At 43.0% G+C, this 46,389-nt stretch carries 40 protein-coding genes and 1 pseudogene (1 of these 41 only partly in view); 26 read left to right on the top strand and 15 right to left on the bottom strand.

Translation table 11 applies throughout. The annotated features are described in order from the left end of the window. Together C0J08_RS22895 and C0J08_RS22890 are read left to right on the top strand one after the other, a co-directional pair. Positions 1-191: DDE-type integrase/transposase/recombinase (locus C0J08_RS22895; protein WP_212652424.1), on the top strand; the 191-nt coding region annotated here is incomplete at its 5' end. Positions 192-236: 45 nt separating this feature from the next. Beyond that, a pseudogene (locus C0J08_RS22890) lies at positions 237-458 on the top strand (transposase); the annotation flags it as partial. Between the two features lie 74 nt (positions 459-532). Here C0J08_RS22890 and gltA read toward each other — a convergent pair. Continuing rightward, positions 533-1,813 carry a citrate synthase gene (gene gltA / locus C0J08_RS13285; RefSeq protein ID WP_212652422.1) on the bottom strand — a complete coding sequence of 427 codons (1,281 nt, stop codon included), beginning with the start codon at positions 1,811-1,813 and terminating at the stop codon, positions 533-535. A gap of 571 nt (positions 1,814-2,384) precedes the next feature. On the opposite strand from gltA, the gene sdhC reads away from it, so the two are divergent. From sdhC to C0J08_RS13230, 11 genes are all read left to right on the top strand, one after another. Further along, complete coding sequence (sdhC, locus tag C0J08_RS13280) at positions 2,385-2,762, top strand: succinate dehydrogenase, cytochrome b556 subunit (RefSeq protein ID WP_212652421.1); 378 nt, start codon at positions 2,385-2,387, stop codon at positions 2,760-2,762. Then, the gene (sdhD, locus tag C0J08_RS13275; RefSeq protein ID WP_212652420.1) at positions 2,756-3,103 is read left to right on the top strand and encodes a succinate dehydrogenase, hydrophobic membrane anchor protein; all 348 of its coding nucleotides are present in this window, start codon (positions 2,756-2,758) and stop codon (positions 3,101-3,103) included. Before sdhC ends, sdhD begins: the two co-directional genes overlap by 7 nt. A 3-nt stretch (positions 3,104-3,106) precedes the next feature. Continuing rightward, the gene (gene sdhA / locus C0J08_RS13270) at positions 3,107-4,879 is read left to right on the top strand and encodes a succinate dehydrogenase flavoprotein subunit (protein ID WP_212652419.1); all 1,773 of its coding nucleotides are present in this window, start codon (positions 3,107-3,109) and stop codon (positions 4,877-4,879) included. Between the two features lie 12 nt (positions 4,880-4,891). Then, positions 4,892-5,596 (top strand): succinate dehydrogenase iron-sulfur subunit, encoded by a 705-nt coding sequence (locus C0J08_RS13265; RefSeq protein ID WP_212652418.1) that lies wholly within the window; start codon positions 4,892-4,894, stop codon positions 5,594-5,596. A 375-nt stretch (positions 5,597-5,971) separates the two neighbouring features. Next, positions 5,972-8,809 (top strand): 2-oxoglutarate dehydrogenase E1 component, encoded by a 2,838-nt coding sequence (locus tag C0J08_RS13260; protein WP_212652417.1) that lies wholly within the window; start codon positions 5,972-5,974, stop codon positions 8,807-8,809. Positions 8,810-8,842: 33 nt separating this feature from the next. Next, on the top strand, positions 8,843-10,375 hold the full coding sequence (gene odhB, locus C0J08_RS13255; protein ID WP_212652416.1) for a 2-oxoglutarate dehydrogenase complex dihydrolipoyllysine-residue succinyltransferase: 1,533 nt from the start codon (positions 8,843-8,845) through the stop codon (positions 10,373-10,375). Between the two features lie 85 nt (positions 10,376-10,460). Beyond that, positions 10,461-11,900 carry a dihydrolipoyl dehydrogenase gene (lpdA, locus tag C0J08_RS13250; RefSeq protein ID WP_212652415.1) on the top strand — a complete coding sequence of 480 codons (1,440 nt, stop codon included), beginning with the start codon at positions 10,461-10,463 and terminating at the stop codon, positions 11,898-11,900. 87 nt (positions 11,901-11,987) lie between these two features. Continuing rightward, the gene (gene sucC / locus C0J08_RS13245) at positions 11,988-13,154 is read left to right on the top strand and encodes an ADP-forming succinate--CoA ligase subunit beta (protein WP_212652414.1); all 1,167 of its coding nucleotides are present in this window, start codon (positions 11,988-11,990) and stop codon (positions 13,152-13,154) included. A 2-nt stretch (positions 13,155-13,156) separates the two neighbouring features. Continuing rightward, the gene (gene sucD / locus C0J08_RS13240) at positions 13,157-14,029 is read left to right on the top strand and encodes a succinate--CoA ligase subunit alpha (protein WP_012070484.1); all 873 of its coding nucleotides are present in this window, start codon (positions 13,157-13,159) and stop codon (positions 14,027-14,029) included. A 77-nt stretch (positions 14,030-14,106) separates the two neighbouring features. Beyond that, positions 14,107-14,322 (top strand): cysteine-rich CWC family protein, encoded by a 216-nt coding sequence (locus C0J08_RS22885; RefSeq protein WP_212652413.1) that lies wholly within the window; start codon positions 14,107-14,109, stop codon positions 14,320-14,322. 164 nt (positions 14,323-14,486) lie between these two features. Then, positions 14,487-14,951, top strand: a complete 465-nt coding sequence (locus tag C0J08_RS13230) for a hypothetical protein (protein ID WP_212652412.1) — start codon at positions 14,487-14,489, stop codon at positions 14,949-14,951. Between the two features lie 64 nt (positions 14,952-15,015). Here the strand turns inward: C0J08_RS13230 and C0J08_RS13225 are convergent, their stop codons facing one another. From C0J08_RS13225 to C0J08_RS13185, 9 genes are all read right to left on the bottom strand, one after another. Continuing rightward, positions 15,016-15,429 (bottom strand): nucleoside-diphosphate sugar epimerase/dehydratase, encoded by a 414-nt coding sequence (locus C0J08_RS13225; RefSeq protein WP_212652411.1) that lies wholly within the window; start codon positions 15,427-15,429, stop codon positions 15,016-15,018. A gap of 6 nt (positions 15,430-15,435) precedes the next feature. Continuing rightward, positions 15,436-16,119: a response regulator gene (locus C0J08_RS13220; RefSeq protein WP_212652410.1), complete on the bottom strand. Its 684-nt coding sequence runs from the start codon at positions 16,117-16,119 to the stop codon at positions 15,436-15,438. Beyond that, positions 16,116-17,714 (bottom strand): ATP-binding protein, encoded by a 1,599-nt coding sequence (locus tag C0J08_RS13215; RefSeq protein WP_249344284.1) that lies wholly within the window; start codon positions 17,712-17,714, stop codon positions 16,116-16,118. Before C0J08_RS13215 ends, C0J08_RS13220 begins: the two co-directional genes overlap by 4 nt. 138 nt (positions 17,715-17,852) lie before the next feature. Beyond that, on the bottom strand, positions 17,853-19,136 hold the full coding sequence (locus C0J08_RS13210; RefSeq protein ID WP_212652409.1) for a 2-hydroxycarboxylate transporter family protein: 1,284 nt from the start codon (positions 19,134-19,136) through the stop codon (positions 17,853-17,855). A gap of 187 nt (positions 19,137-19,323) precedes the next feature. Then, positions 19,324-21,042 carry a GGDEF domain-containing response regulator gene (locus C0J08_RS13205; protein WP_212652408.1) on the bottom strand — a complete coding sequence of 573 codons (1,719 nt, stop codon included), beginning with the start codon at positions 21,040-21,042 and terminating at the stop codon, positions 19,324-19,326. Positions 21,043-21,055: 13 nt separating this feature from the next. Beyond that, complete coding sequence (locus tag C0J08_RS13200; RefSeq protein WP_212652407.1) at positions 21,056-21,481, bottom strand: response regulator; 426 nt, start codon at positions 21,479-21,481, stop codon at positions 21,056-21,058. Then, complete coding sequence (locus tag C0J08_RS13195; protein ID WP_212652406.1) at positions 21,474-22,967, bottom strand: PAS domain-containing sensor histidine kinase; 1,494 nt, start codon at positions 22,965-22,967, stop codon at positions 21,474-21,476. Before C0J08_RS13195 ends, C0J08_RS13200 begins: the two co-directional genes overlap by 8 nt. A gap of 203 nt (positions 22,968-23,170) precedes the next feature. Next, on the bottom strand, positions 23,171-23,947 hold the full coding sequence (locus C0J08_RS13190; RefSeq protein ID WP_212652405.1) for an FCD domain-containing protein: 777 nt from the start codon (positions 23,945-23,947) through the stop codon (positions 23,171-23,173). Between the two features lie 133 nt (positions 23,948-24,080). Continuing rightward, the gene (locus C0J08_RS13185) at positions 24,081-25,073 is read right to left on the bottom strand and encodes a TRAP transporter substrate-binding protein (protein ID WP_212652404.1); all 993 of its coding nucleotides are present in this window, start codon (positions 25,071-25,073) and stop codon (positions 24,081-24,083) included. A 198-nt stretch (positions 25,074-25,271) separates the two neighbouring features. Between C0J08_RS13185 and C0J08_RS13180 the strand changes: the two genes are divergently transcribed. The 6 genes from C0J08_RS13180 (at position 25,272) to uxuA (ending at position 33,652) form a co-directional block, all read left to right on the top strand. Continuing rightward, positions 25,272-25,742, top strand: a complete 471-nt coding sequence (locus C0J08_RS13180; RefSeq protein ID WP_212652403.1) for a TRAP transporter small permease — start codon at positions 25,272-25,274, stop codon at positions 25,740-25,742. Positions 25,743-25,818: 76 nt separating this feature from the next. Beyond that, entirely contained in the window at positions 25,819-27,117 is a 1,299-nt protein-coding gene (locus tag C0J08_RS13175; RefSeq protein ID WP_212652402.1) for a TRAP transporter large permease, read from the top strand. Between the two features lie 44 nt (positions 27,118-27,161). After that, positions 27,162-29,549: a glycoside hydrolase family 31 protein gene (locus C0J08_RS13170; protein ID WP_212652401.1), complete on the top strand. Its 2,388-nt coding sequence runs from the start codon at positions 27,162-27,164 to the stop codon at positions 29,547-29,549. A 14-nt stretch (positions 29,550-29,563) separates the two neighbouring features. Continuing rightward, positions 29,564-30,970: a glucuronate isomerase gene (gene uxaC / locus C0J08_RS13165; RefSeq protein WP_212652400.1), complete on the top strand. Its 1,407-nt coding sequence runs from the start codon at positions 29,564-29,566 to the stop codon at positions 30,968-30,970. 26 nt (positions 30,971-30,996) lie between these two features. After that, positions 30,997-32,475 (top strand): mannitol dehydrogenase family protein, encoded by a 1,479-nt coding sequence (locus C0J08_RS13160; RefSeq protein WP_212652399.1) that lies wholly within the window; start codon positions 30,997-30,999, stop codon positions 32,473-32,475. A 1-nt stretch (position 32,476) separates the two neighbouring features. Next, positions 32,477-33,652 carry a mannonate dehydratase gene (gene uxuA, locus C0J08_RS13155; RefSeq protein WP_212652398.1) on the top strand — a complete coding sequence of 392 codons (1,176 nt, stop codon included), beginning with the start codon at positions 32,477-32,479 and terminating at the stop codon, positions 33,650-33,652. A gap of 99 nt (positions 33,653-33,751) precedes the next feature. On the opposite strand, the gene C0J08_RS13150 is transcribed toward uxuA, so the two are convergent. Further along, positions 33,752-36,130 carry an aminotransferase class III-fold pyridoxal phosphate-dependent enzyme gene (locus C0J08_RS13150; protein WP_212652397.1) on the bottom strand — a complete coding sequence of 793 codons (2,379 nt, stop codon included), beginning with the start codon at positions 36,128-36,130 and terminating at the stop codon, positions 33,752-33,754. A gap of 314 nt (positions 36,131-36,444) precedes the next feature. Between C0J08_RS13150 and C0J08_RS13145 the strand changes: the two genes are divergently transcribed. From C0J08_RS13145 to C0J08_RS13130, 4 genes are all read left to right on the top strand, one after another. Further along, positions 36,445-37,953, top strand: coding sequence for an aldehyde dehydrogenase family protein (locus C0J08_RS13145; RefSeq protein WP_212652396.1), 1,509 nt, complete (start codon positions 36,445-36,447; stop codon positions 37,951-37,953). A 69-nt stretch (positions 37,954-38,022) separates the two neighbouring features. Then, a complete protein-coding gene (locus C0J08_RS13140; RefSeq protein ID WP_212652395.1) occupies positions 38,023-38,853 on the top strand; it encodes a helix-turn-helix domain-containing protein in 831 nt (276 codons plus the stop codon). 92 nt (positions 38,854-38,945) lie between these two features. Then, complete coding sequence (locus tag C0J08_RS13135) at positions 38,946-39,701, top strand: SDR family NAD(P)-dependent oxidoreductase (RefSeq protein ID WP_212652394.1); 756 nt, start codon at positions 38,946-38,948, stop codon at positions 39,699-39,701. Between the two features lie 538 nt (positions 39,702-40,239). Next, positions 40,240-40,665 carry a GNAT family acetyltransferase gene (locus tag C0J08_RS13130; RefSeq protein ID WP_212652393.1) on the top strand — a complete coding sequence of 142 codons (426 nt, stop codon included), beginning with the start codon at positions 40,240-40,242 and terminating at the stop codon, positions 40,663-40,665. Between the two features lie 74 nt (positions 40,666-40,739). On the opposite strand, the gene C0J08_RS13125 is transcribed toward C0J08_RS13130, so the two are convergent. Continuing rightward, positions 40,740-41,804, bottom strand: coding sequence for an FAD:protein FMN transferase (locus C0J08_RS13125; protein ID WP_212652392.1), 1,065 nt, complete (start codon positions 41,802-41,804; stop codon positions 40,740-40,742). 187 nt (positions 41,805-41,991) lie between these two features. Here C0J08_RS13125 and C0J08_RS13120 point away from each other — a divergent pair, with 187 nt between their 5' ends. Then, entirely contained in the window at positions 41,992-42,591 is a 600-nt protein-coding gene (locus tag C0J08_RS13120) for a glutathione S-transferase family protein (protein WP_212652391.1), read from the top strand. An 18-nt stretch (positions 42,592-42,609) separates the two neighbouring features. Here the strand turns inward: C0J08_RS13120 and C0J08_RS13115 are convergent, their stop codons facing one another. Beyond that, positions 42,610-43,281, bottom strand: a complete 672-nt coding sequence (locus tag C0J08_RS13115) for a LysE family translocator (protein ID WP_212652390.1) — start codon at positions 43,279-43,281, stop codon at positions 42,610-42,612. Between the two features lie 81 nt (positions 43,282-43,362). Between C0J08_RS13115 and C0J08_RS13110 the strand changes: the two genes are divergently transcribed. Together C0J08_RS13110 and C0J08_RS13105 are read left to right on the top strand one after the other, a co-directional pair. Beyond that, positions 43,363-44,253 carry a LysR substrate-binding domain-containing protein gene (locus tag C0J08_RS13110; protein ID WP_169458523.1) on the top strand — a complete coding sequence of 297 codons (891 nt, stop codon included), beginning with the start codon at positions 43,363-43,365 and terminating at the stop codon, positions 44,251-44,253. Between the two features lie 15 nt (positions 44,254-44,268). Next, positions 44,269-44,691 carry a gamma-glutamylcyclotransferase family protein gene (locus tag C0J08_RS13105; RefSeq protein WP_212652389.1) on the top strand — a complete coding sequence of 141 codons (423 nt, stop codon included), beginning with the start codon at positions 44,269-44,271 and terminating at the stop codon, positions 44,689-44,691. 48 nt (positions 44,692-44,739) lie between these two features. Here the strand turns inward: C0J08_RS13105 and C0J08_RS13100 are convergent, their stop codons facing one another. Continuing rightward, positions 44,740-45,861: an ABC transporter ATP-binding protein gene (locus tag C0J08_RS13100; RefSeq protein WP_169458521.1), complete on the bottom strand. Its 1,122-nt coding sequence runs from the start codon at positions 45,859-45,861 to the stop codon at positions 44,740-44,742. A gap of 32 nt (positions 45,862-45,893) precedes the next feature. Then, on the bottom strand, positions 45,894-46,389 hold the 3' portion of the coding sequence (locus tag C0J08_RS13095) for a carbohydrate ABC transporter permease (RefSeq protein ID WP_012070453.1). It continues 332 nt past the right edge of the window; only the last 496 of its 828 coding nucleotides appear in the window; its start codon lies beyond the right edge, outside the window; it ends in the stop codon at positions 45,894-45,896.

Here is a 46,389-nt window from a genome sequence, read left to right as displayed (position 1 = left end):
AATTTAAAGTGGGAGATCAAAAGGTGTACCTGTCTCCCATCATAGATCTTTTTAATCGAGAAGTAGTCAGTTACGAAGTACGCCAATCGGTGAAATTATCTTTAGTCACAGATATGTTGAAGAGTGCGATAAACAAGTTAGGTCAGCATGAGAAGCCGATCGTTCACTCAGACCAAGGTTGGCAATACTAGAATAAACAATATCAACAACAGCTTAGAGAAAAAGGGTTAACACAGAGCATGTCGCGCAAAGGGAATTGTTTAGATAATGCGGTTGCCGAAAATTTTTTCGGTATACTGAAAACGGAAATGTTCCATAATGAGGTGTTTAAAAATGCCGATGACCTTATTGAGCAAATCAAAGAATACATCGATTACTATAACAACGAACGAATTAAGCAGAAACTAAAAGGTCTGAGTCCGATTGAATATCGAAATCAGACCTTACTAGCTGCTTAGAAATGAGTCCAACTTTATGGGGTCACTTCAAATCGCGGTTTTTTATCTTCTAATTATTTAGAAATAGGGAGGTACTATTTGCTAGGATAATCGCGTTCAGGTTGACCAACATAAAGCTGACGAGGTCGACCGATTTTGTAAGGCCCACTGATCATTTCATTCCAATGAGAAATCCAGCCAATTGTACGAGACATGGCAAAAATCACAGTAAACATACTGGTTGGGATGCCAATAGCTTTCATGATAATGCCAGAATAGAAATCAACGTTAGGATAGAGCTTACGTTCAACGAAGTAAGGATCTTCTAATGCGATCTGCTCAAGGCGTTTAGCAATCTTAAGCAATGGATCGTTGGACTGTCCCAATTCTTCCAGTACTTGATCACATGTTTCACGCATAACTTTTGCACGTGGATCAAAGTTTTTATAAACACGATGACCAAATCCCATCAGTCTAAATGGGTCATTTTTATCTTTTGCTTTTGCTATAAATTCGTCAATGTTTTCAACATCGCCGATTTCTTCCAGCATTGTCAGAACGGCTTCATTTGCACCGCCATGAGCAGGTCCCCACAGAGTGGCGATGCCAGCAGCGATACAAGCAAATGGGTTGGCGCCTGATGAGCCTGCTAAACGCACGGTAGATGTTGATGCGTTTTGCTCGTGATCTGCATGAAGTATGAATATGCGATCCATTGCTTTGGCGAATACAGGATTGACTTTGTACTCTTCGCAAGGGGTGGCAAACATCATGTATAGAAAATTTTCAGCATAAGATAAGTCGTTACGTGGATACATAACTGGCTGATCTTTAGAATACTTATAGCAAATTGCAGCTAAAGTAGGCATTTTGGAAATTAGGCGGAACGCTGCAATCTCACGATGTTTGGCGTTATTAATATCCATATGATCTTGATAGAAAGCAGACAGTGCTCCAACTAGACCACACATAATGGCCATTGGGTGAGCATCATTTCGAAAGCCTTCAATGAATTTGTGCATGGATTGGTTGACCATTGTGTGCTTGCCAACGGTTTTTTCAAACTCTTCCTTTTCTGCTTTGCTAGGAAGCTCTCCGTAAAGTAATAAGTAACATGTTTCTAAATAGTCTGAATGTTCTGCAAGTTGGGCTATAGGGTAGCCGCGATGCAAAAGGATGCCTGCGTCGCCATCTATGTAAGTAATAGAGGATTCACAAGAGCCGGTAGACATAAATCCTGGATCGTATGTGAATACACCGTTGGCACCTAAGCCTCGAACGTCTACAACATCAGTGCCTAAAGTACCTGAAAGAACAGGAAGTTCGATAGATTTATCGATCCCATCCACTTTGAGTATCGCTTTTTTATCAGCCATTTATGGTCTCCTTCGTATTCTGATTCGGAGTTAGTTGTGTTTTTTGGACACTAACTAGCTCAGAAGGTGCGCAAAAAATACTGTCTCTGGCCTATAAAATCAATCTTGTTCACTTTCACTCTATTTACATAATGGGTGGGGATTTTGTAATTATCTGACAAAAACGCAATAGATGATAAAGTCAAGTTTGATGTTTTTTGTTTTTATCTAATTGAAAATAAAGGTTTTTTATTGGTTTTTTGATTGTAAGCTTATTGTAATTTTATACCATTATTGTTTCAGCTTATGGTTACATTCATTTGGTGAATGGTGACCATTGAAAACCTCTTGTTCAGTCTATTTGTCTTAGTATTTTTCGCTGGTCTATAATTGCGCCTCAGACGATTTCATTGATTTGTTGATGCTAGTGGATAAAAGAGAGTCGCTTTTAAGCATTTGTTGGCAAATCGATGAGATTTTCAAAGCAGGCCTATGACGTGATTAAGATATCTTTAAATTGAGTGTTTTTTGATCACGTATAGACATTGGGTCGTGATTGACCATTCAATCGATAAAAATGGTGTAAAAAGTCGTGAATAAAAAAAGACCAGTCAACCTTGATATTTCAACAATATCAATGCCCGTCACAGCAATCGTGTCTATTCTTCACCGTGTAACAGGAATTATCCTTTTTGTAGGATTGGCTTTCTTGTTTTATGCGTTCGATCTTTCTTTAGAATCTCAAGAAGGTTTTGATCAGGTGGTGAATGCACTGCAAACTAACTTTCTAGTGAAGTTCGTTATTTGGGGTGTTGTTTCTGCGCTGATGTACCACTTCGTAGCAGGTGTTAAACACTTGTTTATGGATATGGGGTACTTTGAGGAATTAGAAAGCGGACGTAGTGCTGCTATCGCAAATATTGTGATTGCTGCGGTTCTTATTGTATTAGCAGGAGTGTGGATATGGTAACTCAAATCACAAGTTTTGGTCGTTCAGGCCTATATGACTGGATGATGCAGCGCGTTTCAGCTGTTGTGTTGTCGTTATACACTATTTTTATTATTGGTTACTTGCTGCTTAATCCTGATCTTACATACGATCAGTGGAGCGCTTTGTTTGAAGCGACATGGATGCGCATCTTTAGCTTGATGGTGCTTTTGTCTATTGGTATGCATTCATGGATTGGCTTGTGGTCTATATCTACTGACTATATTAAAGCAACTGGTGCTCGTTTCTTTTTTCAATCTCTATGCGGTCTTGTAATGTTTGTTTACATCGTATGGGGTGTTCAGGTTCTTTGGGGGCTATAAATAATGGCAAATATTCGTACTATTTCTTTTGATGCCATTGTTATCGGTGGTGGCGGCGCAGGTATGCGTGCAGCGCTTCAGTTAACTGAGTCTGGTTTGAATACCGCATGTGTTACAAAAGTATTTCCGACTCGTTCACATACAGTATCTGCGCAAGGTGGTATTACTTGTGCGATCGCAAGTGATGATCCAAATGATGATTGGCGCTGGCACATGTATGACACTGTAAAAGGGTCAGACTACATTGGTGACCAAGACGCTATTGAGTATATGTGTTCTGTTGGTCCTCAAGCTGTTTTTGAGCTTGAGCACATGGGGTTGCCATTCTCTCGCACAGAACAAGGGCGTATTTATCAGCGTCCATTCGGCGGACAGTCTAAAGATTTTGGTAAAGGTGGCCAGGCGGCGCGTACGTGTGCAGCAGCTGACCGTACTGGTCACGCTCTACTTCATACTCTTTATCAAGGTAACCTTAAAGGCGGGACGACATTTTTTAACGAATGGTACGCGACTGACCTTGTTAAGAATAACGATGATGCTGTTGTTGGTGTTATTGCGATCTGTATCGAAACAGGTGAAACAGTTTATCTAAAAGCAAAAGCAACTGTTATTGCAACAGGTGGCGCTGGTCGTATCTTCCAGTCTACTACCAATGCTCATATTAATACTGGTGATGGTGTTGGTATGGCGTTGCGCGCTGGTTTCCCAATGCAAGATATGGAAATGTGGCAATTCCACCCAACAGGTATTTATGGTGCTGGTACGCTTGTTACGGAAGGCTGCCGTGGTGAAGGTGGTTACCTAATCAATAAAGACGGTGAGCGCTTTATGGAGCGTTACGCTCCAAACGCGAAAGACCTAGCAGGTCGCGACGTTGTGGCTCGCTCAATGGTTCTAGAAATTCTAGAGGGCCGTGGTTGTGGTCCTGATGGTGATCATGTGTTGTTGAAGCTAGATCACTTGGGTGAAGAAACGTTGAATAAACGTCTTCCAGGTATCTTAGAGCTTTCTCGTACTTTTGCTCACGTTGACCCAGTTAAAGAGCCTATTCCAGTAATTCCGACTTGTCACTATATGATGGGTGGTATTCCAACGAATATTGGTGGCCAAGCGCTGAAGCAAAACGAAGCGGGCGAAGATGTCATTATTGATGGTTTATACGCTTGTGGTGAAGCGGCATGTGTATCTGTACATGGTGCCAACCGTCTTGGTGGTAACTCGCTACTTGACTTGGTTGTATTTGGTCGTGCTGTTGGTTTGCATGTTAAGAAATCTTTGGATGAAGGTTTTGATTCATTGGATGCAGACGATACAAATGTTGAAAAAGCTTTGGTTCGTTTGAATCGTCTAAACGGTACAACAGGTGGTGAAAGTGTTGCTGCTGTGCGTGCTGATCTTCAACGTGTGATGCAGCTTTACTTCGGTGTATTCCGTGACGGTGAAGCAATGCAGAAAGGTTTGGAGCAGCTTAAAGAAATTCGTACACGTGTTGAGAACTTGCACCTTGAAGATAAGAGTCAAGCTTTTAACACCGCTCGTATTGAAGCGCTTGAACTTGAAAACTTATTAGAAGTGGCTGAAGCTACAGCTATTCCAGCTGAATATCGTAAGGAAAGCCGTGGCGCTCATGCTCGTAACGACTTTACTGAACGTGATGATGAAAACTGGTTGAAACACTCTTTGTTCCACCCAGCTGATAAGAAAGTGACTAAGCGTGGTGTGAATTTCGCACCGAAAACGATGGAAGCTTTCCCACCTAAAATTCGTTCATACTAGGGAGTTGTATTAATGTTAGTTAGTATTTATCGTTACAATCCTGAGAAGGACGATGCTCCATATATGCAGGATTATCAAATTGAGTTGCCAGCAGGTAAAGACCTAATGGTGCTTGATGTTTTGAACTTATTGAAAGCTCAAGACCCTAGTATTTCATATCGTCGTTCATGCCGAGAAGGTGTGTGCGGCTCTGATGGCATGAATATGTCAGGTAAAAATGGCTTGGCTTGTATCACGCCGGTATCAGAAGCCGTTAAAAACGGTAAGTTGGTATTGCGTCCGCTTCCTGGTTTGCCTGTTGTCCGTGACCTTGTTGTTGATATGGGGCAGTTCTATAAGCAATACGAGAAAATTCGTCCATATTTGCTTAATGATACGCCAGCACCTGCTATTGAACGTTTGCAAAGTCCTGAAGAGCGTGAAAAACTTGATGGTCTTTATGAGTGTATCTTGTGTGCGTGTTGTTCAACAGCTTGTCCATCATTCTGGTGGAATCCTGATAAGTTTGTAGGTCCGTCAGGCTTGCTGCAAGCTTACCGTTTCTTGGCTGACAGCCGTGATACGGCCACTCAAGAGCGCCTTAGTGATTTGGATGATCCATTCAGTGTTTTCCGTTGTCACGGTATCATGAATTGTGTAAATGTTTGTCCTAAAGGGTTAAACCCAACTAAGGCGATTGGTAATATTCGTACTATGCTTTTACAGAGAGCGACTTAATTATGCTCCGAGTGGTCCGTTATCGTTATATTTTGTGACCACAGAAAGTAGGCGGCTTGACGGTTTGTTCAATGCCGCCATTTTTACATATTCTAATATAGAGAATATAAAGAAAAGAATTTAAAATTCGATCTTTACGAGCAGGGAAGCACTAAGAAAAATCACTAACTCAGTGTTTATGGATTTAGAGGTTTTTGTTTAATAAATGAAAATCTTTTAGTGATTTAGTATTAAACGTAAAAGGGCGAAAGTAGCTGGAAATAAACAAAAAATCGAGGCTTTAATAGCCTTACGGGCCTGATAAAATGATCGATCTAATTTTATAGATTGATACCGGGACCCCGGTAGCTGGCTCGAACATAAGGGTGATCGAGAATGCACGAAAGTTTAATGGAGTTGCTGTGGAGCACCTCTCACTTTTCAGGTGGAAACTTGGAATATGTTGAAGGGTTGTTTGAAAGCTACCTCGTCGATCCGAACTCAGTGTCGGAAGAATGGCGTAAATGTTTTGATCAATTGCCTCGCGTAAGTGAAGCGCAATCAACGGATCTTCCTCATTCTGTAATTCAAGAGCAGTTTCTACAAATTGGTAAGAATAAGTTCCGCTCAATGCCTGTATCTTCAGGTGTGGTGGCTAGTTCAGAGCATGAGCAGAAACAAATCAATGTATTGCAGCTGATTAATGCCTATCGCGTACGCGGGCATCAACATGCAACCCTTGATCCACTAGGATTACAAAAGCGAGAAAAAGTAGCTGATTTAGATATTGGTTATCATCAATTAACGGGTGCCGATTTAGATACACAGTTTAATGTTGGGTCTTTGTTTTTTAACAAAGATTCTATGCAATTAAGTGAAATTGTATCTGAGTTAGAAAAAACCTATTGTGGTAGCGTAGGTTATGAATTTATGCACATTGTTGATACGCAAGAAAAAGCGTGGCTTCAGCAACGTGTAGAGTCTGTTCGCTCTCGCCCAGAATACTCACAAGAAACTCGTGAAAACCTACTTGAGCGTTTAACCGCTGCTGAAGGTTTAGAGAAGTATCTTGCTAGTCGTTACCCAGGTGCCAAACGTTTTGGTCTTGAGGGTGGTGAAAGTTTAATACCTATGGTGAATGAGCTAATTCAACGTTCTGGTGCTCTTGGTGCAAAAGAAGTTGTGATCGGCATGGCTCACCGTGGTCGTCTAAACGTTTTAGTCAATACGCTAGGTAAAAACCCGAAAGACTTGTTTGATGAGTTTGAAGGTAAGAAACTCGTCAATACTTCTGGCGATGTTAAATATCACCAAGGTTTCTCTTCTAATGTGATGACAGCGGGCGGCGAAGTTCATATCGCTCTATCTTTTAACCCATCTCACCTAGAAATCGTTTCTCCTGTAGTGGAAGGCTCGGTGCGTGCTCGCCAAGATCGTCGTAAAGATACAACAGGTAAGACTGTTGTACCTATCTCGATTCATGGTGATGCGGCTTTTGCTGGCCAAGGTGTGGTTATGGAGACATTCCAGATGTCTCAAACTCGTGCTTACCGTACAGGTGGTACCGTTCATATCGTTATCAACAACCAGGTTGGTTTTACAACTAACCGTCAAGAAGATTCTCGTTCCACTGAATATGCAACTGATGTCGCTAAAATGATTCAGGCGCCTATCTTTCACGTGAATGGTGATGATCCAGAAGCGGTGTTATTTGTTACTCAGTTGGCGTTGGATTACCGTTATGAATTTGGTCGTGATGTGGTTATTGACATGGTTTGTTACCGTCGTCGTGGTCATAATGAGACTGATGAGCCTTCTGGTACTCAACCGTTAATGTACAATGTAATTAGTAAATTAAAAACTACTCGTACTTTGTACTCAGATCGTCTCGTAGCTGAATCTGTTGTTACACAAGAAGAATCAGATCAAATGGTTGCTGAGAATCGTGAAGATTTGGATAACGGTCGCCATGTTGCGAAAAGTTTGGTTCTTGAATCTCAAACAGGGTCTTTTGTTGATTGGAAACCTTATCTAGGTGTCGAATGGACTGATGCTGGAGATACGACATATCCATTAGCTAAACTACAGGATGTTGCTAAGAAGTTAACGGCCGTTCCTGATGGTGTTGTAATTCAGCGTCAAGTTCAAAAAATTTACCAAGACCGTGACAAAATGACAGCAGGTGCATTGCCTCTAAACTGGGGGTATGCAGAAACGTTGGCTTTTGCTACTTTGCTTGAGCAAGGTTATCCGATTCGTATTACAGGTCAGGATTCTGGTCGTGGTACGTTCTCACATCGTCATGCGGTCATTCATAGCCAAAAAGACGGAAGTACGTTTATTCCTCTGAAGCATTTGTCCGAAGATCAACCAACATTAGATCTTTATGACTCTTACCTTTCTGAAGAAGCTGTGTTGGCTTTCGAATATGGCTACGCTAGTACTTCACCTAAAGGTTTGGTTATTTGGGAAGCACAGTTTGGTGACTTTGCAAATGGTGCACAGGTTGTAATTGACCAATTTATCACAAGTGGTGAGCACAAATGGGGTCGCCTATGTGGACTAACCATGTTGTTGCCTCATGGTTATGAAGGTCAAGGTCCTGAGCATTCATCAGCACGACTAGAGCGATTCTTGCAGCTTTGTGCTGAATATAATATTCAGGTTTGTGTTCCTACTACACCATCACAAATTTTCCATATTCTTCGCCGTCAAGCGATTCGTCCAATGCGTCGTCCGCTTATCATTATGTCTCCTAAGAGTTTGTTACGTCATAAACAAGCAATTTCAACTTTAGAAGATTTGGCTGAGGGTAGCTTCAAAACGGTTCTGCCAGAATCATCTGAAACAATCGCTGCAGACAAAGTGAAACGTATTGTTCTGTGTAGCGGTAAGGTTTATTACGACTTGATTAATCGTCGTGAAGAGCTAGAAAAAGATGATGTTGCCGTGATTCGTTTGGAGCAATTGTATCCGTTCCCATACGCAGACCTTGAGTCTGAGTTAGAGCAATACAAAAATGTTGAAAGTTTGGTTTGGTGTCAAGAAGAACCGAAAAACCAAGGTGCTTGGCATGCCAATCGTCACCGTATGAATCGAGTATTGGAAAAACTGTACCCAGAATTGAAAATCCGTTTTGCGGGTCGAATTTCGTCTGCTGCTCCTGCAGCTGGTTACATGTCTATCCATGTTGAAGAACAAGAAGCGCTGGTCAACGACGCATTAGTTGGTTAGTACCATAGCCTGTCAGAGAGATAAGGGTATAAAATGAGCATTGAAATTAAAGCACCTACTTTTCCAGAATCCGTAGCAGACGGCACCGTTGCTACTTGGTACAAACAGCCAGGTGAAGCCTGTGCACGTGATGAGCATATTGTTGACATCGAAACAGACAAAGTTGTCTTGGAAGTCGTTGCGCCTGCTGATGGCGTACTAAAAGAGGTTCATAAAAACGAAGGTGACACTGTATTAAGTGATGAAGTGTTGGCTGTTTTTGAATCAGGTGCTAGCGCTTCTGCTGAACCTACTGAAGAGAAGCAAGCAGCGCCTGCAGCAGCTAGTTCTAACACTGCTTCAGAGACATCAGATGTGAAAGCGCCAGTTTTCCCTGAGTCTGTTGCTGAAGGAACGGTTGCTACTTGGCACAAACAAGTTGGTGAAGCGTGTCAGCGTGATGAGCTAATTGTTGATATCGAGACTGATAAAGTCGTTCTTGAGGTGGTAGCACCTGCTGACGGTGTCATTGCTGAAATACATAAAGCCGAAGGTGACACTGTACAAAGTGCGGAAGTGTTGGCGAAGTTTGCTATTGGTGCGTCCGCATCAGGTGCCGATTCTGCGCAAGCTGAGTCAACGGCTTCTGACTCTTCAGTCGAAGGCGATGAAGATAGTGTTGCTGGTCCAGCTGCTCGCAAAGCACTTTCTGAAGCTGGCCTTACTGCTTCTCAAGTGAAAGGCACAGGTAAAGGTGGTCGTATCACTAAGGAAGATGTTGAAACGGCTGTTAAATCTAAATCCGCGGCTCCTGCCGCTACTCCAGCCAAAGCAGCGCCCGCTCCTAAAGCAGCACCAACTTCTACAGCGTTGGGCGAAGAGGGACGTATTGAGAAACGCGTACCAATGACTCGTCTTCGTGCAACTATTGCTAAGCGTTTGGTAGATGCTCAGCAAACGGCAGCACTTCTAACGACTTATAACGAAGTCAACATGGGTCCAATCATGGAGCTTCGTAAAAAGTATAAAGACCAGTTTATGAAGGCTCATAATGGCACTAAGCTTGGTTTTATGTCTTTCTTTGTGAAAGCAGCAACGGAAGCACTTAAACGCTTCCCTGCAGTAAACGCATCAATCGATGGTAATGATATGGTTTACCATGGATACCAAGATATCGGCGTTGCTGTTTCTACTGATCGTGGTTTGATGGTGCCTGTTCTTCGTAATACTGAAGCAATGGGGCTTGCTGATATCGAGTCTGCAATCATGGATTTCGCATTACGTGGTCGTGATGGCAAATTGGGTATGGAAGACATGCAAGGTGGTACTTTTACTATTACTAATGGTGGTACTTTTGGTTCCTTGTTATCTACTCCAATTATTAATCCACCTCAAACAGGTATCTTGGGAATGCACAAAATCCAAGAGCGTCCTATGGCAGTAAATGGGCAGGTTGTTATTCAGCCTATGATGTATTTAGCCTTGTCTTATGATCACCGTATGATCGATGGAAAAGAAGCCGTACAATTCTTGGTAACGATCAAAGACTTGCTTGAAGACCCAGCTCGTCTTTTGCTTGAAATCTAAGTTTTCGTACTAACTTGTTGTATGAATTTAATACTGAGAGGTGCTTATCTAGTACCTCTCAGTCTGACTGAAAATGGGAACTCTTATGTCTGATAAATTTGATGTTGTTGTAATTGGCGGCGGCCCTGGTGGTTATGTTGCCGCTATCCGAGCTGCTCAGTTAGGTTTGAAAACAGCCTGTATCGAAAAATGGTTAGACAAAGACAACAAGCCCCGCCTTGGCGGTACTTGTTTGAACGTTGGCTGTATTCCTTCTAAAGCATTGCTAGATTCTTCACAAAAATACCATGAGGCAAAAGATGCCTTCGGGGCTCATGGTATTAGCATGAATGATGTTGCTATGAATGTAGATACTATGGTTGATCGTAAAGATAAAATCGTAGATCAATTGACTGGTGGCATTTCAGGTCTATTCAAAGCGAATGGTGTAACTAGCTTTGAAGGTTTTGGTAAAGTTCTGGCGAATAAAAAAGTTGAATTTACAGCGCATGACGGAAAAGTTACTGTAATCGAAGCTGAAAATGTTATTTTGGCAACCGGTTCTATCCCAGTAAATATTCCACCTGCACCACGTACTGATGATATTATCGTTGATAACGAAGGGGCTCTAGAGTTTCGTTCTGTACCAAAACGACTTGGAGTAATTGGCGCTGGCGTTATTGGTTTAGAGCTTGGCTCTGTATGGGCTCGTCTTGGTTCTGAAGTAGTCGTACTTGAAGCGCAAGATGCTTTCTTGAGCTTGTGTGACCAAGACTTATCTAAAGAAGCAGCTAAGATCTTTAAGAAACAGAATCTTGATATTCGTCTTGGTGCCCGTGTTACAGGTAGCCAAATTAATGGCGAAGAAGTTGAAGTGACTTACCTAGATAAAGATGGTAACGAGCAGAAGCAAACGTTTGATAAGTTGATCGTTGCTGTTGGTCGTAAGCCATTCACACAAGGTTGTTTTTCAGAAGATTCAGGTGTGAAATTAGACGAGCGTGGTTTTGTGTTCGTTGATGAGCAATGCCGTACATCTGTGCCAGGTGTATACGCAATTGGTGATATCGTACGTGGTCCTATGTTGGCTCACAAAGCGTCAGAAGAAGGTGTGATGGTTGCCGACATCATTGCTGGCCATAAAGCACAAATGAACTATGACTGTATTCCTTCTGTTATCTACACTCACCCAGAACTTGCATGGGTTGGTAAGAACGAACAAGAATTGAAAGCAGAAGGCGTTAAATACAAAGTGGGTAAATTCCCATTTGCAGCGTCTGGCCGTGCTATGGCGGCTAATGACACTGATGGTTTCGTTAAGATAATTGCTTGTGAAGAGACTGATCGCATTCTTGGTTGTCACATTATCGGTGGCCACGCAGCGGATCTGATCGCACAGGCTGTTATTGCAATGGAATTTGGTTCTACTGCAGAAGATATTGCTTTAACTGTATTTGCTCACCCAACAGTAAGTGAAGCGGTTCATGAAGCAGCGTTAGCAGTGGATAACCATGCGATTCATATCGCAAACCGTAAAAAGCGTTAATTAATTAGATTTGCCGGCTTTGAGTCGGCAATTTCTGTCTTAATAGACAGAGCTTATGTCAATCATTCAGATGAGCGGAAGAATCAAATGAACTTACATGAATATCAAGCTAAACAGCTTTTTGCTGAATATGGCTTGCCAGTATCTACAGGATACGCAGTAGACACGCCAGAAGCGGCAGTTGAAGCAGCGAAAAAAATTGGTGGTGATAAGTGGGTTGTTAAAGCTCAGGTTCACGCTGGTGGTCGCGGTAAAGCGGGCGGTGTAAAGCTTGTTGATTCTTATGAAGAAGTTGCAGCGTTTACACAAAACTGGTTGGGTAAAAACCTAGTTACTTACCAAACAGATGCAAATGGTCAGCCTGTTGCTAAGATTCTAGTTGAATCTTGCACTGACATTGCTAACGAATTGTACCTAGGTGCAGTTGTTGACCGTTCTACTCGTCGCGTTGTTTTCATGGCGTCTACTGAAGGCGGTGTTGAAATCGAGAAAGTTGCTGAAGAAACTCCAGAACTTATCCACAAAGCGATTATCGACCCTCTAGTAGGTGCACAGCCTTACCAAGCTCGTGAATTGGCATTTAAATTGGGTCTTAACCCTACTCAAATCAAGCAATTCACTAAAGTTTTCCTTGGTTTGTCTCAAATGTTCCATGATTATGATTTCGCACTGCTTGAAATCAACCCACTTGTTATCACTGATGAAGGTAACCTTCACTGTCTAGATGGCAAAATTGGTATCGACAGCAACGCTGTTTACCGTCAGAAGAAAATGCAAGAGTTCCACGATCCATCTCAAGAAGATGAGCGTGAAGCACATGCTGCTAAATGGGAACTTAACTATGTAGCTCTAGACGGAAACGTTGGCTGCATGGTAAACGGTGCCGGCCTAGCAATGGGTACTATGGATATCGTTAATCTACATGGTGGCAAACCTGCTAACTTCCTAGACGTAGGCGGTGGTGCGACAAAAGAGCGTGTTGCAGAAGCATTTAAAATCATCCTTTCTGATGACAATGTTAAAGCGGTATTGGTTAACATCTTCGGTGGTATCGTTCGTTGCGATATGATTGCAGAAGGTATTATCGGTGCTGTTGAGCAAGTAGGTGTTACTGTACCTGTTGTTGTTCGTCTTGAAGGTACTAACGCAGAGAAAGGCCGTGAAGTTCTAGCTAACTCTGGTCTAGACATCATCGCTGCAACAAGTCTAAAAGACGCAGCTGAACAAGTTGTTAAAGCTGCGGAGGGCAAATAATAATGTCTGTTTTAATTAATAAAGATACTAAAGTAATCTGTCAGGGTTTCACTGGTGGACAAGGTACGTTCCACTCTGAGCAAGCGATTGCTTACGGAACAAAAATGGTTGGTGGTGTTACTCCTGGTAAAGGTGGCCAAACTCACCTAGGTCTACCAGTTTTCAACACTGTGAAAGAAGCGGTTGAGCAAACAGGTGCTGAAGCGTCTGTTATCTACGTTCCAGCTCCTTTTTGTAAAGATTCTATTCTTGAAGCTGCTAACTCTGGTATCAAGCTAATCGTTTGTATCACTGAAGGTGTACCAACGCTTGATATGCTTGATTGCAAAGTTAAGTGTGATGAGTTGGGTGTGCGTCTAATCGGTCCTAACTGTCCAGGTGTTATCACTCCTGGTGAATGTAAGATCGGTATCATGCCTGGTCACATCCATATGCCAGGTAAAGTAGGTATCGTATCGCGTTCTGGTACGTTGACTTATGAAGCGGTTAAGCAAACAACTGATGCTGGCTTCGGTCAATCTACTTGTGTAGGTATCGGTGGTGACCCAATCCCAGGTACTAACTTCATCGACGTATTGGAAATGTTCCAAAACGATCCTCAAACTGAAGCGATTGTTATGATCGGTGAAATTGGTGGTACTGCTGAAGAAGAAGCGGCGGCATACATCAAAGCAAACGTGACTAAACCTGTTGTTTCTTACATTGCTGGTGTTACTGCACCTGCTGGTAAGCGTATGGGCCACGCTGGTGCGATCATTTCTGGCGGTAAAGGTACAGCTGATGAAAAATTCGCAGCTCTACAAGACGCTGGCGTTAAAACTGTTCGCTCTCTAGCGGACATCGGTTCTGCACTTAAAGAGATCACTGGCTGGTAAGTCGTTTTTTCTAAAGTGTGACTGGTTATAAAATCCCTGCTTCGGCGGGGATTTTTTTGTCTGAATAGGTGCAGCTAATGAAGTGTCCATTTTGTTTAAACAATAATGCTTGCAGTCTTAATAATGTAAAGGCCTGTTGGTGTTTTAATATTAAAGTACCTGACGATATGTTGGCGCTAATTCCTTTGCAGAAAAGAGGGTGTGTGTGCATTTGCAGACAATGCATTGAATTTTATTGTGCTGATAGACATGGTTTTTTAAAAGAGTTTAACCTTGTTTTATACGTGGATTAATCGCGGTCAGGCTGTTTATAGATGGGCTTATTTAGAACGAGCTGAATAATAAAATTGTGTTTGTTTTGTTTGAAAGTATTGTGAAATAAAAAAGGCTTGGTTTGTAATGTGTTGGTGATTCGAGATAGAGTAATAGACGTGTCCATTATTGATAAGGAATAAGTATGACTGCTTTAAAGAAAAATTTAGGCTTCTCTCATTTAGCGCGAGGTATTGCAGCAGCGCTACTTATTACTCAAATCACAGCCTGTGGTACTTTGCTTTATCCAGAGCGCCGTGGCCAAACAAATGGCCAAATTGACGTGGGTGTAGCTGCATTAGATGCTATAGGTTTATTATTCTTTTTTGTCCCAGGTGTCGTGGCATTTGGTGTGGATTTTGTTACTGGTGCGATTTATCTGCCTGGTGGTGGTATGGCAAGTTTGACTGAGGATGAGCTGAATTCCATTAAGAATGGGCCAGATTCAATCGATGTTGAAAAGTTTAAAACTGTCATGGCTCAACGAACGGATATTAAACTGCCAAAAGATACTTATACAGATCAATTGAATGTGGTGGCTATGTCATCTACTCAGTCTCTTAAAACCGCAATGAATATGTCTAACCAACGTCTTGCTCTTGCTCAGTAATCTCAATTTAGTATTGGGCCTTTCAATAAAAAGGTGAAACCTTTTTGTAGAGGTCCAATATTTATTATTTTTCTAAACAGGTTTCATAAACCATTTCTTGCATTGCTGCTAGGTCTTGATTTTGTTCTAGTGTTAATTGTTTTACTTTTGTTTTGTGGATTTCCTCCCAGATATTGTCAGCAATGCTGATAGACTCTCCTTTTATTTGAACTATCAGTGCGACATTTTTTTTTCTAACGAGAGCTGATATTTCACTAGGTGAAAATACAGTTACACCAATAACTTGAGTGCGATTATTCCATGGTTCATCGTCAATAAAGGCCGCAATTTCAATAGGCTGCCTTGCGTTTTTGTTCTTGTCTAATAGAGATTTAGATAGGGAGAAACATAGGTAATCTATACCAATGACAATAATTTTTTTCGGTGTGGCTTTACGTTTGAAAAGCCTTTTAGCAAAACTGGTTATTGGTAGGAACATAATCGACTAAATTGTTTTAGTATAGCGTTGTTTCGGTCGACCGCCTGTTTTGTAATCTAATGTCATACTTACTCGTCCTTGGGCTTCCAAATATTCAAGGTAGCGTCTTGCAGTAATTCGGCTTAAGTTGATGGCTTGACCAATATCTTCTGCAGTAAACGGTAAATCATCCATGGTATCTAGATGTTGAGACAGCTTATTTAGGGTATTTTCATCAATGCCCTTTGGGGTTTTTCTGCTGCCATCATGGGCTGCTTTTTTTCTAAAAAGAGCATCGATATCTTGTTGGTCGATTTTGTCATTTTTGGTTAATCGTTTGCGAAAGTCTAAATAATCATCCAATGCCTGCAACACCCGAGACATTCGAATGGGTTTGACTAAATAATCCATAACGCCAAGTTGAATGGTTTGTTCAATCGTGGAAGTTTCCCTTTCTGCGGTGGTCATAATAAAGGCCGCTTTAATGCCTTTGCTCTTTAAGGATTTGACTAGATTGATACCGCTGCCATCGGGGAGGGAAATATCGACCATAATAAGTTCAGGCTCAAAAGCTTCGGCTTTTAGCTCGGCTTCTAGTAGGCTTTCACAGGCCGCTATTACGTGAAAATCTGAGTGTTGGTTGATGGTGTTCTCTAATACGTAGCTAGCACGTAGATCATCTTCCACTATCATGACCGGAATTCGATTCATCTTGTTAGCGCTCGTTTATCTAAATAAATACTAAAAACAGTGGTGTTCATGTCACTGCGTTCCCAATCAAGGCTGCCGTGATACTGGTCGACAACTTTTTTGACCAAATACAGCCCGATGCCATGTTGTTCTGTACTGTGTTTGCTGCTGACGCCAAAATCTAAGATTCGACTTTCTAATTCTTTGTCGACGCCGGCGCCACTGTCTTCTATTTGTATCATGATATGGGCATTACGATCACTAATATATAGCTTAACAAACGGTGTTGTAAGTAACCGATTAGACCAAGCGGCGAGTAAAGCGTTATCGATCAGGTTTCCAACTAATGTTACCAAAGCGTCATTTGTTTCAGATGGATATCGTCCCAGTTGGCAGTCACTTTCTATAAGCATGTCTACTTTAAGGTCTTTTGCTTTGTTGTGTTTTGCAAAAATTAGCCCAGCCACTGCGCTGTTTTCTATGGTTTTAATGATGCGCCTTAATACAACTTGGTCGCCATCACTTTCTTGCTGAAGGAACTCGATAGCATCTTCATAGCGTTCAGCTTGTAACATACCGGATAGTACATTGAGTCGATTTGAATATTCATGAGTTTTAGCGCGTAATAGATCTGCGTAGTTTTTTGAGGCTATTAACTCTTGCTCGAGTGACTTTTCTCCATGGTCTGGAAAAAACACAATCACATATCCAACATTTCCTCTTTTACCTTTAATGGGGTAGAGCGTTGCAATAAATTCCAGTTTGCCTAGGTTGAATCGGTTTTGCGTAATTTGTCCTTGAGCCTCTAACGCATAGTGTGAAAGGCTCTGAGATTGTTCGCTAAGAGGTCTGCTGATTATTTGCGACGCGCTCAGTACATTCATGGTTAACCATTCAATTGCCATGCTGTTTATCGCTGTGATGTTTTGTTCATGGTCAATCGCTACAATGCCGTCACGAATACTGTCTAAAATTAATTCATGTTCTTTGAATCTTCTGACTATTTCTTCAGGTTCTAAACTTAAGAATGTCCGTTTTAGTTTTAGAATTAAAAAGCCAGCAATGATTACGCCGAGTAGGTAAACAAAGCCGACGAGTAATCCAGCTTCTTGTAAGTGCTTGAAAATGAGTTCGCTGGTAGGTTGGGACAAATATCCAATACTAATCGCGCCAATAATGCGGCCATTTTTTTTGATGGCAACGGAATTTCGGATGGCTTTGCCAAGCGTGCCAACGGCAACTTTTGTGTAATCTTTGCCTTCGTTTAGTGCTTGGTCAATATCATCACCGACAAAATGCTGTCCAACTCTTTCTGGTTTCGGGTGGCTTAAGCGAATTGAGTTTTTATTTACAACGACAATATAAGAGGCATCCGTTTGTTTGCGAAGTGTTTCAATATAGTTCTGGATGTCGGTAGTTTTGCCTTGGTTGCTTAACTCAACCGCTTGGATGACTTTTTCGTTGTGGGCGATGACACGTCCTAATTCTATGCCTCGTTGGCTAATGCTATCGAGATAGGTCTTTTGCAAGGAATAGCCCACAACCATGGCAACAGCCAAGACAATAATCGTAATAGTCGAGATTGTGATTAAGGCTAGATAAGACTTGAGTGTCATTTGCGCTTCATTATTAATGAAAAAAGATGGCTTGTGATTATACAGCATACAGTGCAGGGGCTAAACAAAAGGGGAAAGCCTTAATGGACTTTCCCCTTTTGATTGATATTTGACCAAACGCTCTTAAGCGTTAGGCAATTAAGCGATAGCTTGAACGACTAGAGTGGCAAGAATCAGCATGAAAGCACCGCCTATGCGTGAAGATATTTGAGCGAAAGGCATCAATTCCATACGCTTACTTGCAGCCAGAACCGCAACGTCACCTGTTCCACCCATATTCGCCATGCAAAGGCCACCAGTAATAGCCGCTTCGATAGGGTAGAAGCCCATTAACCAGCCAATTAAGCCTGCGCCGAAGATCGCACCAAGTACTGTGATTAGCACAAGCAAGAAGTACAATGGAGACAGTGCTTCTAGAATTTGGTTTAGGTCAGTGTAAGCTACGCCAATGCCGACAAGCAATGCAGGTGTTAGGTTACCAACAACAAATTTATACCAAGAGAAAGCTGCTTGCTCTAGGGCTTCTGGCATAATTCCAGACACTTTGATAATCGCAATAGATAGGATCATAAGTGCATAAGTGTGCATGCTTATGTAGTTAGATAGTAATGTACCAAGAAAGTACATGCTGACAGCAAGTAAAGCACCTACACCTAGCGTGGTGATATTAAGTGGTGAAGATTTTTGATCTTCTGTCTCTACCGCTTTTTGACCGCGAATAAGCTGACCGTTACCAGTTAGGCTTGGCGCGATTTGGCCAAGCTTGTTTAGTAAGCCTGCCATAACAATAGCAATCGCGTTACCAATAGCCAGCGCAGGCACCATTTGAGACATTAAAGACTCAGCGCTCATGCCTGTTTTGCCAGACATGATTTCAACAAGCGGTACAGCGCCTGCCCCCATACCACCACCCATGATAGGTAGTGCGATTAGCATCACAGAATCATAGAAGCTTTTGCTGACTAGCATGCCAATCAGTCCAGTAAAAATACAAGCAAAGAAAGCGGAACCAAGAATCACTGGAATGTATTTTAGAGCGGCTTTTTTAAGCGTTTGAGTATCCATCCCAAAGATAGATCCGGTTACCAGGCTCGCCACATAAAAGGATAGGAAGCCACCGCTTTTCATGAATGTTGTGACATTGCTTCCCGCACTGGAAGAAAATATACCGCTATGGAAGAGGTATGCAGAACCAAAAATAACGACAATGGCTCCGCCACCGAAAAATTGATTGATAATCGGTGTTCTGTCACCAATGTAATTTAAGATAAAGCCAACAATGACCATGATACCCAAGGCACCGATCATGCCGCTTGGCATTTTTCCTGCCAAAGTGGCTAACAAAATAGTAATAGCTGCAATAGCTAAGATGATTTTACTGGTGCGTTGATCGCGCACAGTCATAGCATCATTAATGATCATGATAGACTCTCTTTTTTTGCTTGTTTTGATTATGGAGCGGAGTCTACCAATCTTCTTTCTTAGCGAAAGTTACTTTTCCTTTAACGAAACTAAAAAATGGTTTTGAAACTTTTGTAATGTTTGTTTTGGTCGCTTTTTGCACAATGTGGTGCGTGTTTTGTCATGATTTATGTAGAGTTGAGATAGTCTAATGAACTCTGTATTTTTGGCTGTAGTGTTGAATCCAGCTTGCCATTTCATTGGCGGGCATCGGCTTGGCAATGAAATAGCCTTGGCCACGCTGACATCCCATATCAATAAGTGCTTGCTCGTGCTCTAACGACTCAACGCCTTCCGCAATTAAGTGATAATTGAAGGCCTGACTTAATGCAACAATACAAGCTACTATGGACCGATCTTCTTGGTTAGATAAGATATTTTGAATGAAAGTCTTATCTATTTTTACCGTATTCAGTGGTAACTGCTTAAGATAATTAAGTGATGAATAGCCTGTGCCAAAATCGTCCAACGCCACATGAACACCTAATCCGCAGCAGGCTTTTACCACTTCAACAGCGTTGAAAATATCTGATATAGAAACAGTCTCTAGTATTTCAATTTCCAATAAGTTAGGGGTGAAATCAGGGGTGCTTGTTAGTAGCTGATTGAGTCGCGTCACAAAATCTTTACTGAGTAGATGAGCAGGTGCAATGTTAACACTGATGACTAAATTCTGTTTTCCCCATAAAGCATGTTGGTGTAAGGCTTCTTGCAGTACCCATTCACCAATTAAAATGCCTATAGTTGGGTGTTCTAGTGCCTCAGTAAAGTCTCCTGGGTAAAGAAATCCCATTGTGGGGTGATTCCAACGGATAAGGGCTTCAACGCCAATAATTTGATGCTTAACCATGTCCACTTGCGGTTGGTAATAAAGTTCAAATTCGTCTCTAGTAATGCCTCGTTCTGCGGCTTGTAGTATGGCTTGTCGCGCATATTGTCGACGTTCTTCTTCAGGATCAAAAAATATAATGTTATTTCTTCCCATCTTTTTGGCCTGATACATGGTTTGGTCTGCTCGACGAAGAATCGTATCTGCATCCAGTTCTTCATTTGTGACCATTGCAACACCAACACTGGCGGATACTTGAACTTCACATTCAAACTGAGTTAATTCTATTGGTGCGTTAACCAATTTAATTAGCCTACCAAGCAAAGCAGAACATTCTTCCTCGCAAGATACATCATGTAAAAGAAGAACAAATTCATCACCGCCGATTCGAGCGAGAATATCGTTCTTTCTAGTGATTTGTTTTAGGCGGTTAGCAATGGTGACTAAAACGTAGTCTCCGGTATCATGTCCATAACTGTCATTAACAGGCTTAAAATTGTCTAAATCAAGAAATGCGACAGCGGCATGATGTTGTTCTGTAATAATATTTTGCAACTTCTCGAGTAATATTGGGCGACTGGCGAGTCCAGTAAGACTATCGTAATGGGCCATATCGTGAAGTTTTTTTTCAAGCTCAGCTCGATGAATGGAGCTAATAATGGCACGTACTAGCTGTGTGCTTTGTAGTTGGCTTTTAAGGAGGTAGTCGCTGGCACCGAGTCGCATGGCTTCAGCGGCAACTTCTTCATCACCTAATCCTGTCACCATGATGACAGCGCAGTGGTTGCCCATTTCTGAACGAATATTATTGAGTAAAGTCAGTCCAGAATTGAGTCCTAAGCGATAGTCAACAATCACGCAATCATAGTCGTCATTGCTGAGAAAATTCATAGAGTCTTCGACAGAAGAAGCTTCAGATATAGAGGTTTCAATATCTGATTTACATAGCATTCTGCGTAGACGCTCACGGTCAACATCGTCATCATCGACAATTAATAATTTCAGAGTATGACCTTCATTGGTATCTAAAACTTCCATGATTTCTCCAGTCTTAATGATTGGGCTCGACAGCATTTCGATAAGCTTCCATTAGAATAGCCAATTTAGCGAATTGAGGACCTACAGCGGATTTAACCATGTATCCTGCAACATTATTGGAATAGGCCCGTGAACGGTCATTATCATCATTTGATGTAGTTAGGATAAAAATAACGGTATTTTGCAAGCTTGGATCATCACGAACATATTCTAAAAACTCAAAGCCATTCATGACTGGCATATTCAAATCTAACAAGACGACAAAAGGCGAGCTCAAGGCTTTGTCTGGGTGTTTGCTTTCTAGTATTTCTATGGCTGTTCTGCCGTGTTCCGCGTAGACAATATTAATGTCTGAAGCGACTTTTTTAAGGCTCCGTGTGATCGACTCTGCGGCTACGTCGTCGTCTTCAACAATGAGTACACTTAACTCTTTAATCATGAGTATCCCTCCTTAAAAATCGTGGCCACCATACATGGAATGTCACCCCTCTTTGGTGTTGGTTCGCTTCAACACTAATACGCCCACCATGGGTCTCTACTAAGCGACGGCTCACGGAAAGTCCAATCCCTGTTCCACTCCGCTCACCGGAAGTAACCGTCTGAAATAGTCTAAAGATGCGTGTGAAGGCCGCCTCAGGAATGCCTGGGCCGTCATCACAAATAGTAAAATGACATAGGTTATTCTCAGCGGAGCAGCCAATAGTGATTGAGCCTGTTGATTGGTCATGGTGCTTTATTGCGTTGCTAATGAGATTGCGCATAACGGTTTCAAGCGGTGTCCATACGGACGTAAAATGTTCTAACTGAATATTGCGAGTAACCGTTATTCCTTTGGGGACTTCTAATAGTTCAAAAATATTATCAAATAATGCATTAACGTTAATGTCTTGGGTGATAGATTCGACTTTACCTGCACGGGCATAGGTGAGTAGATTATCGATGAGTTGTTCCATGCGTTGGATACGTACATCGATTCTGTCTAGGTTTTTTGTGACCTCTGGTGGTGAATCCGATCCAAGGTCTTCTTTAACCCACTCTAATAAATCAGAGATACCACGAAGAGGAGAGCGTAAGTCATGGGATGCCACGTAGGTAAACTCTTCCAAGTTGGTATTAGTTTCACGTAACTCTTGCTCTAAACGCTTGCGCTTTGTGATGTCCAATAACGAAACAAGCACCATCTCATTGTCTTCTTCATCTTCACAGGGGCTGAGCCCTATTTCGACAGGGAATTCTCGGCCATCTTTGTGTAAAGCGGTAAGGTCACGACCCACCCCCATCATTCTAGGCTTGGGGTCTTGGTGGAAAGAATGACGCAGAAGATCGTGATGATGGCGATAACGGTGCGGCAGTAGCATGTTCATTGGTTGATTTATGAGCTCTTCGCTTGTGTAGCCGAAAGAGTTGCAAAGCGCGCTGTTTGTTAGGCGAATGATGCCGCTGGCGTCAATAACTAATACGCCATGAGGCGCATGCTGTATAGAGCGTTGAAACATATCTCGAGCTTTGTGTCTGCTCGTTAGATCGATCAAGGTTGCTAAAACAAAGGTTTTTTCACCTTGTTGTATTGGGTTTAAACCAATTTCAATAGGAATATGTTTGCCATCTTTCTTACGCGCATAGAGTGCTTGTCCATCTCCCATTTTGCGTTTTCTAGGCTCTTTAAAAAACTGCATCATGAGCTTTTTGTGATTCGCCTGAAATTGAGCGGGGAGAAGAAAGTCTATGTCTGCGCCAATAAATTCTGTTTTGGTGTAACCAAGTACTTCTGAAAGGGAATCATTGACGAATACGATTGTAGCGTCAGTGTTCACCACCATAGCGCCCATGGGTAAATAGGTAATTAATTGTTGTAAAAACTCATTTCCTACCAACTGATTGTTCTGTATTGGTTTTATATTATCTGGGGCTTCAGGATGATCCATCATGTATTCCAATAGTAAAAAAGACTCTATTTATAAATAGACTAGGAATATCGGAACAGCAATTAAGCGGAGAATTAGAATTGTTAAAAATAGTATCTATAACAATATGCTTGGGAGGTTTGTTATTAATAAAGCTAGTAGTGTTCCCTTATTGAGCTCCAGCTTTAGCTAATAAGGGAAGCTTTGGGTATTATGATTGACGATTAACTGCAGGGGAGTTGTACTGGGTTGGTGCTAAAGAGATAACCATCAAAATTTGGGTCTTTGTGCTCAGACAATAACATTAGAGTATCTTTTACATTTTCCAAATGGCGCCACATTGCCATACGCGCGATGTCTGGTTTTTTTTGTTGAATGGCAAGCAGAATATTTTCATGGTCCACTAACCACTTTTTTCTATAAGCTTGATCGGTTATATGGGAATGGAGTTGTTTCCACATGGGGCTGTTTTCCCTTCGTTCCCAAAGGTTTTCTACTAGATCAACAAGCACACTGTTTTGTGTTGCTTCTGCAATGGCTAGGTGAAACAGTTTATCGGCGGCATGATCAGCATCCACCGTGTCTATGTTTTGTTTTTCTAACTCTAATGCGTCACGCATTTTAATGATGTCTTTTTTCGTTGCCTGAGTGGCTGCGAACTCGGCTACATGGCTTTCCAGCAGTTGTCTTGCTTGCATCATTTCAAAGGGGCCGACATCATCATTGTCTAAAGAATCTTCAAATTTATCTGTTGATTTTATGCTAGTTGGCTGTTTTAACAGATAAATGCCGCTGCCTTTGCGAACTTCAACAATTTCCATTAACTCAAGCATAATTAAGGCTTCACGAAGTAAAGTTCGGCTCACACCTAATTGCTCAGCAATATCTCGTTCTGGTGGTAAACGGTCACCTACTTTATATTGGCCTTGTCTAAGTTCCTCGTATAACTTAAGTCCCACCTCTTGGTATAGGCGCTTTGGTTTTACAAGTGTGTTTATCATAGCTTTCTACTTTATTTAGCCAATTCGATGAAAAGATTAGAGATAAATGTATTAAAGAAAAGCGCTCAAATAATAAGCGACTCTTATTCTTTATTATTGCAGTAATGCAAAGATAAGAGTCGCTCGATTTAGCTTATTTGTCGAGTGCTTTTATTGCTTTTACATAAGGAGCAATGATCGGGTCTTGCATTGCTTCTTGGAACATCGGAGCAACGGCTTTAATGAATGGGTCTTTATTAACATCAATGATTTCGACACCCATCTTAGTCGCTTTTTTCAGCTCTTCATCAGTGTATTCACCCCAGATTTTTTTCATATAAGCCGTAGCATCTTTACCCGCTTCTAATACGGCTGCTTTGTTTTTATCTGATAGGTTATTCCAAGTTTTAGCGCTGATGACTAGAACATCAGGAATCATCGCATGACCATCACGAGTATAGTATTTAGCGACTTCACCATGGCGGTATGTTGTAACAGCACCAATGTTGTTTTCGGCGCCATCAACAACGTGTTGCTGAAGTGCGGTATACAATTCACCAAATGGAAGTGGGGTAGGTGATGCACCCATTAGCTCCATCATTTTGATCGCGCTTGGACTTGGCTGCACACGAATCTTCATGCCTTTTAAATCGGCAGGAGAATGAATCGGTTTGGATGTATAAAAGTTGCGTGAGCCCGCGTCAAAATAAGCGACACCAACAAAGCCATATTTTGCCGAAGAGCTAAGAATTTTCTGACCAACATCTTTGCTTTCTAAGGCGCGATAGAAGTGTTCACGGTCTCTAAAGATGTAAGGGATGTTGAAGGCGCCATAAGCAGGGTCGAAGGACTCAAGTTCGCTGGCATTGGATTTAGCCATATCGAGTGCACCACTTTGCAATAACTCTAGAGATTCGCGTTGGGTGCCCAATTGTCCATTTGGGTAGACTCGTACTTTAAGTTCACCATCCGTCTTATCTTTTACTTCATCAGCAAAAAACTTTAGCGCTTTGTGAACAGGGGACTTTGTATCACCGTTATGGCTAAGCTTTAGTGTTTCAGCGAAGCTCATAGATGATGCGCCCATTAAGCCACCTAACAATAGTGCTGATGCTAGATGTAGCTTAGTTTTTTTAAAGTTTAACATTTTGTAAATCTCCATTTTGGTATTTTTATAATGTTCTAGATTATCAAAGTGTGTGTGTGCGAAAGGGCATAATTGCATGTGATGTGATTTTGGTCAACCAATTGTGTTCGTTTAGTTGACCAAAATCTATGTTTGGTTCAATATGTCGTCGGTTAATGGAAGCTATTTTAGGCTTTTGGTCTCTTTAGGGGGTAATAAATGACGAAATTCATTCATGTGGTGGACCGCATATTATCGAGAATTTGTGTCACTTTGATGGTGGCGCTCGTTGCTTGTGTGGTTTGGCAAGTGTTCTCTCGTTATGTCTTAAGTTCACCGAGCACTTCAACTGATGAGTTAGCTAGGTTCTTATTTATCTGGGTGGGCTTATTGGGTGCGGCATTTACATTAGGACAGAAAAAACATTTGGCAATGGATTTTCTGTTGCTAATGCTAGATGGACAGAAAAAAGCTTCTCTGCAAGTCCTTATCACCTTGATCGGTTTGTTTTTTGCTTCTGTCATTATGGTGTTTGGTGGCGGTTCTTTGGTGCTTAAAACGCTTAGTGTTGGTCAGGTTTCTCCGGTTCTAGGTCTTCAAATGGGGTGGGTATATGCGGCGATCCCAATTAGTGGTGGTTGCATGATTTTGTATTTGTTACGAGATTTGTTTGCACCTACCCAAGATTAAACAAATTGCATGTTAGAAATGCCGCTTTTTAAGACTGTAGAGCGGTTTGAATAATTCTGATAATAAGGATAAAAACGTGGAATGGTTAGTTGCACTAGTTTTATTTGGTAGTTTTTTCACAATGTTGGTACTTGGTGTACCAATTTCTTTTTCCATTGCGATTTCGGCGCTTTTGTCCATTATGGTGTCCTTGCCGTTTGATGCCGCTCTGTCTGTTGTTTCACAAAAGCTCGCCTCAGGAATGGATAGTTTTACTTTATTGGCCATTCCGTTCTTTATCCTTGCTGGAAATATCATGAACCGGGGGGGCTTAGCATTAAGACTGATTGAGTTCTCGAAGTTAATAGCAGGCCGTTTACCTGGCTCATTAGGTCATGTAAATGTGATTGCTAACATGCTATTTGGATCAATTTCAGGATCGGCAGTGGCGGCGGCCGCTGCGGTAGGTGGCACCATGGCGCCGCTGCAAAAAAAGAGTGGCTACGATCCCGTCTTTTCCACCGCCGTCAACATTACCTCTAGCCCCGCTGGTTTGTTGATTCCACCCAGTAATGCCTTAATTGTTTACTCCCTCATTTCGGGTGGTACCTCCATTAGTGCTTTGTTCTTAGGGGGCTATTTACCAGGGCTATTGATGGGAGCCTGCGTTATGTTGGCTGTCGCTGTAGTCGCGAAAAAGAAAAACTATCCTGTTTCAGATAAAGTGACTTTAAGTCAAGCGGGTGTGATTACGCTGAGAGCTTTGCCTAGTCTTGGGCTTATAGTCGTTATCATGGGCGGGATTATTGGTGGTGTATTTACGGCCACAGAAGCATCCGCTGTGGCCGTTGTTTATTCTTTATTATTGGCATTGATTTATCGTGAAGTCAGCCTAAAAGATATGCCAAGCATTATTCTTGGTTCCATCATGACCGCTTCTATGATCATGTTGCTAATTGGCGCTTCAATGGCAATGGCGTGGGCGATGGCAAACGGTGATATCCCTTACGCTGTGAGTGATGCGTTATTAGCCTTGTCTGATAATCCTATTATTATCTTATTGATTATTAACCTAATTTTGTTGATTGTCGGTATCTTCATGGATATGACGCCAGCACTATTAATCTTCACACCTATTTTCTTACCTATTGCTCAAGAGCTGGGTATCGACCCAGTGCATTTTGGCATCATCATTACGTTTAACTTATGTATTGGTATTTGTACGCCTCCTGTTGGTAGTGCGCTGTTTGTCGGCTGCTCTGTAAGCGGTGTGAAAATTGACCAAGTAATTAAGCCATTGTTGCCGATATTCGGATTGCTTTTACTGGCTTTGTTGGCGGTGACATTCATCCCAGAAATTACCTTGTTCTTACCGTCTCTTTTGTTGGGCTATTAGTCTAGAAGCTTGCAGAATTTAACGATATTTGGAGATAAATATTTATGAAGCCGATTATTAACTGGAAGCTTCTTGGCGTTGAAGATAACCGTGTCGATATTGAATGTGATGGCCGTCACGTATTGCACTTTTTTGTATTAGAGCCGAACGTGATTCGCGTCTTGTTGAAAAAGAACAAAACCTTGCAGCTTGAAAACAGCTGGTGTGTATCTCCCAATGACAGTGAAACTGGCTGGGAAGGTCGCGATCGCATGAGCACAGAAGGGTTCTCCTGCCCTGATTTTACGCTGTCTGAACAAGAGGATCAGCTGAGCATTGCCACGTCTTCTCTTCGAGTCACTTTGTCAAAACCGTTGAAGTTAACGTGGGAGTACGCTGACTCTGCCGGAGAATGGCATTATCTTGCTGCGGACCGCCACAGTGGTGCGTATATGCTGGGCGTACAGTCTAATGATATTCATCATTACATGGCTCGAGATTTGTCAGAGAAGTATTACGGGTTAGGTGAGAAAACCGGTGATTTAAATCGCCACGGTTCGCGCTATCAAATGCGCAATATCGATGCGATGGGCTACGATGCCAAAAACACCGACCCATTGTACAAACACATTCCTTTTTATATTACGAAAACAGAGCAAGCGAGCTTCGGTATTTTCTATGACAACCTCTCTACCAGCTGGTTTGATTTAGGTAATGAGCTAGATAATTATCATGGCTATTACCGCAGTTATCACGCAGATGAAGGGGATTTAGATTTCTACTTCATGTATGGCGAAAAAGTTCTAGATGTCACCAAGTCTTATGTGAATTTGACTGGGCGTACTATTTTCGGTCCAAAATGGAGTCTTGGTTATAGTGGCTCCACCATGCTTTATACGGATGCTGAGAACGCGCAAGAGCAGCTTGGTGACTTTATTAAGCACTGTGACAATCACAGCATGCCATGTGATTCCTTTCAGCTGTCTTCAGGTTACACATCCATTGGCAATAAGCGTTATGTGTTTAATTGGAACACCAGCAAGGTGCCAAACCCGCTTAAATTGAGTGAAGACTTTCATCAAGCCGGTCTTAAACTGGCAGCCAATATCAAGCCGTGCTTGCTGCAAGACCATCCACGCTTTGATGAAGTGGCCTCAAAAAATCTATTCATAAAAGACTCAGAGTTTGATGCCCCTGAATCTTCTCAGTTTTGGGATGACTCTGGATCACACCTAGATTTCACCAACCCAAATACCATCCAGTGGTGGAAACAAAATGTCACTGAGCAATTGCTTGAAAAGGGCATCGATTCCACTTGGAATGACAATAATGAATACGAAGTTTGGGACAGCAATGCTCGTTGCGTCGGCTTTGGTAAATCAACACCGATTAAGTTAATTCGTCCGTTACAGCCTTTATTAATGATGCGTGCCTCTTTCGAAGCACAAACGGAATTTGCACCAAATTTACGACCTTATTTGATCTCGCGTTCTGGTTGTCCTGGTATGCAACGCTATGTGCAAACGTGGAGTGGTGATAACCGGACTAACTGGCAAACCTTGCGCTACAACATTCGTATGGGGGTGGGTATGAGCCTTTCTGGTTTGTACAACCTTGGTCACGACGTAGGTGGTTTCTCTGGTGATCGTCCTGATCAAGAACTCTTTGTTCGCTGGGTACAAAATGGCGTCATGCATCCACGCTTTACCATCCATTCTTGGAATGATGACAAAACGGTTAATGAACCTTGGATGTACCCAGAAGTAACGCCAATCATTCGTGACGCCATGGCGTTACGTTACCGCCTGATGCCGTACTTGTACGATCTACTTTGGCAAGCGCATAAAGATCACGAACCTATGTTGCGTCCGACTTTCTTAGACCATGAGGCCGATGTTCGCACTTATGAAGAAAGCGATGACTTCTTATTGGGTAAAGACTTATTGGTCGCTTCTGTGGTGGAGCCTGGGCAACGAACTCGTGAAGTGTATTTGCCTGATAATGGCGAAGGCTGGTACGACTTCCATCGTAAAACTTGGTATGCGGGTGGGCAAGATATCAGCTTACCAGCCGCTCTAGAAGAAATACCTCTCTTGGCTCGTGCTGGCAGTGTGATTCCGACTAGTAGCCGTATTGCCCATGTGGATGCTGAAAAAGACACCCAGCGTCAGTTGCTTGTTTTCCCATTTAAAGGGACAGGGCAGCGGAATCTATCGGTATTTGATGATGATGGTCTATCGACGGGTTATCTAGACGGTCAATACCTAATGCTGAATATGACACTGAAATCCGATTTAGAGCGTATCGACCTTATGGTTTCTCAAGAGGGCGAATGGCAGCCGGCTTACAAAGAGCTGAGTTTTGTTTTGCCTGAAAGTGAGCAACGTCCTTTCTATGTGAATGGTAAGCGTGTTGAGCGCTCACAACTTATTGCATTAAACGCTCTTAAATAAGCCGAGGAACAGACATGAAAAACTTTATGACGGAAGATTTTTTACTGACCACAGAAACGGCGAAGCGTTTGTATCATGAGTACGCGGCCGCTCAGCCAATATACGATTACCATTGCCATTTAGACCCGAAAGAAATAGCCGAGAATCGTCGTTTTAGCGATTTAGGGGAAATTTGGTTAGAGGCTGACCATTACAAATGGCGAGCCATGCGAACAGCCGGCATTGAAGAGCGCTTTATTACAGGTGACGCCAGTTTTAAAGAGAAGTATCAAGCGTGGTCAAAAACGGTCCCTCAGTGTATTGGTAACCCCATCTACCATTGGACGCACTTAGAGTTGCGTCGACCATTTGGCATTACCGATGTGTTGTTTTCACCCAAAACGGCGGACGCTATTTGGGATCAATGCAATGAAATGTTACAGCAGCCAGCGTTTTCTGCACGCGGCATCATGCAGCAAATGAATGTGAAAATGGTCGGCACCACAGACGATCCTGCGGACAGTCTAGAGCATCATAAAGTCATCGCTGACGACACAAGTTTTGATATAGCTGTCACACCAAGTTGGCGTCCGGATCGTGCTTTTAAAGTCGACCATGTTGGTTTTAAAGATTACCTGAATAAACTGGGTAAAGCGGCGGATATCAACATAAAACGTTTCAGTGATTTGATTGATGCCTTGGCTCAACGTCTTGAAGTATTTGATGCACATGGTTGCCGAAGTGCTGACCACGGCATTGAAATCATGCGCTTTGCTAATGAGCCAAGTGAGCAACAGCTAGACACTATTTTATCAAAGCGTATTGATGATGAACCGCTGACAGAACTTGAAATAGCTCAGTTTTCAAGTGCTGTACAGGTTTGGTTAGGCAAGCAATATGCGAAAAAAGGTTGGGTGATGCAATTGCACATTGGTGCGCGCCGCAACAACTCCTCCAGAATGTTCAATTTGATTGGTGGTGATTCAGGCTTTGATTCCATGGATGACCGCGCCTTTGCCGAACCTTTATCTGGTTTCTTGGATGCTTTGGACCAAAGTAATGAGCTACCAAAAACGATTCTTTATTGTTTGAACCCAATGCACAACGAAATGTTAGCAACCATGGTGGGCAACTTCCAAGGTGGCGGTGTGGCAGGCAAGGTGCAATTTGGTTCTGGCTGGTGGTTTAACGATCAGTTAGACGGCATGCAGCGTCAATTGACGAGTGTGGCGCAAATGGGCTTGTTAAGTCAGTTTGTTGGCATGCTCACAGATTCTCGTAGTTTCTTATCTTATACCCGTCATGAGTATTTCCGCCGCTTGTTGTGCGACATGATCGGTGGCTGGGTTGAGCGTGGCGAAGCCCCAGCGGATATGGCGTTGTTGGGTGACATGGTGAAAGGGATTTGTTCAGAAAACGCCAAGAAATACTTTGGATTTTAAGACGCTTTTTTACTTAAGGAATCATCATGATCAAGATAAAAACAACAAATAGCTTATACGAACCTGAAAAGGTTGATGTTGGTATTGTTCACATTGGCTTGGGCGCTTTCCACCGTGCTCACCAAGCGGTTTACATAGAGAAAAACCTTAATCGGCATCAAGGTGGTGATTGGGGCATTTGTGCGGTGAATATCCGTTCCAATACGCAGTTGGTTGATCAGCTAAAAGCCAATGACTGTCGCTACCATATAGCCGAATACCAAGACAGTAAGAACGTAGAACTACGAGAAGTCAACGCGATTCGTGATGCTTTGTTTGCAGGGGAAGATAAAGAGCCTTTATTCGCAAAGCTGGTTTCAGAGAAGACCAAAATTGTCACTTTAACCGTGACCGAAAAAGGTTATTACCTAGCACCGGCGGATAAGACATTGCGCCAAGATGATCCAAGTATTCAGCACGATATTGCAAATCCTACGGCGCCTAAAACCGCACCGGGAATACTTGTCGAAGCCTTGTATCGCAGAAAAGATTTGGGCTTACCGCCGTTTACCATCTTGTCTTGTGACAACATGCCAAACAATGGCAACTTAACTCGCCAAGCGGTGTGTGGGTTGGCTGAGCACCGCTCAAAAGCGTTCGCCCAATGGATTCATGACAATGTGGCTTTTCCGAGCTCCATGGTCGACAGAATTGTGCCTGCTATGTCTGACGCTTCTCGTGAGCGCTTGCAGCAGGAGCTGAATTGTCACGATGAAAACGCCGTGATGTGTGAAGCTTTTAGTCAATGGGTTGTGGAGGACAATTTTCCCCAAGGTCGACCCGATTGGGAACACGATGGCGTACAAATGGTGGAAGACGTTCACCCGTTTGAAACCATGAAACTTCGTTTATTAAACGGCAGTCATTCCTTGTTGGCCTATGTTGGCTTAGCAGCGAAATACAAGACCGTGGCGCAAGCTGTGGCAGATGAAAAGTTTGCCGCCTTGATTCGTCACTACATGAGTGTTGAAGCCGCACCCACTTTGGATCTGCCAGAGGAAGTTAAGGTTCGTGAATACATTGAAAGCTTAATCAGTCGTTTTGCTAATGACAGCTTGCAGCATCAGTTGTCGCAGATTGCGATGGATGGCTCACAAAAAATCCCCCAACGTTGGCTAAACGGCGCAGAAGAGCGTTTGTCTAGTGAGGAAGAGCGTGTTCTTTCGGCAACCACATTAGGGGTGGCGGCTTGGCTGTTTTATGTTCGTGGTGAAGACCTTGAAGGTAATAAGCACAAGGTGGATGACCCAATGGCACAAACACTACATGAACTTCATGACCGCTGTTCAGATTCTGCAAGCTTGATTCGTGAGGCTTTGAAACAGAAGGATATTTTTTCTAAAACGCTCAGCCAAAACGAGTCGTTTTCTAAGGCTGTGTTGAAAGCTTATCAAACACTTATTTCAAGTGGTGTTGCTGAATGTCTGTCATTTAACAGCAGCGATACTGCGAATTTCGGAGGATAAAATGGAACATACTTGGCGTTGGTTTGGCCCAAACGATGAAACAACTTTGACGGATATTCGTCAGACAGGAGCCACAGGTGTGGTAACGGCTTTGCATGAAATTCCTAATGGCGAAGTATGGCCAGTAGAGGCAATTAAAGCGCGTAAAGACATGATCGAATCGCATTCACTGCGTTGGTCTGTGGTGGAAAGCGTGCCTGTTCATGAAGACATTAAAAAGCGCACCGGGAAATACCTAGAGTATATCGAGAATTATAAGCAAACACTGCTTAACTTGGCTGAATGTGGCATTGATACCGTGTGCTACAACTTTATGCCTGTGCTGGATTGGACTCGTACTGATTTGGATTATGAGCTGCCAGACGGCTCCCGCGCATTACGTTTTGACCAAACCGCTTTTGCCGCATTTGAACTGTATATTTTAGAGCGTAAAGGTGCTGAAAATGAATACAGTGACGAAGAAAAAGCGCAAGCAAAAGTCTTTTTAGAAAACTTGAAGCCAGAAGATAAAGACCGTTTAGTGGCAAACATCATCGCGGGTCTTCCAGGGTCAGAAGAAAGTTACACCCTAGAGCAGTTCCGCTCTAAATTAGATGAATACGCTGGTATTGATAAAGACAAACTTCGTGAACACCTGAAGCTTTTCTTAGAAGAAATCGTGCCTGCCGCTGAACAAGGTGGTTTACGTTTGGCGGTTCATCCTGATGATCCACCGCGTCCTATCCTTGGTCTACCTCGTGTTGTTTCAGTGAAAGATGACATTGAGTGGTTGTTAGGTGCTGTGCCAAGCCCTGTTAATGGCATTACTTTGTGTACGGGGTCTTATGGTGTTCGTGCTGACAATGATCTTGTTGATATGGTGCAACGCTTTGGCTCGAATATTTTCTTTACGCATCTGCGCTCAACTAAGCGTGAGGAAGTCGCGGGCAGCTTCCATGAAGCGTCTCACCTTGGTGGCGATGTAGACATGGTTGGTGTGGTTCGTGCCTTGTTGGTGGAGGAGAAAAAACGCCAAGACAACAACGCCCCAAGCTTGATTCCTATGCGTCCAGATCATGGTCATCAGATTTTGAATGATCTTGATAAGAATGCCAAACCTGGTTATTCAAAGTTGGGCCGTATGAAAGGCCTAGCAGAAGTTCGAGGTTTAGAGCTTGGTTTGAAGAGCACGCTTTAAGTTAGCCAATGTTCGGCTATGAATACAAAAATGCCTTCTGTCTTTTATGGGACAGAAGGCATTTTTTATGAGAGTGATGTCAGGTCACTAACGGCTCATTTAACTCAGCTTTTGTAGGCTTTCGTCCATCGCCTTGATAAAGAAATCCACTTCTTCATTCCCCCATGAGAGTGATGGGCGAATTTTGAGTGTGCCGGGTAGAGATTTGCCAATCATCACCTTGCGTTGAATCATCTCTTTAATCAGCAATTCCGTCTCTTCTATCGCTGGTGTGCGTTGATCTCGACAAGTGACTAATTCAATCCCAACCAACATACCACGTCCACGGATATCGCCAATCAGAGGGTGTTTTTCTGCCAACTGGCGTAGTCTCATGCGTAACAAATCGCCCACTTGGTTGGATTTCTGAACAAGGTTTTCTCGCTCAATCACATCCAGTACGGCCATGCCGGCGGCACAGGCAACGGTATTTCCGCCAAAGGTGCTAAATAGAAGAGGGTGGGTACCACCAATAAATTGCTCCATCATCTTGCTGGATAGAATCACCACACCCAGTGGGTGGCCATTAGCGACGGGTTTGCCCATGGTGATAAAGTCGACTTTTTCTGAGCTAAGTCCTGCGCCCATGAAGCCCCAGAATGAGCCCATGCGTCCAAGTCCAGCTTGAACTTCATCGGCAATAACATAACCACCTGCCGCACGCGTTTTTTCGGCAATGAGGTCAAAATACTGGTCAGGTGGAGTGATCACACCATGGGCGCACATGGCGGTATCAAGCACTAATGCCGCAGGTTTAAAACCACGCTTAGCCAAGTCATCAATGGCGCGATCCGCATCCGCTGCGTAACGTTCAGCTGCATTGCTTTCATCCGCATAAGGACCATTGTACATATCGGGTTCAATCAAGCGTTCGATTTGTTGTGGGTGCAGAGCATCGGGCAAGTGTTGCCAAGACTCAGGTGAATATTTCGTCGTCAATTCAGTACAGCCATGATAGGCGTTATCTAGAACTAATCCGCCTTTATGCCCACTTAAGGACTGGGCGATTTGTATTGCCAAATCGTTAGCTTCACTGCCTGAGTTGACAAAAATACAGGTGTCCAAATGATCGGGTAGGTCTTTGGTCAGTCTTGCTGCATAGTCAGCAACAATGTCACACATATAGCGCGTATTGGTATTTAACGCTTCGGCTTGGCGAGCGATGGCTTTCACAATATGCGGGTGGCAATGGCCCATTTGCGGCACATTGTTGTAGGCATCAAGATAGGCTGTGCCATCAGCACTGTACATCCAACCCCCTTGAGCTCGGGTGATGTGCAACGGCTGATCATAAAAGTGCCAGATTTTGCCTAGGTTCCGTTCTCTATGCAGGATAAGCTCATCTTGTTGGTTCGAAAACGGCTGACCTTGGTTGTCAACTGGGCTGTAAACAGGGAAGCGAAGGGCTTCACGTAATCGGCGCGTGACCGTTTCTTGGCCCATTTCCTCTAGCTTTAAGAGCATTTTTGTAAAAAAGCGATCTTCAAGATGCGTTCCTGCTTCGGGATCGTTAAGTTTACGGTAGTTGATTATGATGGAGGCCATGGCCAATCGTAGACGCATAACATCAAACAGTAGGTCGACTTCTTGCCCTGTAAGTGGGTAAGCGCTGTCATATCCTTGAGCAACATGTAGTAAAGGGCGAATGGGGTCTTCTTCGCCTTCAGCGTAGGTTTCTGCAATGGTAACGATTTCCGCTAAGATGCTGTTAAAGCCCACATCTCCGAAATCCAAAACGGCGGCGATTTGAGTTGCATCGTTATGAGTGACCATGACATTGGCGTCATTAGCGTCCTGATGTACCAGTTGACAGCGGGTCTTTTTTAGCGCCGGTAATATCTGTTGCTCTGCTTTATCTAGGATAGCCGTTTGCAGATCACGCAACTGTCCTTCGGGTAGACCGGGGAGCATGTCACGTAACTGTAGACAATGTCCAAGATCCCAAAGGTGCTGGTTGCTCCCTGCATAGGGATGATAAAAGCTTTGCAGAGCTGAATTTATACGACCCATGGTGGCACCGATATTAAAGTAATACTCATCACAATAAGCTTCGGGTGTGTTTTCGACTACACGGCCATCCATAAACGCTATTAGACGGATCATGTGGCGCTCACCGCTCAGACCCGATGTAATCCACTCATAAGTTCGACCTTGTTTGGTCGCAACGGTTGGAGGAACGGCCAATGTTGGTTCTTGCTCAAGAATATGTTCAACGGCTTTAATCTGTAGGTCAACAATGCCCTCGGGCTCCTGCGCATTGGAGATTTTAATAACCCCTAGAGGTCCCTCTTCGTTGCGAACTAGCCAAGCTAAGTCTCGCTCGCTATTAAGTGCTGTGAAGCTACCTTCTAAACCATACAATTCCTGAACCAGGGATTTTATCTGGGAAAGTTCAAACCGAGGTGGATTTCGGCTAGCCAGAGATGAATTATTTGTCATGTTGTTATCCTTTCAAGAATAAGTAGTCGCTAATAGATAGTCGCGGTTTGCTTGGTTCGCCTCAGGTCATAAAATTATTCTGAGATGAAGAAGAAATGAAGTCTGGGTTGAAAAACAAAGAAAGAAAATAACCTCTATGGCGTAATTGACAAGTAATGTACGCCTAAAAATACCCTGCAAAGGGTATACCGCTTTGGCTCGGGGGGATTCAGAGTAGTCTACGAAAGTGAGTGTTGAGCGGCAAGAGAGTCTTGTTACTCATCCAATCAACTCTATTCGTTTGATTTCCACAAAAAAACAAGACGAGACCCGTTATGAATGAGACGATTAAAGCAATGCTGGACAAATACCATGTAACGCCACAGACCCGTGCTTTTCTTGAAGCCGGTCATCAGAAGATGTTTATTGATGGCCAATTCGTTGATAGTGAAGATGGTGCAACACTGAATGTAGAAGATCCTTCTTCTGGGGCGCATTTGCTAACCGTTCCTAAAGCCACGCTCGGGGATTTGGACCAAGCCATTGCAGCAGCTAATCGCGCTTTTCGTAGCGGACCCTGGGCAGAAATGAAACCGAATGAACGGCAAGCACTATTATTTCGCATGGCTGATGTTATGGAAGAGCATGCTCAAACCTTGGCTGAATTGGAAGCGATTGATGCTGGTAAAGCAATCAGTGGTTGTCATGAAGTTGATATCGCAGGATCAATTGACTTCTTACGTTACATGGCCGGATGGACGACCAAGATTGAAGGTCATACTCGTAATGTTTCTTGTCCGGGGGAAGCATTTGGCTTTACTCTGAAAGAACCTATTGGCGTTGTCGGTGCCATTGTTCCATGGAACTGGCCTTTGAATATGGCAATGTGGAAAATGTGCGCGCCGCTGGTAGTGGGTTGTACTATTGTGCTGAAGCCCGCTGAGATCACTCCTATGAGTATGATTTATTTGATGAGAATCTGGAAGGAAGCGGGATTGCCAGATGGTGTGGTTAATATTGTTATCGGTACAGGGGTAGAAATAGGTAGCCCGCTTGCCAGTCACCCTGGAATCAATAAAGTATCCTTCACAGGTTCTACACCTGTCGGTAAGCTGGTAGGTAAAGCCGCTTTGGAGAATATGAATCCAGCCACGTTGGAGTTGGGTGGAAAGTCTGCGATGGTTGCCTTTGATGATGCAAACCTAGAAGATATCGTTACAGGAACACTGCAGTCCGTCTTCTTTAATTCCGGCCAGACTTGCTCTGCTGGTTCACGTTTATATGTTCAGCGTGGTCTTTATGAACAAGCTGTCGCAGCGGTTGCTGAAGCGGCCAATGGTATGGTGACAGGTGATCCGCTTGATATCAGCACTACGCAAGGGCCACAGATTAGTCGTGGTCAATTGGATAAGATACTGAATTATATTCAATCGGGTATAGCCGAAGGCGCTCGACTCGTGTGTGGCGGTGAGCAAATGGATCGTCCTGGTTATTATATGCAAGCCACCGTATTTGCTGATTGTAATAATTCAATGAAGATCGTGCGAGAAGAGATCTTTGGTCCAGTGCTTGCGGTGATTCCATTTGATACAGAAGAAGAGGCTATTCGTCTAGCGAATGATTCGGACTATGGTCTGACGGCTTCGGTCTTTACTCAAGATGTTAGCCGAGCACATCGACTGATTAAAAAAATGGAAGCCGGTACCGTGTTTGTAAACACCCATGATGCGATGGATTCTTCCTTGCCATTTGGCGGTTACAAGCAGTCGGGAATTGGTCGTGATTTGGGGCCAGAGCAATTAGAGCACTTCCTGCAGGTAAAAACCGTTATCATGCAGTTATAATTTTTTGTTGCTGGGTGGCGTTGCTTGTTCTGCAACAAACAGTGGCAGACACATACAAATGAGGTACTGATGAGCAGAACAATACCCCCAACCGCGTTGACAATGATTGGCCGTTTGTCTGAAGGCTTGGTTCAGCTCGTTCCAAAGATTGGGAGTGACGACTTTCCGCAATTGCTGATTGAAGTGATTAAGCAATTTGTACCAGGAGATGAGATGACGCTAATCCTCTTTGAGGATAAGCCAGAAGTTCTAGTTTCGGAAAAAAACGAGCAGATAGGTAACCAGTCCATTGATATGTATCTTGCGGGTGCCTATTTGCTTGATCCATTTTACCGAGCGAGTGTCGAGCTGACACAAAGCCAATTTTTCACTTATGACGAACTCGTGCCTGATGGCTTTCGTCAAAGTGAATTCTATAAGCAGTATTTGGTTAAGATCGGACTAGAAGATGAATGTGGTTACCTGATTATCTTCCCAGGAGGACAGTTTCTGCATCTGAGCATTGGTCATGGCAAAGATAGTTCGTCTCGTTTAAATCTATCGGAACAGAAACTGCTTGAAACGCTAACGCCTCTCATTGATATGCTCTGCCAACAACATTGGGGCGAACAGCTCTCGAAGCCGCTTAATCGCCAGTTGGACCAGGCATTGGCCAATTTTGGTTCTTCAAAACTGACCGAGCGGGAGTGTGCGGTGATTCGAATGGTATTGCAGGGGTATTCTCCTGCCGCCATTGCGGAAAAACTGTTTATTTCGCCGGGAACAGTAAGGGTTCATTTGCGCAACAGCTACAAAAAGCTTGATATCGGTTCTCAAGTTGATCTGCATAATCTCTTCATCGGTGCTTTGATGCAATTTGAACACTATGAAGGTGGAGACCCGCTAGAGGGTTTTTTCTGAACACCTGATGCATGCGCTTTCAAAATCAGGGCGTTGATAACATGTCATTAATACCATGCGGGTATTTTCGTCGATACAAAATGGAGGTTTGAATGTTCTCTCTCGAAGGGTTAAATGCGCTCATTACTGGTGGTACGTCTGGAATTGGCTTGGCGACGGCAAGACGTTTTGCCGCAGCAGGCGCTAAGGTGGCGATTGTTGGTCGCCGTGATGGCGAAAATCTCGCGAATGAAATAAACGGAATATTTCTGCAAGCGGATGTGACCGATGAAAAACAATTGCGCGCATGTTTTGCCGAAGCGGAAAAGCGTCTTGGGAAGCTCGACATTGTTATGAATAATGCCGGAATTGAAAATTCTGGCCCAACGATTGCCGAGCAAAGTGCTGATGAATTTCAACGCATCTTGGAGATTAATGTTAAAGCTGTTTACAACGGCTTGCGCTTTGCACCACTTCATATGAATGATGGTGGCTCAATTATCAATACATCTTCTGACGTTTCTAAAGTGGGCTATCCCGGTTATGGGCAATATTCGGCAACAAAGTCGGCGGTATGCAGCTTAACCCGAGTGGCGGCCATGGAGCTGGTACCGAGAAAGATTCGTGTGAATGCCATTTGCCCTGCTTCAATATGGACTGAAATGCTCACACCAGACCATCCTGAAGTCATAATGACCGAGCGAACTAGCCCCATGAGTAGGGTTGGTCAACCTGAGGAAGTGGCGGCACTGTGTCATTTTTTAGCGGCTTCGGATTGCAGCTATATAACGGGGCAGTCGATAAATGTTGATGGTGGACTATCGGCAGGTATGGCGGATCATACGTTTGAAAGATTAATAAAGCCGTGATGGCGAAGTAAAGTTCGCTGTTTACTGTTAGGTTTTTAAAAAGCACGTCCTGTTTGTATTAATAAAATGGAATGTCTGTTTATTCTTCAGACATTCCATTTTTTATGTCTGCAACCTTCTTATTTTTAGAGCTTCTAATTTCTTTTATTTAACTACTGATTATCATGACCTTATCCGCTCTAATCCAGCCATTTTGATGTGTTAGAAGATCTATGCACCTTGATAATTGTCTAGGGTTGCTGAGTTGGTCTTGGCTATCAAGATCTAGGTGATTGTCTGTTCCATCGAGAATCAAGATTCCTTCGCTAGGTAGCTGGTGATTAGTAATGCCACTTTCATACGCTCGCCACCACTTAAAGCAGAACAAGGTAAGAAAGCATGATCGCACTGCCAAGAAAGGTTCGAATCGTACTGGGGGCGAAGTGTTTGTTTGTTCACTTAGTAAAGAAAAACAAGCATGCTAATTTATGAGTAATTGGTATGTATTAGGATATTGATTAGATTATTACTCTCTTTTAAATATAAAAGGATTCGGAGTATGAAAATAAGACTATTTACCCAAAATGACAGAGAAGCTGTAAAGTCTTTGTGGCAACGCTGTGATTTAACGAAGCCCTGGAATGATCCAGATAAAGACATCAGCAGAAAGCTAGCTTATCAACCAGATTTGTTTTTTGTCGGAGAGGATACAGAAAGCGGAGAGGTCATTGCTTCGGCGATGGCTGGGTATGATGGGCATAGGGGATCTGTATTTTATTTGGCCATTTCTCCAGATCACCAAGGTAAAGGCTATGGCAAAGATGTAATGCAGCATATTGAAACAGTATTGACGGGGTTAGGTTGTCCTAAACTGAATATCGTTGTTCGCTCTTCTAATGCGCAGGTTCTGGCATTTTATGATAAACAAGGCTATACCCCTGACAGTGTTACTAGTATTGGTAAACGATTGATTCCCGATGTGTAATGATGCACTAATACTTAATGAAAAAGACCAAGTAGCAAAGCTAGTCGGTCTTTTTTGTTTGTCGAATGGATACATTAATCAAACTTTACTCTGTCTGTTTTAAGCAAAGCATCGCTGCTGGAGTTCACTAGTTTGTCGTTCTTTCTTTCAATGAAGAAGACTTCTAGGTTTTCATTTTTGGCGATTTTTGCACCTTCCACAGGGCCAAGACATAACATAGCCGTAGCCCATGCATCGCTGACTTTCGGGTCTGTGCCAAATACCGAGGCAGAAACGAGATCGTGAGTGATGGGCTTGCCGGTGCTAGGATTAAGAATGTGAGAGTACTCCACACCGTTTTCATCGAAATGACGGTTATATGTGCCTGATGTATCCAAGGTCACGCCGTCTTCGTTTTTCACCGTAATAACTTTGTATACTTTTGGGCCGCCTTCAGTGGATGGAATAGGGCTTTGAATTGCCACCCGCCATTGGTCACCATTTGGCTTATGTCCTTTAATCTTCATATCGCCACCAAACTGCACCATGTAGTTATCGTAGCCTTTGTATTCCAGTACTTGGCTCAACTTACCAATGGTGTAACCTTCACCCATAGAAGAGAAATCAAGCTGAAGAAAAGGGCGAGTTTTGCGTATCCGTAAATTTTCTTCGTCTACTTCGATTTTATCTATGCCGATTTCTGCTTTAAGTGCTGTGAGCTCTTCTGGCGTAGGTACGTGAAGTTTGTCGGTTTTGAATCCCCATAAGTCGAACAAAGGACCAACCGTAGGATCGTAACAGCCTTCTGAATTGGCGTGTATGTTTTGGGCAATTTTTACTAGTTCAACAAAATCTTCAGATACTGGCTGCCAGCCAACGGAAGGACTGCGGTTAAATTCTGAAATAAAGGAATCTGGGCGATAAGTGGAAAGCTCTTTGTCAATTTTAGCCAGTGTATCGTTAAACTCTGTTTGTACTTCGGTGACAGGTACTTCTTCTTCCGACCAAAAACTAATTTGATAGGTTGTACCTTGGGCGTAACCTTCAACCGTTTGAAGTTCTGGTGGTTCACTGCAACCCACTAAGAAAGTCGTCATCAATAGCGTGCTAAATCCCGTGACCTTGGTCACATTCAAGCCTGATTTTATTGCAGTAGACATAGTATTTAAGCCTTATGAAAAGTAAATTCAGCAAGTTTACCAGTGGATTATGATCAACTCTATCAACCTGCTTATCATCCACACTTATGTGCATTTTGAACGCAATTTTTTGTTTAACATTTCACGCTGGTGTTTGATAAAACGGCGTTTTAGTATAAATGAGTAAAAAGGCCATATGGGAGAAGGTATGGAAGTGGTTTTATACAGTGCAAATGGCTCAAATAGTTCAGAAAGAGTCGAATGGGCGCTTAATTACAAGGAAATTTCTTATCAACGTATTGAGATCAGTTCGGAAGAATTAGCGACAAGTTATCTAGATATCAACCCGTTTGGTTATGTGCCCTCCCTATCAGTTAATGGTGTTATCTTGTCAGAATCAATGGCGATCTTGGAGTATCTTGAAGAGTGCTTCTCCGGTCGTTCTTTGCTGGGTAATACGTCTTTTGAGAGAGCTCAAGTTCGCCGTGTTTGTGAGTACGTGAATTCAAGTATTCATTCACCGCAAAATAAGACAGTGCTTAGGTTTTTGCGTCCAGAGCTGGATGATGTGTCAAAACAAGCGCTTCGAGGTGAATGGATTACTCAATGTCTTGATACATTAAGCTCTAGTATTTGTCTTGAGTCTAACTATGCGATAGGCCTGCATTTTAGTCTTGCCGATATTTTTGTTGCTTCAATTTATAAAAAAGCCTTACAGCACGGCGCTACAGAAAAGGTCTTTTATGCTAAACACCTGTCTTTTTTAAGAAGCCATAATGATATTGCGGCTTCAGAGCGAAAGTCGTGACAAGGCGTTTTACTTTTCCTAAGGGCTATTCATTAACAGACGTAAACCAAGTGTTGTCATTAGGACACCAGTGACTCTTTCGATCCATACTTTAAAGACCAGAACTTTTTGTTGAATGCTTGCTGATGTTAATAAACAGGCCACTAACGCGAACCAAACAAGATGCGCTAAAGCGATGTAAGCACCGTAACCCAGCTCCATTAGTAAAGAGGTATCTGTAGAAATTACTTGGCTAAATAAAGAAACGATAAATAACATGGTTTTTGGGTTGAGTGCGTTGCAAGCAAAACCAGACCAAAAAGCTGAGCTGTTTCTGCTTAGTTCATTTTGATAAGGATTTTCACTTTTTAATGGCTCCGTTGGCTGGTTAAATTTTGTTCTATAAAAAAGTGCTTTTATATCCGGCCATAGGGCGGAAATGCCCAACCAAATTAAATACATTGCCCCCAGATATCGTAGCGTATTTAAAACCCAAACATTGTTGGCAAAAACAATGCCCAATCCCAATAGAGTATAAGTCAAATGTACGCTGATCGCGGCGCTAATCCCTAAAGCGCTTAAAATGCCTTCTCTTCGTCCTTGTAGTAAGGAAATTCTCGATACCATGGCAAAGTCTGGTCCAGGGCTTATAACGGCCAATAATGTAATGATGACCACAGAATACAATTCAAATTGATTGATATTTAACATAGGAAGATACTCTAATGTGTGAATAATAAGAGTATGAACTCGCGAGTAAACAAATAAAATCGAAAGAAAGTGGAGTATATTGTGAGTAATAATCACACAAAAAGGCGATTACCTCCTCTAGGTGCTTTGACCGCTTTCGAAGCGGCTGCACGGCATCAAAGTTTCTCTCGTGCAGCCCAAGAGCTTCATTTAACTCACGGTGCGATTAGTCGAGCGGTTGCGCAAATAGAAGACCGTATTGGTGTGCAGTTATTTGTTCGGCGTAATCGACGAGTGTATCTCACGTCAGCTGGGCAAAGGTTGTTAAAAACTACATCTGAAACGTTAGATGCACTGAGTCATACAGTGGAAGAAATCCACCGTCATGATAGCTCATCGCCATTTCTTACTGTGTCGTGCGAACCCAGTTTAGCCATGCGTTGGTTAATGCCTCGCTTGGGTACTTTTCGGGAATTGTGTCCAGAACTGAATATAGACCTACGGATGGCGGGTGGTCCGATTGATCTCTTATCGGAAAATTGTGATATTGCGATTCGACGCATGGACTTTGGCTTCCATGAAGATTATCAAGTAACGACACTTTGTGCTGAATCATCCGGTCCTGTTTGCTCTCAAGTTTATTGGGATGGTGTTGAGAAAGATGTAAACAAGGCTAGTTGGTTACACAGTCGTACTCGGCCCAATGCATGGAATGACTGGAAACAGGCTAATGGAATGGAAAATCTGGCTCCAAAAAATGAGCAGTATTTTGATCATTTCTTTTATGCTTTGCAGGCCGCACAAGAACAACTAGGTATGGCAATTGGATCTATCCCACTCGTAGAAGATGACTTAAAGACGCAACGGCTTATTGCACCATTAGGTATGCAATCTACAGGATATGATTATGCGATTTTAACATTGGATGATCCGAAGAAAGATCCGAGAATTGAAGTATTTGTTAATTGGTTAATAGGGCAAATTACTCGCTAAAAAGGAGCAAACTAGATGCCTAAAGTGTTTGTATTTGGAACTTTGAAGGAAGGTTTTCCTAATTTTAAAACGAATAAAGGCATTCGTTACCGTGGGGATTTTGCAACCAAAGCATGTTACCCCTTATATCTGGTAGGCGAGCGGTGTTCGCCTTGGTTGGTGTTGCAGGAAGGCAAAGGGCATCCTGTGAAAGGACAGGTGTTTGAAGTGACCGATGACGTTTTAGCCGAGATGGACACATTGGAAAGAATTACGGCGATAGATGGTTATCGTAAAGTTAGCCTGCCTGTTGTTTGCTTGGAATCCGGCGACGAAATTACCGTGTTAGCGTACGGGAAACCACCCGAAATGTTACAAGATGTTCAGGTGATGCAAGAACTAGCCGGGGAATATTGTCTCGAACATGCTGCCCTATACCGAAGCCGAAGTGCCATTTAATCACGTTGGACAAGCCCATCATGGAGCTTGCCCAACGATGTTGAGCTTTTATTGACTGACAACCGATTCAGGTTTGCCTTTGGGTTTGTAAATAGACAGCCCAGATTGGTCGTTGAACATGTGAAGACGTGACTCATCAATATAAAAGTTGGCTTCATCATCTTCATTGACTATATGACTGGATGGGGCTTCAACGGTGATTTGGCTCTCACCCAAGCGACTTGTCAGCTGGATCGTTGAGCCAAGCAATTCTAAATTCTCCACCTTGCCTTTGATGACTAACGGATTACTAAGTAAATCTGGCGTGATATGAATATCACAAGGGCGAATCCCCAAGGTCGCGTTAGCACTGGATTGATGGTCGTCAACGTCACCCAGCAAGGGTAATGTTTGTCCTGCAAGATCCACCTGCCAGCCTTCTTGTTTGTTTAAAGCCACTGGAATGAAGTTCATTGCTGGGCTGCCAATAAAACCGGCGACAAACTTATTGGCAGGGGAGTGATAAATCTCTCTAGGCGTGCCTACTTGCTCGACTTTGCCATCACGCAATATCACGATACGATCTGCCAGCGTCATGGCTTCCACCTGATCGTGTGTCACATAAATGGTGGTTTTCTTCATTTTCTTATGCAGTGCTTTAATTTCCGCTCGCATGGAGTTTCGCAGTTTTGCATCTAAGTTAGAAAGCGGCTCGTCGAATAAAAACACTTCTGGGGTTCTTACCATGGCACGTCCCATTGCCACGCGCTGACGTTGGCCACCAGAAAGCGCTTTGGGTTTGCGGTCCAGCAAAGGGGTTAATTGCAACATGTCAGCAACGGGACGAACTTTTTCATCGATGTCAGCTTTGCTCATTCCAGCCAGTTTTAAGGCAAAGGCAATATTTTGATAAACCGACATGTGCGGATAAAGCGCGTAGCTTTGGAACACCATGGCGATGTCACGTTCGATGGGCTCTAGCTCATTGACGACTTTATTATTGATAAGAATTTCACCACCAGAGATGTCTTCTAGGCCAGCGAGCATTCTTAAGGTGGTCGACTTGCCACAGCCAGATGGGCCAAGGAAGACAATAAATTCACCGTCATTAATTTTTAGATTAAAGTCTTTAACGGTATGCACATCACCTGAATAGACTTTTTCAACATGTTTAAATTCAACAGAAGCCACAACATTCTTCCTTATTATTCTATGTAATTGGGTTAACCTTTTACCGCACCGCCCGTTAAGCCTTCGACAATGTATTTTTGAGCAAACAAGAAAAATACGATGGCAGGGCTGATGGTCACAGTGACATAGGCCAAGATTCGGTTCCATTCGATGCCATATTCGCCACGATATTGCATGATGCCTAGCGTCCATGGGTATTGTTGTTCCGTATTCAGTACCAGCAAAGGCAGCAAGTAATTGTTCCAGCTTGCCACCAAGACAAAGACGCCAACGGTGGCAAGAATTGGGGTAGAGAGTGGCAGGATCACATGCCAATAAAATTTGATGTAACTACAGCCATCGACGCGAGCGGCATCAAACAGCTCAGCGGGCAGCTGTTCGAAAAAGGTGCGGAACAACAAAATACTGAAGCCTAACCCGAATGCCACTTGGGGAATAACGACGCCAGATAAACTGTCCAATAGACCCAGATCACGAATCTTTAGAAACAAGGGAAGTATCGCCGCGGCCGCTGGAAACATCATGCCA

Origin of the sequence: Marinomonas sp. CT5, from assembly GCF_018336975.1 — a bacterium.
Lineage (GTDB): Bacteria > Pseudomonadota > Gammaproteobacteria > Pseudomonadales > Marinomonadaceae > Marinomonas.
This window is presented reverse-complemented; position numbering and strand designations above follow the sequence as displayed.

Excerpts from the sequence above, each read along its gene's own strand:
- C0J08_RS13205 (WP_212652408.1), bottom strand. The coding sequence starts at position 21,042 with ATGGAAGTTTTAGATACCAATGAAGGTCATACTCTGAAATTATTAATT.
- C0J08_RS13180 (WP_212652403.1), top strand. The coding sequence starts at position 25,272 with ATGACGAAATTCATTCATGTGGTGGACCGCATATTATCGAGAATTTGT.
- gltA (WP_212652422.1), bottom strand. The coding sequence starts at position 1,813 with ATGGCTGATAAAAAAGCGATACTCAAAGTGGATGGGATCGATAAATCT.
- C0J08_RS13185 (WP_212652404.1), bottom strand. The coding sequence starts at position 25,073 with ATGTTAAACTTTAAAAAAACTAAGCTACATCTAGCATCAGCACTATTG.
- C0J08_RS13125 (WP_212652392.1), bottom strand. The coding sequence starts at position 41,804 with ATGTCTACTGCAATAAAATCAGGCTTGAATGTGACCAAGGTCACGGGA.
- C0J08_RS13170 (WP_212652401.1), top strand. The coding sequence starts at position 27,162 with ATGAAGCCGATTATTAACTGGAAGCTTCTTGGCGTTGAAGATAACCGT.
- lpdA (WP_212652415.1), top strand. The coding sequence starts at position 10,461 with ATGTCTGATAAATTTGATGTTGTTGTAATTGGCGGCGGCCCTGGTGGT.
- C0J08_RS13130 (WP_212652393.1), top strand. The coding sequence starts at position 40,240 with ATGAAAATAAGACTATTTACCCAAAATGACAGAGAAGCTGTAAAGTCT.
- C0J08_RS13225 (WP_212652411.1), bottom strand. The coding sequence starts at position 15,429 with ATGTTCCTACCAATAACCAGTTTTGCTAAAAGGCTTTTCAAACGTAAA.
- C0J08_RS13140 (WP_212652395.1), top strand. The coding sequence starts at position 38,023 with ATGAGCAGAACAATACCCCCAACCGCGTTGACAATGATTGGCCGTTTG.
- C0J08_RS13115 (WP_212652390.1), bottom strand. The coding sequence starts at position 43,281 with ATGTTAAATATCAATCAATTTGAATTGTATTCTGTGGTCATCATTACA.
- C0J08_RS13260 (WP_212652417.1), top strand. The coding sequence starts at position 5,972 with ATGCACGAAAGTTTAATGGAGTTGCTGTGGAGCACCTCTCACTTTTCA.
- C0J08_RS13195 (WP_212652406.1), bottom strand. The coding sequence starts at position 22,967 with ATGGATCATCCTGAAGCCCCAGATAATATAAAACCAATACAGAACAAT.
- sdhD (WP_212652420.1), top strand. The coding sequence starts at position 2,756 with ATGGTAACTCAAATCACAAGTTTTGGTCGTTCAGGCCTATATGACTGG.
- C0J08_RS13200 (WP_212652407.1), bottom strand. The coding sequence starts at position 21,481 with ATGATTAAAGAGTTAAGTGTACTCATTGTTGAAGACGACGACGTAGCC.
- uxuA (WP_212652398.1), top strand. The coding sequence starts at position 32,477 with ATGGAACATACTTGGCGTTGGTTTGGCCCAAACGATGAAACAACTTTG.
- C0J08_RS13220 (WP_212652410.1), bottom strand. The coding sequence starts at position 16,119 with ATGAATCGAATTCCGGTCATGATAGTGGAAGATGATCTACGTGCTAGC.
- odhB (WP_212652416.1), top strand. The coding sequence starts at position 8,843 with ATGAGCATTGAAATTAAAGCACCTACTTTTCCAGAATCCGTAGCAGAC.
- C0J08_RS13150 (WP_212652397.1), bottom strand. The coding sequence starts at position 36,130 with ATGACAAATAATTCATCTCTGGCTAGCCGAAATCCACCTCGGTTTGAA.
- C0J08_RS13190 (WP_212652405.1), bottom strand. The coding sequence starts at position 23,947 with ATGATAAACACACTTGTAAAACCAAAGCGCCTATACCAAGAGGTGGGA.
- sdhA (WP_212652419.1), top strand. The coding sequence starts at position 3,107 with ATGGCAAATATTCGTACTATTTCTTTTGATGCCATTGTTATCGGTGGT.
- C0J08_RS13230 (WP_212652412.1), top strand. The coding sequence starts at position 14,487 with ATGACTGCTTTAAAGAAAAATTTAGGCTTCTCTCATTTAGCGCGAGGT.
- C0J08_RS13210 (WP_212652409.1), bottom strand. The coding sequence starts at position 19,136 with ATGATCATTAATGATGCTATGACTGTGCGCGATCAACGCACCAGTAAA.
- C0J08_RS13145 (WP_212652396.1), top strand. The coding sequence starts at position 36,445 with ATGAATGAGACGATTAAAGCAATGCTGGACAAATACCATGTAACGCCA.
- C0J08_RS13160 (WP_212652399.1), top strand. The coding sequence starts at position 30,997 with ATGATCAAGATAAAAACAACAAATAGCTTATACGAACCTGAAAAGGTT.
- C0J08_RS13105 (WP_212652389.1), top strand. The coding sequence starts at position 44,269 with ATGCCTAAAGTGTTTGTATTTGGAACTTTGAAGGAAGGTTTTCCTAAT.
- C0J08_RS22885 (WP_212652413.1), top strand. The coding sequence starts at position 14,107 with ATGAAGTGTCCATTTTGTTTAAACAATAATGCTTGCAGTCTTAATAAT.
- sucC (WP_212652414.1), top strand. The coding sequence starts at position 11,988 with ATGAACTTACATGAATATCAAGCTAAACAGCTTTTTGCTGAATATGGC.
- C0J08_RS13265 (WP_212652418.1), top strand. The coding sequence starts at position 4,892 with ATGTTAGTTAGTATTTATCGTTACAATCCTGAGAAGGACGATGCTCCA.
- uxaC (WP_212652400.1), top strand. The coding sequence starts at position 29,564 with ATGAAAAACTTTATGACGGAAGATTTTTTACTGACCACAGAAACGGCG.
- C0J08_RS13135 (WP_212652394.1), top strand. The coding sequence starts at position 38,946 with ATGTTCTCTCTCGAAGGGTTAAATGCGCTCATTACTGGTGGTACGTCT.
- C0J08_RS13215 (WP_249344284.1), bottom strand. The coding sequence starts at position 17,714 with ATGACACTCAAGTCTTATCTAGCCTTAATCACAATCTCGACTATTACG.
- C0J08_RS13120 (WP_212652391.1), top strand. The coding sequence starts at position 41,992 with ATGGAAGTGGTTTTATACAGTGCAAATGGCTCAAATAGTTCAGAAAGA.
- sucD (WP_012070484.1), top strand. The coding sequence starts at position 13,157 with ATGTCTGTTTTAATTAATAAAGATACTAAAGTAATCTGTCAGGGTTTC.